The following is a 42,399-nucleotide window of genomic DNA, read 5'->3' as shown; positions in this document are numbered from 1 at the left end:
CGGGGGCACACCCCCCGGGCCGCCGCGGGCCGGCCACCCCCCCCCCCCCCCTGCGGGCGTTTTGTCTCAGCGCGCTTAAAACCCCCCACAACCCCCCACGACAGCTGTCCGGTACCGCCGGTGCTTCAGCGGGCGGGCCGCGGAGTTCGCCCGAGGTGTTCGGCACGCCAGTGGCGGCCCCGGCGCGGCGTCCGCCAGTGCCGTCCCCGCCAGGGGCGCACCGGTCCGCGGGCGGCGCCGAGGACCGGCCGGTGCTCGGCGAACCGGTCGGCGGTGATGCCCATCAGGACGGGGTAGCGGATCTCGCCGTGGCGCAGTTCGGTGTCGCGCGGCCGGCCTTCTTCCCGGAAGCCGAGCTCGCCGTGCAGCGCGAGCGAGGCGAAGTTCGCGCCGTTGATGCTGACCTCGCACTTGCGGTAGCGGCGCAGCTCGAACATGACCCCGAGCAGGATCGTGACGGCGTCGGCGGCGTACCCGCAGCGCCGGTACTGCGGCCCGATCCCGATGCCGTAGCTGAACCGGCCGGAGGCCGGGTCGGCCTGGATCCAGACCGACCCGACCAGCGTCCGGTTGTGCAGTGTCTCGATGGCGAAGTGGAAGTCGTCACCGGCCACCCGGTGCGTCGCCCAGTGCCGGTAGCCGCCGGCCCGCGCGTCGGCGTCGCGGTCGAACCCGATCAGGGTGCGCTGGTCCGCCGGGCGGACCTCCCGCAACCGCACTTTCCACCCCGCCCAGCTCATCGGCAGTGATGGTACAGCCCGGTCACCAGTAGCACTGGGTGGTCATGTCGTCGAGCCGGATGAACCGCGAGGAGCCGTTCGCCCCGACGATCGCCTTGACGAAGACCGGGTTGACGCCGTTGAGGTTCCACCGGGCGGTGTTGACCGCCTGGTAGGCGCCGCTGCCGTTGAGCCACGGGTAGGTGCTGGCCAGCAGGTGCCCGTTGGCGTCCCAGATCTCGATGCCGACCTGCGCCCCGCCGGCGGTCTGCATGTAGAACTGCGAAGCGCACTGGGCGTTGCCCGGCACGGAGTTCGTGACGACCCAGTAGCCCTCGAAGGCCCACCCGCTGGAGGCGAACAGCCAGCCGTTGTTCCGCCCGGACCGAGCGGTCCCGGCCCCGACGTCGAACCCGGCCGAGGCGGACCCGCCGGTCGCGACCAGCCACGAGGACTGCGGGTTGACCTCGAACCCGTCCTGCACCTGCGACAGGGAGGCATGAGCCACCCCGGAGGTGACGGCGGTGAGCGACGCGGAGATCACAGCGGCCACGGCGAACCTGCGCAGGCCTCTACCTCGGGAAATCGTTGCGGACATGGCGGTTCCTTCCTCGATTCGTACCACCTTCGCCGCAACTGAGCAGGCCGGGCGGGCCGGTGATACATCGGGTGTCACACGCTTCGCGCCGCCGGTGTCTTGAGGTCGTTGCACACCACGACCAGGAGGACGAAGTCATGGAATCCCGCATCGACCTGTTCACCACCGAGACCGGCGCCCGGCTGGTCAAGCGGTTCGCCGGGCTCGGGCAGGTGATCGAGCGGTCGCCGCTGCCGAAGACCACGCAAGAACTCGTGAGCCTGCGGGCCAGCCAGATCAACGGGTGCGGCTGGTGCCTCGACATGCACACCAAGGAAGCCGCCGCCGCGGGGGAGAGCGCCGTCCGGCTGGCGCTCGTCGCCGCCTGGCGGGAAGCCACCGTGTTCACCGAAGCCGAACGGGCCGCGCTCGCGCTGGCCGAGGAGGGCACGCGGATGGCGGATGCCGCCGAGGGCGTCTCCGACGCGACCTGGGCCCGGGTGCGCGAGCACTACGACGACGAGCAGGTGGCCGCCCTGGTCGCGCTGGTCGCCCTGATCAACGCGGCCAACCGGCTCGCCGTGATCGTGCACCGGAAGGGCGGCTCCTACGAAGCCGGGATGTTCGCCGCGGCGGCCGGGTGAGCGCGGCCGGTCAGGCGGGCACGGTGATCGTCTTGTACTCGGTGTAGGTGCCGATCCCGGTGGCGCCGTACTCGCGGCCGAGGCCGCTGGCCTTGAAGCCGCCGAACGGGCCGTCGAAGCCGATCGGTGCGCCGTTGACGGTCACCGTGCCCGTCCGCACCCGGCGGGCGACCGCCAGCGCGTGCGCGGGGTCCGCCGACCACACGCCACCGGACAGGCCGTACTCGGAGTCGTTGGCGATGCGGACGGCGTCGTCTTCGTCGTCGTAGGCGATGACGACCAGGACCGGGCCGAAGATCTCCTCGCGCGCGATGCGCATCGAGTTGTCGACGTCGGCGAACAGTGTCGGCGTGACGTAGTTGCCGTTCTCCAGCCCTGCCGGGATTTCCGGGCCGCCGGTGACCAGCCGGGCGCCCTCTTCGACGCCGAGCCGGATGTAGTCGAGGACGCGCTGCTGCTGGTCCCGGCGGACCATCGGGCCGATGAAGGTCCCGTCGGCGGCGGGGTCGCCGACCGGCAGGGATTCGATCAGGTCCTTCAGCCCGGCCACGACCTCTTCGTACCGGCTGCGCGGCGCCAGGATGCGCGTCTGCGCGATGCACGATTCGCCGTTGTTGAGCAGGGAACCGAACTTCACGCCCTGGACCGCCGCGTCGAGGTCGGCGTCGGGCAGGATGATCGCGGCCGACTTGCCGCCCAGTTCGAGGCTGACGCGCTTGAGCTGTTCGCCGGCCAGCGAGGCGATGCGGCGCCCGGCGCGGGTGGACCCGGTGAAGGCGACCTTGTCGACGTCCGGGTGCTTGACCAGGTACTCGCTGGTCTCGCGGTCGGCAGGCAGGACGCTGACGACACCCTCGGGCAGCCCGGTCTCGGCCAGCAGTTCCGCGAGCAGGTTCATGCTGAGCGTGTTCTCGGGCGAGACCTTGAGGACGACGGTGTTGCCGGCCAGCAGCGCCGGGATGATCTTGGCGAGCGCCGAGGAGAACGGCGAGTTCCACGGGATGACGGCGGCGACCACGCCGATCGCCTCCCGGCGCACGACCGACCGGAAGGGCGCGGCCGGGTCCGACGGTTCGAGCGTCGTTTCCCAGTCGAACTCCCCGGCGGCCTTGAGGAAGGCATTGGCCTGCCGGGTCAGGCCGGGCTGGCCGGCCTTGGTGAACCACAGCGCCGAACCGTTCTCCGCGGTGATCAGGGCCGCGATTTCGTCGGCGCGCTTTTCGCGCAGGCCGGCCAGCCGCCGGAGCACCGCGATGCGGTCCGCGGGTGGCGTGTGCGGCCACGGGCCTTCGTCGAAGGCCCGTCGCGCGGCCGCGACAGCGCGGTCGACGTCGGCGGGCAGCGCCTGCGCGGCGCGGCCGATGACGGAATTGTCGTGCGGGGACCGGATGTCCAGCAGGTCGGTGCTGCTCGGGGTGGTCCACGTGCCGCCGATGAAGAGCCGGGTCTGAGTGATCACGACGTACCTCCTATGTGTCACATAAACGTAGCACTTAATGGGGTCAAGCAGCGCTTGTGTGAGACGTTGCACAGGTAGTGTCACACTGCTGTGGCGCTTGGAGTAGCTTGAGGGGGTGAGAGCCGACGCCGCGCGCAACCTCGAACTGCTGCTGACGACGGGCGCCCGCATGCTCGCCGACGACCCCGCCACGAGCATCGCGGCGATCGCGGCGGAGGCCGGCGTCGACCGCCGGACCGTCTACCGCCGGTTCGCGGGCCGGGAAGAGCTGCTGGCGGCGGTGTATCAGGCAAGGTTGGCGGCGATCGAAGCGGCGATCGAAGCCGCGCGGCTCCGCGAGGCACCGGTGCCGGTGGCCCTGCACCGGTACGTCGAGGGGATCGTCGGGGTCAACCGCACCTGGCCGACCGAGGTGAGCCGGATGCGCACCGACCCGGAGATCTGGGCCCGCCGCCTGCGGGCGATCGACGAAGTGGACCTGTTCCTGCAACGCGCCACCGACGAAGGCTTCCTCCGGCCGGGCCTGCCGGACCGCTGGCCCGGCAACGTGCTCGGGCAGCTGGTCCATCTGTCCACAAAGGACCTGCCGGGCTTGGGTGACGCGCAGGCGGCGGACGTCATCGTCGACACGTTCCTGCGTGCCTTCGGCAAAGCCGGGGACTAGCCGAGAGCGTCGAGCAGTTCGCGCTCGCGCCGCGGAGCCGTCCCGGGGACCAGCATCGGCCCGTGCGGGTCACGGGCCGCGCGCGCGGCCCAGCAGCCGGACCGTCCACTGTGGTCGCCCGGGCCACCGATGAGCCCGGCCCGGGCGACGAGGAGGCGGTCGCCCACGACGGCCGCCGACGCCTGCTCGCAGGCGACCTTCGCCTCGCCGTAGGACTCCCGGCCGGCCTCGCGCCGGATGGCCGGGGCGAGCAGGGCCGCGGATTCGCCGGCTCCCGGCGTCGCGTGGGAGGCATAGGCGTTGCCGGACGAGACGTACACCCAGTGCCCGGCCTTGCCGCCCAGCACCAAGATCTCCATACCCGGCACCCAAGCACCGAAAGCACCGCCGGGCGGCCGGATTCGCCGACAGCGGAGACTCAGCCCGCCCGCTGGTGCTGCCCCGGGGCGTTCGTCCCGGTGTCGGACCCCGACAGCGCCCGGGCGGTGTTGACCAGCCCGACCATGCTGAACGCCTGCGGGGTGTTCCCGACCTGGCGGCGCGCGTCGGTGTCGTACTCCTCCGACAGCAGCCCGACGTCGTTGCGCAGGCCCAGCAGCTGCTCGAACAGGCCGCGGGCTTCGGCGGTGCGGCCGGTCGCGTTCAGCGCGTCCGCGAGCCAGAAACTGCACGCCAGGAAGCTGCCTTCGCCGCCCGGCAGCCCGTCGACCCCGCCGTCGGCGTTGGCGTCGTAGCGCCGGACGAACCCGTTGTGGGCGAGCTCGGCGCGGACGGCGTCGACGGTCCCGCGGACGCGGGGGTCGCCGGCGGGCAGGAAGCCGACGCGGGGGATGAGCAGCAGGGCCGCGTCCAGGCCGCGGGAGCCGTAGAACTGGGTGAAGGTGTTGCGATCGGCGTCGTAGCCGTGGGTGCAGACGTCCTGGTGGATCTTCTCCCGCAGCGCGCGCCAGCGCTCGACCGGGCCGTCGAGGCCGTGCTCCTGCACGGTGTGCACCGCCCGGTCGACGCCAGCCCAGGCCATCACCTTGGAGTGCACGAAGTGCCGCCGCGGACCGCGGACCTCCCACAGGCTGTTGTCCGGCTGGTCCCACTGGCCTTCGAGGAAGTCGAGCAGGCCGCGCTGCAGGTCCCAGGCCTGGTGCGAGGTCGGGAGCCCGGCCTCGCGGACGAGGTGCAGGCCGTCCAGGACCTCGCCCCAGACGTCGAGCTGGAACTGGCCGGCCGCGGCGTTGCCGACCCGGACCGGCGCCGAGCCTGCGTAGCCGGACAGCCAGTCCAAAGTGGCCTCGGGCAGCCGCCGGGTGCCGTCGAGGCCGTACATGATCTGCAGGTCGGCGGGATCGCCGGCGGCCGCGCGGACGAGCCATTCGCGCCAGGCGCGGGCCTCGTCGTGGTAGCCGGTGCCGATCAGGGCCTGCAGGGTGAACGTGGCGTCGCGCAGCCAGCAGTAGCGGTAGTCCCAGTTGCGTTCCCCGCCGAGCTGCTCGGGCAGGGACGTCGTCGCGGCGGCGAGGATGCCGCCGGTCGGGGCGTAGGTGAGGGCCTTGAGGGTGATCAGGGCGCGCCGCACCGCGGGCTGCCACTCCCCGGTGTACCGGCACCGGCCGATCCAGTCCGCCCAGAACCGTTCGGTCTCGGCCAGCGCGGTTTCGGCGTCGGCGTGCTTCGGCCGCGGCCGGTACGACGCGCCGTGGGTGAGGACGAACGGGACGCGGTCCCCGGCGGCGACGGTGAATTCGGCGTGGGTGGCCAGGTCCTCGCCGTGCAGCGGGATCGGCGTGCGGACGCGGATCGCGTCGGGGCCGGCCACCGCGACGAGCTCGTCGTCCTCGTGCCGGACCCACGGGGTGACCGAGCCGTAGTCGAACCGCAGCCGCAGCAGCATCCGCATCGGCACCCGGCCGGACACGCCTTCGACGATCCGGACGACGTCCGCGGCCTCGCCCCGCGGCGGCATGAAGTCCAGGACGCGGACGGTGCCGTCGGGAGTGTCCCACTCGCTCGACATGATCAGCGAGTCGCCGCGGTAGGAGCGCCGGGTGGCCGGCCCGCCGGACGCCGGGGCGAGCCGCCAGGTCCCCGCCTGCTCGTCGTGCAGGAGGGCGGCGAAACAGGCGGGGGAGTCGAAGCGGGGCAGGCACAGCCAGTCGATGGCGCCGTCGCGGGACAGCAACGCGGCCGTGTGCAGGTCACCCAGCAGGGCGTAGTCCTCGATCGGCGGTGCCATGGCGGTCAGCGCTCGCCGGCCAGGTCGAGGACGACCTTGACGTCGTCGCCGGTCGCCTCGAAGGCGTCGGCCGCCTTGTCCAGCGGGACCCGCCGGGTGACGAGCCCGGCCAGCCAGCCGAGGTCGGCGCGGCCGAGCGCGTCGGCGGCGGCCCGGTAGTGGCGGAGGTTGGCGTTGACCGAGCCGATGACGACGTCGTTTTCGAGGACGAGCTCGCGGTTGACGGTTCCGGCGTCGACGGTCAGGCTCCGGCCGGTGGGGGAGACGCCGGTGAGGCAGACGATGCCGTAGGAGCCGGTGCCGGCCATCGCGTCGAAGACCAGGGAGCCGACACCGGTGGCCTCCAGGACGATGTCCGGTTCGAGGGCGCCCAGTACCTTCTCGACCGGCTCGTGGTGGTAGGTCGCGCCGAGTGCCTGGGCCAGCCGGGGTTTGGGACCGTCGGTGACGCGGTCGAGGACGTGGACGTCGAGCCCCTGCTGGACGCCCAGCAGCGCGCCGAGCAGCCCGATCGGGCCCGCGCCGGTGACCAGCACCCGCTTCGGCTCGAACCACGCGCGTTCCCCGACGCGCTGGATCTGCTCCCACGCCTTCGCGACGACGGTGGTGGGTTCCAGCAGCATGCCGACGTCCCGCAGGCGCGGGTCGAGGCGCACCGCGTAGTCCGCCTCGACGGTCCACAGTTCACTCCCGTAGCCGTCGATTTCCTTGATGCCGCGCTCGGTGTAGCGGCCGTTGCGGCACATGTCGAACTCGCCGGCCGCGCACGCCCCGCACGGCACCGGGTCGGGCCGCCGGACGACGCCGACGACGAGGTCGCCCTCGGCGAAGTCGCCGACCGGTTCGAGCACCTGACCGAAGGATTCGTGCCCCAGCACCAGGCGTTCCCGGCCGGGCGGCGCCCAGCCGTACTCGCCGCGGGCGATCTCCTTGTCCGTGCCGCACACGCCGAGCGCGAGACCGCGCACGAGCAGCTCGCCGGGCCCCGGCCGCGGATCGGGCACCGTGTCGACGCGGAGGGACCCCGGCTGTTCCGGCACGACGGTCAGTGCGCGCATTCCCTGGCTCCTTGTCCGCGACGGCTCCCCGCACCAGGTTTGACGCGCGACCGCGTCGTAAAACATGCGAATGCGGGCGCATCGACGGACAAAGCCGACGAAAAGGTGGTGCTGTTCCGGGATTGCCGGAATAGCACCACCTTTTCCGGTGAATGTCGAATCGTCAGCTGAAAACCACGTCACTGCACCACATGTACGTCTGGTCCTGGTGGGACGCCTGCCAGATCGTGAAGACGACGTGGTGTCCCGTGTAGCCGGAGGTCTTGACGTCGAACGTGATGTCCTTGGCCGGGGCGTACCGGCCGGTCTGCGTGATGAAGTCGAGGTTGCCCCAGCCGAGGCGCTGCGTGGTGGGGTCGAACCCGTTCTTGCTGACGTAGACCCGGAAGTAGTCGGCGCCGTGGCTGGCCTGGTCGTACAGGTGCATCGAGAAGTTCGCGCCGATGTTGCTCGTCCGCCACGGACCCGGGGTGTTCAGGGAGTCGTTGCGCGCCAGGGCGTTGCTGCAGAGCTGGCCGTCGGGGGTGGCGCCCTGGAAGTTGCCCTTCAGCCCGTCCCGCAGTGCGCTCATCCAGTTCCACATGGTGTCGGCGTTGGCCTGGAAAGCCTGGTAGCACATGGGATCCTGCTGCTGCATGGCCGGATTCGTGTGCTGGTTGCCCCAGTCCTGCCAGCACTGGTAGGCGCGGGTGCGGGGACTGACGATGGTGCCGTGCGCCGAAGCGGCCGGAACGCCGACGAACAAGCACGTCAGCAGGGCGATGACGAGGGCGGCGACGCTCCGCCGTCCGGTCCCGGACCCGGGGATACCGCGCATACGCATGATGGGCCTCCATTCTCGGATGATCGAGCGGTGGTGATCCATGTGGGAGCGCTCCCAGCGTAGAGAGCAGCGTATCCGCGACCCGGTCGGACTTCAACCGGTAATTCGGTCATCGGGGTAGCTAATCTCCCACATCGCCAGTAGTAGTTGTTGTGCAACAATTACTTCATGGACACCCTGACCCCGCGGGGCCGGACCGTCGTGCTGCTGACGTGCTGCCTGAGCGTGGTGGTGGCCGGGCTGGACACGACGATCGCGAACGTGGCGCTGCCCTCCATCCGGCAGTCGCTGAACGCGCCGGTCAGCGGGCTGCAGTGGGTGGTCGACGCCTACGTCCTGGTCATCGCCTGCCTGCTGCTGCTCGCGGGTTCGGTGGCCGACCGGTTCGGCCGCCGCCGGGTGTTCCAGGCCGGGCTCGGGGTGTTCTCGCTCGGCTCCCTGCTGTGCGGCCTCGCGCCTTCGCTCGGGGCGCTGGTCGCCTTCCGCGCGCTCCAGGCGGTCGGCGGCGCGATGCTGAACCCGGTCGCGATGTCGATCATCGCCACCACCTTCACCGAACCGGAGGAGCGCGCCCGCGCGGTGGGCACGTGGGGTGCGGTGGCGGGCCTGGGCGGGGCCTGCGGGCCGGTGCTCGGCGGGCTGCTGGTCAGCGGGCTCGGCTGGCGGTCGATCTTCTGGGTCAACGTGCCGATCGGCCTGCTGGCCATCGCGCTGACCCGGCGGTTCGTCCCCGAGTCGCGGGCGGCGCGCGGCAAGCGGTTCGACCCGCTCGGCCAGCTGCTCATCGTCACGTTCCTCGGCCCGGTGACCGCGGCCGTCATCGAAGGGCCCCGGCACGGCTGGACGTCGCCGTTGATCGTCGGGCTGTTCGTCCTGGCCGCCGGCTCGGCGGCCGGGCTGGTGGTCACCGAGTCCCGGCGCGCGGAGCCGCTGGTGGACGTCCGCGTCTTCCGCAGCCCGGCGTTCTCCGGCGCGGCGCTCATCGCGCTGGCCGCCTTGACGGCCGTGGGCGGGTTCCTCTTCCTCAACACGCTCTACCTGCAGGAAACCCGCGGCTACAGCGCGCTGCACGCCGGCCTGCTCACCATTCCGATGGCCGCCGCGGGAGCGGTGTGCGCGGTGGTGTCCGGCCGCGTCGTGGCGGCCCGGGGCGCCCGGCTGCCGCTGGTACTGGCCGGGCTGCTGCTGGCGGTGGGGGCCGGCCTGCTGGCCGGGGCCGGCCCCGGCACCGCCGTCGGCTACCTCGTGCTCGCCTACCTGCTGTTCGGCGCCGGGTTCGGCCTGGTCGGGACCCCGATGACGACCGCGGCGCTGGCCGGGCTGCCCCGCGACCAGGCCGGGGTCGCCGGCGCGATCGCGTCGACCTGCCGCCAGACGGGCGGGGCGATCGGGGTGGCGGTGTGCGGTTCGCTCGTCGCGAGCGGGGCGGGTGCCGCGACGGCGTGGGCCGTGCTCGCCGGCTGCGGCGTCGCGACGGTGCTGCTCGGCGTGGCCTCGACCGGCCGCCGGGCCCGCGCCGAATACAGTGACCGGCACCCGCAAGTCATGGACGTGGCCGAATGAACCCCGAACCGAACACGGCGGCGCAGGTCTGGACGGCGATGCTGGCCTTCGTCACCGGCCAGGACCGGCTCCGCGCCCTGCGTCTCGAGCTGGACCTGGGCGTGGGCAAGGCCGAACTGCTGGTCAAGCTCGCCGAAGCCCCGATGACCCTGCGCGAGATCGCGCAGGCCGCGGAGGTCGACCCGCCGGCGGCGACCGTCGCGGTCGACCGCCTGGAACGCCGCGGCCTGGCCGAGCGCCGCCCCCACCCGGGCGACCGGCGCAGCAGGCTGGTCCACCTCACCGAGGCCGGCCTGGAGGCCGCCGCGACGGCTCGGCGCATCCTCACCGAACCACCGCCCGCACTGGCCGCGCTCGACGCCGCCGACCTGGCCACCCTGACGCGCATCTTCGCCACGATGAACGCCGGGCGGTGAGGTGGCCTCGTGAAAGATGGCGGCGGCCGGCCGCGGCGACCTTCGCGCCTGCCGCCCCGACGGCAGGGTGATCGCCACGGCGAGCCGCCGCCTACCCCGGACGAGCTCGCATCCAGAACCCGTCTCCGGTGACGTGCCCAGCGGCGCCGGATCTCAATCGTCGGATCCGGGACCAGGCTCAGCCCTTGGCGGTCAGCTCCAGCAGCCGGCCGGTGAGGTCGAGGAGTTCTTCCACGCTGCCGGCCAGGTAGGTGAGGTCGACGAAGGTGTGGTCCGGGGCGACCAGCTCGACGATCCCGGCCACGGATCCGGCGATGGTTTCCAAGTCCGTGCCGGGGGCGGGGTTGACCCGCAGGGCGACGCCGAGCGCCTGCGGGTCGCGGCCGGCCTCCTCGGCCTCCGCGCGGAGCTTCGCCAGGGTCGAGGTGATCACGTCGGCGGGGAACGCCTCGGGGATCGACCAGGCGGGCAGCCAGCCGTCCGCGCGCCGGGCGACCCGCTGCAGCGCCTTCCCGCCGAACCCGGCCAGGTACACCGGCGGCTTCCGCGCCGGCTTCAGACCGACGTGGCTCTCCGGGATCGTGTACCCGACGCCTTCGTGCGACACGATGTCCTCGGTCCACCAGGTCTCGAGGAGGTCGAGCAGGTCGTCCAGCCGCTTGCCGCGTTCGCCCATCGGCACGCCGACCGCGGTGTACTCGTCGGGCGACCAGCCGATGCCGAAGCCGGGCAGCAGGCGTCCGTTGCTCGCCACGTCGATGCTCGTCAGCAGCCGCGCGAGGTTCGCGGGCTGGTACTGGGTCGCGTTGATGGTGCTGGACCCGAGCACCGCGGTCTCGGTCACGGCGGCGGCGATGGCCAGCGCGGTGAAGGGGTCCTGCGCGGTGTGGAACTCTTCGGGCATGGTGTCGTAGCCCGGGTAGGGCACGACCGGGGCGACCGGCGACAGCAGCCGGTCGCCGACCCAGAGCCCGGCCGCCCCCGCCCGCTCCGCCTCGCGCGCGTAGTGCGCGATCCCGCCCGGTGTGGCCGCCGCCTTGCCGAACGTCGGAAGGCTGAACCCAAGTGGCATTGCTTCTCCCCTGAACGTGCGAACGGACCGTGCCGGTCCTGCTGCCACTAGTACTCGCATCTAGTTGCTCGTTCAAGCAGTCGGCCGCCGCTAAGCTCGGCCGCCCCGGTGCGAAAAGTTCTTCCGGGGCCGTGTCGATCCGCGCGCCGCCCGTTCGACCAGAGGGCGCGAAGGCCGGGAAGCGGCCCGCCGGAGAAGGAGCAGACGATGGCGAAGTACATGCTGATCATGCGGGGCACCGACGAGTCGAACGCGGCCATGATGGCGAACATCGACGAGATGATGGCCACCAGCCGCCGGTTTATCGAGGATCTGCTGAAGGCCGGTGTCTACGTCGCGGCCGAAGGGCTGGACGATCCGCACCAGGGCGTCGTGGTCGACTTCGGCGGCGAGACGCCGGTGGTCACCGACGGGCCGTACGGGGAGACCAAGGAGCTGTTCGGCGGGTTCTTCCTACTCGACGTCGCGTCGAAGGAAGAGGCGGTCGAGTGGGCCAAGCGCGTGCCGGCGGCGCCCGGGGCCAAGGTGGAGGTCCGGCGGGTGCCCGGCAGCGAAGAGGTCCCGCAGTGACTGCCGGCGTCGAAGCCGTCTGGCGGATCGAGTCGGCGCGGATCGTGGCCGCGCTGACCCGGTTCACCGGTGATTTCGGGCTGGCGGAGGACGCGGCCCAGGAGGCGGTGGCCGAGGCGCTGGTGTCGTGGCCGCGCGCCGCCCCGGCCGACCCGGCCGGCTGGCTGATGGCCACGGCCCGGCGGCGGGCGATCGACGCGATCCGCCGCCGGGCCGCCCTCCGGGACCGCTACGCGACGCTGGCGACCGAACCGGTGACGGCCGCCCCCGAGGTGGACCCGGACCGGATCGACGACGACGTGCTCGCGCTGATGTTCGTCAGCTGCCACCCGGTGCTCTCGCCGGAGTCCCGGGTGGCGCTGACCCTGCGTGTGGTGGCCGGGTTGTCGAGCGCGGAGATCGCCCGGGCGTTCCTGGTGCCCGTGCCGACGGTCCAGGCCCGCATCACCCGCGGCAAGAAGACGATCGCGGCGGCCGGTGTCCCGTTCGAGCTGCCGCCGGCAGCCGAGCGCCGCGAGCGGCTGGGCGGCGTGCTGAGCGTGATCTACGTGATCTTCACGGAGGGGTCGACGGCCACGGCGGGCGACCGCCTCGTCCGTCCGGAGGTGGCGTACGAGGCGATCCGCCTGGCCCGCACGCTGGCGGCGCTGCAGCCGGACGAGCCGGAGGTCCACGGCCTCCTGGCGTTGTGCGAGCTGACGGCGGCCCGCTTCCCGGCCCGCACGGCCCCGGACGGATCGCCGGTCCTGCTCGAGGACCAGGACCGCCACCGCTGGGACGTCTCGGCGATCCACCGCGGCCTGGCGGCCCTGGCCAAGGCGTCGCCGAGGGGCCTGGGCCCGTACGGCCTCCAGGCGGCGATCGCGGCGGTCCACGCGTCGGCGCCTTCGGTCGAGGAGACGGACTGGGACCGGATCGTGGTGCTGTACGAGGCACTGGGCCGGGTGGCGCCGTCACCGGTGGTCGAGCTCAACCGGGCGGTGGCGGTGGCGATGGCGTCGGGCCCGGAGCAGGCCCTGCGGATCGTGGACGAGCTGATCGCCACGGACCGCCTGCCGGGCTCCCACCTGGCCCCGACCGTCCGCGGCGAGCTCCTGGCCAGGCTCGGCCGCGTCCGGGAGGCCCGCACGGAGCTGGAGCTGGCGGCCGGCCTGTGCGGCAACGAACGCGAGCGTTCGGTCCTGCTGCGCAAGGTGGCCGCGTTGGACGGAACGGATTAGGCGCGCAGCGACGTACACCTTCAGGTCCGGCCACGGCCACCGGTCGGCGTGGGCGCGAGGATCTGCATTTCGGCGGCTCCCGGTCGTGAGGTCCTTCCACCATAAGGGAAAGCACGGGACGGCGGTGCCACCCCGTCCCCGCGGGTGGCACCGCCTGGTGGTCACGGACTCAGCCGAACACGAACCAGAAGAACGCCACCGTCGCCTTCTTGCCCGCCGCGTCCATCACGGTCACCGTGACCTGCCTGCTGTCCGCCCGAATCGGCGTTCCCGAGATCACTCCGGTCGCCGCGTCGAGGGACAGGCCGGGGGCCAGTGCCGTCGACGTCCACCGGTAGCCGCCGGCGCCGCCGGTGGCCTGCAGCGGCAGGTGCACCGCCTGGCCGACCCGGCTGTTCTGCGTCCCGGGGTCGGCCAGCATCAGATCGGCGTTCTGGCCGCCGGTGACGGTCAGGCTGTAGTGCGTCGTCTGCGTCGACTTCGCGCTCTCGCCGGAGATCGTGACGTCGTACGTCCCGGCCGGGGTGCTCGCGCTCGTCGAGATCGTGAGCGTCGAGTGGCCGCCGGGGTCCACGCTCGCCGGGCTGAACGCCGCCGTCGCACCCGCGGGCAGGCCCGACGCCGTCAGGCCGATCGCGCCGGACGGCGGCGGGGTGTCGCCGCCGGGCAGGTGCGGGGCGATGTCGGCGGCGTAGGTCGACACCCGGGCGTAGACCGCGTACCAGTCGCACGAGGTCGACATCCACGAGAACACGCCCACGACCGCGTTGCCCACCAGGTACGGCCCGCCGCTGTCACCGACGCACGCGCCGGCGTGGTGGTCGGCGTACCCGGTGCACAGCATCGCCGGTGTCTTGTACTGCTCCTGGCCCTGCGGGTCGGTGTACCGGCCCGTGCAGGCGCTGTCGGCCGCGACCGGGACGTCGGCCTGGCGCAGGACGGTGCTGTAGGTGTTCGCGCCCGTTTCGCCCCAGCCGAGGGAAATGCCTGGCGTTCCGGCCGCCTCCAGGCCCGGGTCGGTGTTGAGCTTCGGGTAGGTGATCCCGGCCGGGACCGGCATGTCCTTGTCGAGGGTGACGACCGCGATGTCGGCGCCGGCACTCCAGCCGGTGTAACCCGGATGCACCCACTGAGCCGCGATTTCCGCGGTGGTGCCTGTGTTCTGCGTCAGGTCGTCGGCGCCGTAGACGAACCACTTGTGCCCGGATTTCTCGAGCAGGCAGTGCGCGGCCAGCAGGACGGTGTGCGGCCCGAAGAGCGTGGCCGTGCAGGACTGCCGGCCCGGGAACGCCGAGCCCTCGCGCCGCATCGAGATGATGAACGGGTGCGCGGCCGTGGTCGTCGGCGAGCCACCGACGACGCCGGGCGAGGCGGCCGGGGAAGCCGTGGCGGTCGCGTTCACGGTGGTGCTCACCGAGCTGCCCGCGGCCACGCTGCCCGAGGACGGCGAGGCGGACAGGCTGAAGTCGCCGGGCGGAGGCGGCGGGGTGTCACCGCCACCGGTCAGCTTCGCGCCCAGCGCGTCGGCCTTCGGCGACCCCCAGCCGGTGCACAGGTCGTAGCCGGTGCCCGCGTTGTAGGTGCCGTTGCCGCCGGCGGTGACGTCGTGGAACGTCGAGGCGTAGTCGGCCGAGCCGGCGATCTTGTAGATGGTGGGGTTCAGCTGCCCGAGCCGGGACTTCCCGCCGCCGAGCGACTTCTGGTTCAGCATCGCCACGTACCCGGCCCACAGCGGTGAGGACAGGCTGGTGCCGCCGACGTCGAGCCAGCCGCCGTTCAGGTACACCGACAGCGCGCCGGCGCCGTAGTCGGCCAGCAGCGAGACGTCCGGCACTGAGCGGTACTGGTTCGTGCCCGGCTGCCAGTCCGGCCGCGCGTAGATCTTCGAGTAGCCGCCGCCGGAGCGGGTGTTGCCGCTGCCGCCCTGGTTCCAGCACGCCTCCGACTGCCAGGTGCCCGCGCTGTCGGACGTCCGCAGCTGCGTGCCGCCGACCCCGGTGAACAGCGGGTCGCTCGCCGGGTAGTCGGCCTGGATCGTCTTGTTGTCGCCCTGGTAGCCGCAGCCGGTGCCGCCCCAGTCGCCGGACGCCGAGAGCATCGTGACGCCCTGGGCGGCGAGCTGCGTGTAGGAGTCGTGCGAGGCCGCGATCGGGTCGGACTCGCAGACCTCGCCGTTGAGCCACGACCCGGACAGGACGGTGATCCGGTTGTCCGAGGCGATCTTCGCCATCTCGTGCACCCACGCCTGGTCGGAGTTCGGCGCCGAGTAGACGATCTGCTTGGCCTTGGGCGCGGTGGCCGCCACGGCCTGGACGTCGAGGGTGACTTCCAGCTGGTCGCTGCCGGGGTTCGGCACGCCGCCGTCGACCTTCACGACCTCCGGCGTGACGGCGGGCTGCTTGAAGTACTGCGTCCAGGCGTCGATGTCGGCCTGCTTGAACGTGTCGAACTCGATCAGCCCGACCGTCTCGCCCGAGCCGTCGTACGAGCCGGACAGCCCGGTCATGCTGTAGGCGGTGCGCAGCTGCGCCGGTGTGTACCCGCCGCCCGGCCCGGCCGGGCCCGCGGGGGCGGCCGCCCGGTGCGCGGCCGGCCGGTTCGTCAGGCCGGTGACCCCGCGCACGACGCCGGCGAGGTCCGCCGGCAGCGCGGCGGGCTTGGTGGCGTTGAAGAAGCGCTCGCCGGTGACCGACCGGAAGCCGGACAGCGACGTCGTGAAGGCGCTTTCCACGGCGGCCGGGGCGCCGGACGCGGTGACGACCTGCCGGTTGCCGGTGACGTCGCCGACCCGCAACCCCTTGCCGGACAAGTACTTCCGGACCTGGTCCACCGCGCCCGCGGTGGGCCCGAACCGCTCGGTGTACTCCGCGGCGCTCAGGTAGTGGTGGTACAGCGGGGATCGCGGGTCGGCCGTGGCGGCGACGTACCGTTCGGCGCCCACCGCGTCACGCGGCTTCAGGGCGACGGACACGGTGAGCCGGCCCGGCAGGGCGGAGCCGTCTGCGGTGGCGCCGGCCGGGACGGCGGGCGCCGTACCCACCGGCACCAACGGGGGCGGTGCGGCTGTCGCCGGTGGCGCGGTGAGGGCCGCCGTCGCCAGGAAGGCGGCCACGAGCAGGGAAGGATTCGGCATGTGCAGCTCCGGGGGTGAGAGGGAATACCGCGTCACCGACGGTAGGAACGGCAGCCCGGATTTCCCCAGCCGCTGTGGAAACCGCGCCACAGCGGCGAAAAACCCGCTGGCAGGCCGCCCGCGTCCACAGAATTGCCCGCGGCGGCTACCAGGTCCAGCTGGTGCCGACGATCCCGGCGCGCGCGTCACGGGCGGCCAGCGTCACCGCGTGGCCCGGGCTCAGCGGCAGCCGTTCCACCTGACGGCGCGGTGCGGCGAGGTCGCGCTGGGCGAACCGGTGCACGGCCGCCGGGGCGTGCGGGCCGAACCGCACCTGGCAGGTGTACAACGGCGTCGGCCGGGTGAGCCGGCGGTGGTACCCGTGCACCGGAAGCCCGTCGGGGAACAGCAGCTCGTACTCGACGACGACCACGTCGCCGGCGGCGAGCACCCGGTCGAAGACGAGCTCGCCGACGAGCAGACCGCCGGCCGCGTCCGCCCGGACCCGGCCCAGCCGGCAGCACTGCCCGGCGACCATGCGCGGGGACCCCCGGGACAGGTCCTCGGTCTGGTAATAGGTCAGCATCCGGGTGACCCCGGCGACGGCGGCCTCGGCGACCAGCCTCACGCGCAGCAGGCGTTCCTGCCGCGCGTCGACCACCAGTTCGTCGTGCACCGACCAGAACCGCACCTGGTCCTCGGGTGGTGGCAGCAGATCCAGGGCCACCGGCCGCGCCGACGGCCACAACCGGCGCCGCTCCAGCAGCGGCGCCCGCCGCTCCCGCGGGAGGCGCCGCAGGTCCGCGCCGAGCAACCCGGTCAGCCGGCCCGGCGGCAGGCCCAGCACCTGTTCGAGCTCGAAGACGGCGCGCAGCGACGCCTCGCGCTCCGGCTTCGACCGGCCGGTGCGCCAGTACGCGAGGGCGCTGCGCGACACCTTGACCCCGCGCGCGGCCAGGTGTTCGCGGACGCGGTCGAGCGTCAGGCCGGCGTCGCTGATGGCGGCGTCGAGCACGCCGGCGAAGGAGTCGTCGTCGGGCACCCCATCACCTTCACCCGTCCCGCGCCCGGGGACCAGTGCCGTTCGTCGGGAGGCGCGGACCAGGACTTTCGTCGGTTCCGGAACCGGGGCCCGGTGATCATGCTGGACGGGTGACCGGGTCCGCTCCCGGGTCGTTCGCGGTGGTGCTGGACGCCGCGATCGGCGAATCCGGGCTGTCGCTCGATCGGCTCCAGCACCACCTGGCCGCCCGCGGCGTGCGGCTCTCGCGCTCGGCGCTGTCGTACTGGCGGCGCGGCCGGTCGCGGCCGGAACGCGAGCAGTCGATGCTCGCCGTCCCGCACCTGGAGGCCGTGCTGGGGCTCGAGGCGGGGACGCTGACTTCGCGGCTCGGGCCCCGGGCGCCCCGCGGACGCTGGCTCGGGGAGCCCGCCTGCCGCATCGAACGGCGGCGGCTGTGGCCGCAGCTGCGCGCCCTCTCCGGCGAGCTGAAACCGCCGCCGGACGGGCAGTTGTCGTTCTGGTCGATCCACGACCGGATGATCCTCGACGAGCACGGGTGCGAACGATCGCTGCAGGTCCGGATGGTCGCCGAAGCCGCCGTCGACGGCGTCGACCGGCTGATGACCTACTACCAGTCGGACGCGCCGCTGACCGGCGACCCGTGCTACGGCCGCGTCCGCTGCGCGCGGGCGGGCCGGGTCTGCGTGGACCGGGCGACCGGCATGGTCGCCGGCGAGCTGCGTCTCGACCGCCCGCTCGCGCTGGGGGAGGTGATGGTGGTGGAGTTCGAGATCCGGCTGCCGCCGGGGTCACGGCCGGACCACTACCACCGGCGCTTCACCCGGCCCGTCCCGGAATACGTCTGCCAGGTGCACTTCGGCCCGCGGGTGCCGCGCAGCGTCCGCTCGTACGAGCAGCGGGGGCTGGGCGGCCCGGAGCACCCCGGCCGGCCACTGCCGGTCGGCGCCACGCACGTGGCGACGCTCGCGCTGCGCGACGTCCGGCCGGGCATCCGCGGCGCCGGCTGGGAGTGGTGACGCAATGCCGTGGACGCTCCCGGTCCGGCCTTGACTCTCAAGCGAGTCGAGATCGCATAGTGGCGCTATGAACGAGCTTTACCCCATCGGGGATGTCGCCCGCCGCACCGGGCTGAGCGTGAGCGCGATCAGGTTCTACGCCGACGAGGGTGTCGTCACGCCCACCGGTGTCACCGCGGGCGGCTTCCGGCAGTACGACGTGCACGCCATCGCCCGGCTCGAGCTCGTGCGCACCCTGCGCGACCTCGGCGCCGGGCTCGACGACATCCGCGGGGTGCTGGCCGCGGAGAGCAGCCTGCAGGACCTGGCCGTCCGGCACCTGCGGCTGGTCGAGGACCAGCTGCAGCAGTTCCGCGCGCGCCGCGCGGTGCTGCGGACCATCGTGCGGCAGCACACCACGACCGAGCAGGTGAGCTTGATGCACAAGCTCGTGTCGATGTCCGACGACGACCGCGACCGGCTCATCAGCCGGTTCTGGGACTTCGTGACCGACGGCTTGGACGTCCATCCCAGCTATGTGGAACGGCTGCGCAGCCGGCGGCCGCACCTGCCGGAAGAGCCGTCCACCGAGCAGCTCGAAGCGTGGATCGAACTCGCCGAGATCGTGCAGGACGACGAGTTCCGCACGGCGCTGCGGGCGTTCTTCCACCGCGCCTTCGGCACCGAGCAGGGCAAGCTGATGGCCACACCGGAGATGTGGGCCCGCGTCGAGCAACAGCGGGCGCTCTACCTGGAGGCGCAGGCCGCGCAGCAGGCGGGCGTACCGGCGGATTCCCCGCAGGCCAGGGACATCGCCGAGCGGATGGCGGCCGACTCGGCCGGTCTCGTCGCCGCCATGACCGGGGCGCACGACGTCGAGAAGGCCCGGCGCACGATGGCCGGCTTCGACCGGACCAAGTCCGCCGAGACGCGCGCCAAGCTGACCGGGATGAACCTGATGGCCAGGTACACCACCCTGGTGGCGACGATCAACGGCACGCCTCAGCCGGACCCGGACCGGACGGCGGCGGTCCAGGAATGGATGGCGGCCGCGCTGCGTCAGGAGACCACCTGAGAAACCGCCGGGTGCCTGGTCATTCCGGAGCGAGGGAGATCCGCGACGCCCGGTCCCGGACGTCGGCGTCGGGATGGTCGCGCAACGCCGACACCAGCTCGCGCCACGGACCCGGCCAGCCGGCCCGGGGACCGGCCTGACTCGCGATACTCGCCGCCAGGGAAGCCTCCACGGCGTCGGCAGCCAGGGCCTGAGCGGTGCCCAGCAGCTCCGGCCGCCCCGGGTCGTGGCCGGCCAGCCAGGTCGCCAGCCGGTCCGCCGCCTGCCAGGCCAGCGCCGGGCGGTCGGCGAGCGCGGCGACCCGGCGCAGCGCCGTCAGCATGGGGCCGCGGCGGGGGAGGGCGGCGATCGCCAGCGTCAGCGCGTCCGTCCGGTGTGCCGGGCTGTCCGCCAGCGTGGCCGCCAGCCGCTCCGCCGCGTCGCGCATGGTCGCGCCGGTGCCGTCCACGCGGGGCGCGAACCGGGTGACGACGTAGCGCAGGCGTTGCCGCGCCGGCTGGTCACGGCCCGCCAGGACGACGTCGTCCTGCTCGATGAGCGTCGTGACCATCGCGTGCAACGCCGCCGGATCGCCGGTGCCGGTGCACGCCATCAGCACCGCCTCGACCGCCGAATGCCACGTCGCAGTGGTGGTCAGGTCACCGATCCGGGCGACCAGCGCGGCGGCCCCCTCGCGGTCCCAGGCGCTCCACGCCGGCCAGGCGGTCAGGCCGATCTGCGCGAGGTCGGGGGCGGCGCCGGTCGCCACGCTCCGCACCAAAGCGCCGTAGCGCGCGCGGTACCGCTCGGCGATGGTCGCCGGGGCGGCTTCGGTCACCGCCCTGGCCACCTCGGCCATGGTGGTCGCTTCGGTGAGCCACTGCCACGCGCGTTCGTCGTCGAGCAGCCGCCGCGCGGCCGAGACGATCGCGCGGCGGAGGTCGCGGTGCAGGTCCGGGTCCGCCCACAGGGCGGTCAGCTCGCCGGCGGCGTCCGGCACGCGGTGCTCGGCGAGCAGCCGGATCGCCTCCTTGCGCGCCGTCACCTTCTTGCCCGCCAGCACCGGGCGGAGCGCGGCGGCCAGCTCGGCCGGCGGGATGGCGCGGGCGGCCCGGCCGGCCGCGTACACCGCGACCCGGGCGCGTTCGGTGTCGGCGTAGCCGAGCAACGTGCCCAGCGTGTCGCCGGGCCGGTCGGTCCACGCCAGCCCGGCGAGGGCGGCCTCGACCACGGCGACCTCGCCGTCCTGGAGGAACGGCCGCACCTCGTCCGCGCCGGCGCCGGGCAGGCCGGCCAGGCGCCGCACGGCCGACACCCGCTCCCAGACCGGCTTGCGGGGCGCGGTGGCGAGGTCGGCCAGCAGCTCGGCGTACCGGGCGACCTGCCGCGGCAGCCAGTTCCGCAACGACCCGCCGAACGTCGGCACCAGCCGGACGCCGCGGGTGGCGAACCGGCCGTGCGGCGGCCGGTCCAGCACGCGGTCGAGCAGGTCGGTCCGGCGCCCGCTGACCGCGTTCGCCACGGCGGTCACCGTGATCGTGGACGAATCGCGGCCCAGCACCGTCTCGACGCGTTCGTCCCGGGTCGCGGGCGGGGCCAGCCACAGCTCGATGGCCCACTGCACCGTGCTGTCGTCGGCCGCGCGGGTCGCTTCGCCCACGGCAGCCTGCAGTCCGGGCATCGCCCACGCGCGCCGGTGCAGGCCCGCGGCCAGGGCCAGCACCAGGTCGTGGCGGCCGGCGCGGGCGTCGGCGGCGATGCGCGGCTGCAGCGCGGACCACACGGCGTGCTCGGCACCGCGGGGCAGGTCCCGGTCGAGCCGGTCCTGAGCGAGGGTGCGGGCGTGCCCACCGGACAGCTGCAGGATCTGCAGCCCGCCCTCGACCAGCTCGGGCCGCGAAGTGCGGGTGCCCTGCCGGACGAGCGTGACGGCCACCGTGCCCACCGCCTGGCGAGTGTCCCACGACGCGTCCCTGGCCTGGACGGCGTCGGTGCCCAGCTTGACCATTGTGGACGGATCGGCCGAGCGCAGCAGCCAGCCCGGGATCGCGGCGAGGGCCGCAAGTGCGGCGTGGCGGACCGGGTCCTGCTCGTTGGGCAGCCGGGTCAGCGACGTCAGCACCCGGGCGACGACGCCGGGGTCCCGGGTCGCGGCCGCCGCGCCGAGCAGCAGCGCGTAGCCGGTGGCGCGCTCCCCGGCGGCCGGCCGGGCTGTCGCGGCGCGCAGGTGGGGCTCGGCTTCGGCCCACGGCAACCGGGCGGTCACCTCCAGCCGCAGTGCAGGCTGGTCGGCCACCGGGCGGGTGGCGAGCAGCCGGCGGGCTTCCTCGTGCCGCGCCCGCCACGGCAGGACGTCGAGCAGCGCGGCCGGCAGCCCCGCCTGCCGGAGCGTCCGTTCGCCCAGCGCTCCACTCAGGACAGTCGCGCGCCGGGCGGGCGGGAGCCCGCGCACCAGCGCCGTCAACCGCGGCACGTCGGCCATCAGGGTGCGCGCGAGCGACGTCAGGGATTCGTCCGAGGCCCGCCGCAGCGCGCGCTCGGTGCTCCGGCCCGGCCGGAACCGGATGCGCCGGGCGGAATCGGCGATGACGGCGACGACCCGGTCCGGATCGGCCGCGATCGCCGTGGCCAGCCAGCGATCCGCGCCGGCAGGCAACCCGGTCGGCGGCCCCGAGCGCACCAGCAGGTCGACGACCTGGCCGGCGTCGTGCTCGACCAGGTGCCCCAGCGCCGGGCCGAACCGCGTCCACACGGCCCTGCGGCCGGTACCGGCGGCGCCGGTCAGCCGGCGGCGCAGGTCCGCGAGGACGACGGCGGGGTGCCGGCGCGCCAGCGCGGCGAGGTTGGGCACGGCGAAGTCCAGCTCCGGCAGCAGGGCCGTCACCGTGGCGGCTTCGCAAGCCGCGAGCACCGCGGCGGCCTCGTGGTCACCGAAGCGGGCGCGCACCCGGGGCAGCAGGGTCTCGGCCCACTCGGCGGCTCCGGTCGCGCGCACCGCGCGGTAGAGCGTGTGCCGCCAGGCGGCCGGCGCGGTCGGCAGCGTCGCGGTGACGACGTCGAAGTGCAGGCCGCGGCCGGCGCAGTGGCGCATGGCCAGACCGGCGACCCGGGGATCGGCCGCGACGAGGCAGCGGCGCAGGTGCGTGTCGTCGCCCGCGATGACGGCCATGGTCGCGGCCCAGGCGCGCGGAAGCCCCGGGACCGCGTCCAGTTCCGCGAGCAGAGCGGTCAGCTCCGGCGAACCGGCCAGCGCGCGTGCGGTGTCGGCGAGAACCCGCCGCCGGGCCGGCGCGGCCAGCGGATCGATCCGGGCCAGCAGGGCGCGCATGTCCATTCCGGCGATTGTTCCCGATCATGGCGCCGCGACCAACGCATTTGCGTTTCCGCGCCGGGTCAGAGGGCCGGCTTGCCCGGCTGGTAGAGCCAGGTGTGGAAGAACGAGCCGAGGTCGCGGCCGGTCAGCCGTTCGACGAACTGGATGAACTGCTGCGTCGAGACGTTGCCGTACCGGTGGGTGGCCGGCCACCGCGTGAGCACGTCGAAGAAGGCGCGGTCGCCGATCTTCGTGCGCAGCGCCTGCAGCGTCATGGCGCCGCGGTTGTAGACCAGGTCGTCGAAGATGTGGTCACGGCCGGGGTCGGCGACTTCGCCGCTCCAGTCCTTCTCGTCGGCGTACGTCTTCGCGAAGGTCTGCTGCACGGGGACGTTGTTGAACTTCTCCTGGTAGAGCCACTCCGAGTAGGTGGCGAAGCCTTCGTTGAGCCAGATGTCGGACCAGTGCACGGGAGTGAGGCTGTCGCCGAACCACTGGTGGCCGAGTTCGTGGGCGAGCAGGTCGCCGTCGACGTCGCTGTCGGTCTGGTCGTAGACCGGCCGGCTCTGGGTCTCGAGGGCGTAGTGGACGCCGACGTCGGCGAGGATGCCGCCGGTCGAGTCGAACGGGTACGGCCCGTACACCGAGGATTCCCACTGGATGACCTGCGCCGTGGTCCGGTTGAAGACCTGGCCCTGACCGGGCTTGGTGTCGATGGACTTGCCGATGGCGGTGATGTTCGGCAGGCCGTCGGCGGTGACACCGCGGGTGACGTCGTAGCGGCCGATCGCGAGCATGCTCAGCTCGCTGGCCATCGGCCGGTTCATGGACCAGCGGAAGGTGGTCCGGTGGTCGCGCGTGGTGGTGGGCCCGGGTTCGCCGTTGGCGAGCACGGTGAGCCCGGCCGGCACGGTGATGGTCTGGGTGTAGGTCGCCTTGTCGTCGGGGGTGTCGTTGACGGGGAAGTAGGTGGCGGCCCCGATCGGCTGGTTGAGCGCGACGGCGCCGTCCTTGGTGGCCACCCAGCCGGAGAGCCCCAGCGCGGGATCGTCGATCTTCTGCGGAACACCGGCGTAGCTCACCGAGACGACGAACGGGCTGCCCTTCCGCAACCCGTAAGGAGGGGTGATCACCAGCTCCTGTGCCCCGCTGCGGCTGAAGGCGGCGTCGAGTCCGTTCACCGAGAGCTTGCTGATGGTCAGCGGCCCCTGGAAGTCCAGGTCGAAGCGGGAGAGATTCTGAGTGGCGGTGGCGAGGATCGTCGTGGTCGCGTCGATGGCCTGCGTGCCGGGATCGAACGCCAGCCGGATGTCGTAGTGGCCGACGTCGTAGCCACCGTTGCCCATGTCCGGGAAGTACGGATCCCCGGCACCGGCCGCACCGGGCGAGAACATCGGTGCGGCTTCCGCGGCCGGGCTCGCTGCGGCCATCAGCGCAGCGGACAGGGCACCGGAGATGATCAGCAGGTGGCTTCGGCTGCGGTTCGCGCCTCGCATCGGTCCTCCTCGGCGGTCGACGCTGAAGAGTAGGTCGGACCGGACACGCGGATCAACCCTGGTGGGGGGCCTCGACATCCGGTTCGGGCGGTTCCTGGCCGGTTGTCGCGTATCGCTGTTGCCAGGCGTACCTGGTCGCGAAGTCGGTCCGGATGTCGCCCATGAGGGTGTCCAACTCGGCCGGTCCGACGGTTTCGCCGGTCCGCAGGTCACGTGCGCGCCCGTCGGGCAGCCAGACCGCGGCGGGACGGCCGTCGGGCTCCAGCCCGTAGTTGTGGATCCGGGCTGCAGTCTCCACTTCACCTGCGCGGAAGTACGCCCCGATCAACGGATACAGACGTCCGCCGGTTGCGCCGCCCGGGCGGGTGAGCGAAATGTGGGTGAGATATTCGATGGCACTTTCCGGTCCGTGGGCTATCTCGATCAGCTCGGCGTAAGTGTTTATTCCGAGCCCGTGATAATCGTCGTCGGCGCAGCCGGCTGCACGGTCGAGGTCGCCGGTTGCCGCGATCGCCATCGCTTGCTGCATCACGTGGTCGACGCCGAACCTGGCCGTGAAGGAGTCGATTCTCCCGGTGATCGCGAGGAAGACACCGGCCTCGGCGATTGCCTCATCGAGCGCTTCCGGCCCGGTTGAGCTGAGCAGGTCCTCGTACAGCCGGTCCGCCTTCGGTGCGCAGTCGATGTCGCACAGCAACACCGCCAAGCGAAGGCGCGCGTCTTGCCGGTGGTCGGCTGAGAAGATGGAGGTTCGTGGTGGCACGATGTAGGCCTCCAGCAGCCGCACTGCCTCGTCGCTCTCCCCTTGGTGGAGAAGGAGATCGACTGTGTCCATGACGACCGGCAACGCGCCGGGACTTCGATGAGGGTTGGCCTCGGCGAGGTCGCAGAGCCAGCGAACCAGGTCCGGCAGCCGATCGGCCCGGACGAAGATGCCGGCGAGCTCGCGGTTGGGTAGCTCGCCGCCGTGTCGGAGCTCCCCTTGCAGCAGGCGGATTGCTTCGTCGGATCGGTTCATGTCACCGAGCAGTTCCGCGAGGCTGCGGCTGGTCGTGGGTGTCGCATCGACTTCGTGCACGTCGGACAACCAGGCCAGCGCGGCTGCCGGCTCCCGACGCCGGAGTAAAACCCTGGGCGGGCTGTGCGCGACCCACGCCTCGGACAGGGAAGTGTTGCGGTACCGGCTGTCGGTTTGCAGCATCCCGACGTCCTCGGACCGGAGAAAGGAGGCCGACTCCGCGACCCGGCCGGCTTCGGCCAGCAGGCTGGCTGCGCGGGACCGATGGCTCCGCATGTGAACCGGGGCCAGCCGTTCATCCATCGCTTCTTCGGATGCGGCCTTCCGTATTGCCCGGATCGCATACTTCGCTGCGCGAGCCTGTCGTCCCTTCGATTCGGCCTTGAGGGATCGATGCCATATCGTGCTGCTGTCATGACGGACCGGCCAGAACAGAAGGAAAGAGATGCACAGGATGATTGCCAGCAAGTACAACTTGGCCAGCATGAAACTGTAGAGAACGACTATGGTTGCATAATATTTGATGGCAATGGTGGACCGCCCATACCAATCCCATGACGGCGACTTCGGATCATCGACCCGGCGCTGGGACAAACACGCTGCGATCTTTTCTTTGGCGTAGTCGTTGAGCCCTCGCCTCCGCCCGTCCGCGTGCCGGATCCAGAACACGGAAGCAAGGCGGTACAGGCCGGCCCGGACGGCATAGGACGCAAGACGGTTGCGGTCCCATTCGTTGGTGACATGCCGGTCGAGGGCGTCCCAGAGGGCGGTTTTGATCCGGTCTGCCCGCAGGTTCCCGGCGTTGTGGGCGAGGTAGTCGGCGAGCAAGTACGCGTCATCCGACAGGGGAAGCAGCGCGCCGGTCGGTTGACCACGCTGGACATTGCGCAGCGCCTCGGCGAGGGCGTGCGCCGACCATTGGTGTACGTCCTCCGCCGCAAGATAGCTCCGTGTGGCCGCATTGAACACGCTGAACGGCAACGCTGTGTTCGCGCCGGCACGGTAGGCGTCGATAGCGACGTCGAGCACAGCGCGCTCGACGCCATGGGCCGCCCGGTACCTGTCCTCCAGGAAGACGCCGCCGGCCAGATACTGTGTGAGGCGGCCACGTTCACCCACTCTCGTCATGGCTTCCCGAACCCGAGGATCCGCCTCCTGAGCCACGTTGAGCAGAACGGGATCTGCCGTGGCGAAGTCGTCGCTGACCGCAATGCCCCGTGCCGGCGTCAGCAAGTGGTACAGGTGTGAGCCCGTTTTTTCCCGATACTCGTTCCAGGTCGCCTTCCACATGCTGACCAGCACGACGAGCGTGTTGGGATGCTCCGGTGAACCGGGCCGCAGCAGTTCCCGCAACGCGGCGGCAGCCGCGTCACCCAGCGGGTCATCGAAGAACGTCCGTGCGTCGTCCAGCCACATCACAGTGTGCGCCGCGATTCGCCGACGCGTGACCGCAGCGACCAGGGCGTCCGCGTCACGTGGCTGAAAAACCCGCCAGCCGGGCAGAACTGCGCGGACCGCCTCATACGCGGCCCTGGACTTCCCCGAGCAGGACAGCCCGTAGAGGACGACCAGTTCCGGAACGCCTGCGGCGGCGTGGCCGAGCCGATCGCGCAGGAGCGCGTCGTGCGGCCGTGGGAGATAGTGCGGCAAGTCGCTGGATGTCTGTTCGGCTTGCTCCGTGCGGATGGCGGCGTGCACGCCGAGATCTTCGACCGGCCGCAGGTCGGTGAACGGCAGCCCGACCGGTCCGGCGTCCTGTTCCTGTGCCGTCTCGTGCAGGTGGACATCGCCGATGACCGCGTTCGCCTGGAACACGGTGCCGTAGTTCGTCCCGGACATGCTGTTGAACTCGGTGGACTTCGTCCCGTGGGTGAACGCGACCAGGTGGTCGTACAGGTCACGCCATCGGTCCAGGTCGGCCGTAGAGGTGAGATCTACGCGCTCGCCGTTGTGTGACATGCAGGCCCCCACGAACGCCGCGACAGCCTCCCATCGAGGCACATGGGTGAACGAGCCGACGACCAGAGCCCGGGCGGTGTTCTCGTCCAGCGCCGCACCGGCCGTTTCGGCGAGGACCCGAAAAGACGGTTGCCCGACTGTCACCCACAGTTGGCTGGCTTGGTCAACAAATCTGTCCCGAGGATCCAAATCACCGGCTCCGGATCATGTCTCGCTTACCAGAAACAGCTTGAAGCGTTCATCAGGTGATTTTGGCCCAATGGATCCCCTCTGTCATCTCGGGTTGATAGATGCAGAATAGAGCCTGGAAGTTGTGACAAAGTAACGGTCAAGGCCTGCGGTTGCGAGTTTCTTCGCCGGCCGGCCAGTGACCGGTTGGACCGTTCTCTCGCGTGCGGGTCGATGTTTGCCGGCCATCGCGGTGAAGGGCACATGTGGACCGGACCCGGAGCGGCAAGAGCCACGCGTGGACGGGTGCGACTGGAGCTCCGCTCCATCCGGGAGGGGCAGCACCCGGCAAGCCGGGCATCGAAGACGAGTCGCGAGACGAAGGAACCCCTCCGACCTGCCGAAGAGGCGTGGTCGAAGGGGTTCCTTCGAGAGAGTGGAGCTAAAGGGACTCGAACCCCTGACCCCCTCACTGCCAGTGAGGTGGGCATGACCTCCTGACCTGCGGTTTTGGTAAATCCGCAGGTCGGCTGGGGCAGTTTGGGGCAGTGGGGTGCGCTTCGGCGCCGTTCGCCGCAGTCCTGAGAGGGGGGTTGCCCCAGCTGTGCCCCAGTAAAATCAGTGAGAGAATCGCCGACCCGTGTCGGATGTCCTGCACCGGACTCGCCATAACCCAAGACGTTTCCGGCTCGGCGAGACCGAGGACGGCCTGTTGCCCGCCCAGCGCGGCTGAACACAAGACATGACTCCGGCGATCGTGCTCACGCTGAGAGCTTCTGTGCGACAAGCGTGGCCAGGCCGCCGCGCAGTGCCTGGTGCGGACGGCATTGTGGAGGAGGAAGTGAGGGCTCTGTGCGCCCCAGGTCTTCGGTCTCGTCAACCGAAGTCAGCGGTGGTGGGCAAGCCGTGCTGGACTGGGGCTGTGTCCTTGACCGAGCTCGACCGGGTCGGCGCCCGGATCGTTTCCTGTGTCCGCTGTCCTCGCCTGGTGGCCTGGCGAACTGATGTCGCGGCCCAGGCGCCCGGCCGCTATTCCGGGCAGGCGTACTGGGCCCGGCCCGTCCCGGGTTTCGGGGACCCGGCGGCCAGGATCTTCGTGCTCGGGCTGGCGACGGCCGCGCACGGGGGAAACCGCACCGGACGAGCCTTCACCGGCAACCCCACGGCGAGTCTGCTGGTGCGGGCCCTGCACCGGGCGGGGCTCGCCGACCGGCCGGTGTCCGACCACGCCGGTGACGGGCTGCGGCTGCACCGGACGTGGCTGGCCTCGGCCGTCCGCTGCGCCCCACCGGCCAACCGGCCGACGCCGGCCGAGCGCGACAACTGCCTGCCGTACCTCTCGGCCGAAGTGGCTGCCCTCGACGATCTGCGCGTGCTCGTCTGCCTCGGTGGGTTCGCCTGGCGGGCCGCGCTGCACTGGGCGGGGGTTCGGCCGAAGCCGGCGTTCGCCCACGGCGGCGAACACCGGCTGGGCAGCGGCCTGGTGCTGCTGGGCAGCTACCACCCGAGTCCGCGCAACGTGCACACCGGCCTGCTCACCGAGCCGATGCTCGACGAAGTGTTCGCGCAGGCGCGCGGGCTCGCCGGCTTGGCCTGAGCCCCGCTGCCCGCTTTCGCTCCCCGCCTGGCCACACGATCCTGGGTAGCCCGTCAAAGGCCTTGCCGAGCGCGTCCGGCCGCGCTGGTCGGCGTCCTCATGCCGGCCGGGTGGTCCCGGTCCGCCGCCGTCCCGGTGACGCCGTTCTCGGGGAGGCGACGGTAACCGCGGGCGCCGCGTGATCGATGCGTCGCCACCGGCGGCCACCGGAAGTCTTGGCGGCGGCGTGGACGTCGCCGAATCGGGTACAGGCCACCAGGAAGACCTTGAGGAGGCGGGTATGACCGAAGACCAGCACAGCCAGGAGACCGCGGAGCGGCACCCGAGCCCGGAGGAGCAGCAGGGCCATGAGCAGCCGCACCCCGGCTCGGGTGAGGCCATGGACCCGGCGCCGGACCACGGCGAGGAGTCCTACCGCGGCAGCGGCCGGCTGGAGGGGCGCCGGGCGGTGATCACCGGTGGTGACTCCGGGATCGGCCGGGCGGTGGCGATCGCGTTCGCCCGGGAGGGCGCGGATCTGGTGCTGTCGTACCTGGACGAGGAGCAGGACGACGCCGAGCGCACGGCGGAGCTGGTGCGCGAGGCGGGTCGGCGGGTGGTGCTGGTGCCCGGGGACATCCGCGACGAGCAGCACTGCACGCATGTCATCGACACGGCGGTTGCCGAACTTGGCGGCATCGACGTGCTGGTGAACAACGCCGCCTACCAGATGGCACAGGAAGGAGGACTGCTCGCGATCTCCGCCGAGCAGTTCGACCGGGTGCTGAAGACCAACCTGTATGCGATGTTCTGGCTCTGCAAGGCGGCCGTGCCGCACATGCCCCGGGGGTCGGCGATCATCAACACCTCGTCGATCCAGGCGTCCCAGCCGTCGCCCGAGCTGCTGGACTACGCCACGACCAAGGGGGGAATCGTGACCTTCACCAAAGGGCTGGCCCAGGACCTGGCGGACAAGGGGATCCGGGTGAACTCCGTGGCGCCGGGTCCGGTGTGGACGCCGCTGATCCCGGCCACCATGCCGAAGGAGAAGGTGGACTCCTTCGGCGAGCAGACGCCGATGGGACGCGCCGGGCAACCGGCCGAGCTGGCCCCGGCGTTCGTGTTCTTCGCCTCGCCGGAGTCCAGCTACGTCACCGGCGAGGTCCTGGGCGTCACGGGCGGCCAACCGCTGACCTGACCGGGTTCCGGGGTAGAAGAACCGCTTCCGCTCAGCGAAGGGTGGGGGAGACCTGCGAGCGGAAGCGGTGGCTTGAAGGGCCGGTACGGGGGTCGCCTCTCGGCGGGTGCGCGACCCGGCGCCGGGGTGAACCGGTGTTCCGGGAGGGCGGAAGGGGTGAGGCCCGGGGACTCCGCCGTACCGACACCCGTTACAACGGCCGCCGCGGCACGGTGTTCCCGGCCGCCGACCGCGACGGGCGTGACGTGCATCGCTCACAGATCCCGGCGGTGTTCGACGAGCCAGGCGGTGACCTGGTGCAGTTTCATGTTGCCGTGCCGGAAGGCGCCGACGAGGATCCGGAACGGCCGGTTCGAGGCCGCTAACCTCCGCGCCTGGACCGGTGCGCCCGGCGGTCCTGCCGGCAGGACGTGCAGACCATGACCCGGCCGGACGTCCTTCCGGCGAAGTCGATTCCGACGGCGCCGGGGTGTCAGGCACCCGGAATCGCGGCCGTCGGTGGAGGGGACAAGGGGATTTCGCGCAGGGCGTCGGCGAGGATCGGGTAGATCCCGGCGTGGGTGTCGATGCCGAAGATCCGCAGTGGGCGAAGGACCGAGCGGGCCGCGGAGACGATCTCGATCCGGCGGTGCTCGGCGCAGGCTCGGTTCACGGCACCCTCGAGCGCACGCACCCCGGCCGAGCCGAAGAAAGGTCACCCGGGACAAGTCCAGTACGAGGCAGGCCGGCCAATCCTGTCACAGCGCCCGCTGCAGCAGCCGGACGGAACCGGTGTCGATTTCTCCGGCGGCGGTGATGATCGCCAGATCGTGCCGCCACGGGATGTGCCGTACGGTCAGGATCGTTTCGGCGTACTGGCGAGGGGATTTCCGCCTCGTTGCGGTCGGTGGAGATACGGAAGTCGAAAGTGGTGAAGGCATGGCTGGGTGCTCCCGAATCTTCGGGGCGAAGCGTCGGTGCGGCCACCGAGAAGAGACGAGCGCAACAAGGGGGGGTCCGGCACCTCGCCGTGACATCTGTCGCCGGACGAGGATGGTACGCAGCTAGCAGGCTCAACCACGCTCTCCATCACTCTAGCCGCTTTTTCGTTTTTTGTCGCGGCCGGCGGTCGCCCGGAAAGATATTCACATGTGCACGGTCATTCCATCGCGCCGAGACAGCGTTTGCCGCGGTTTTTCCTCGCGACAGCGGGTAGGCGGCAGGCAACGGAGGAAGGATTCGCAAACCATGGCTGACAAGGACCCCAAAGAGATCAACCCCGACGCGCCGGTGTCGCCCGGCACGGCGCCCGTGCCGGACTTGGACGTCGACGTGGCGCAGTTCATGCGGGAAGACCCGCCGTCGCCGCGGCCAGGAGCCGCGGCGACGGAGCCGCCGGACTGACTGCTCAGCGGGCCGACGTGCGTGGCCGGAAGTTCTTTTCGCTCTCGACTCCGCCGTCGCAGTCGTGGATGACGTGGCTGACGCGTCGTTTCTTCGCTGCCTGCCGGCCGGCCAGCACGGCGTCCACCCGGTGCGGCGAGGTGTTGGAGGCGCGGACGCCGCCCTCGACCCGGTTCTTCCACTGGCCATCTTCGAAGTAGGTATGTACGTCGCCTTCGGCCATGGGGAGCCCCTTCAACCAGCTTGGTGAGCGCGTGAGCGGGCGGCGTCTTCCCGCGTCGAACCCGGTCGGCGGGCGCCCCTGACAGGGGGCCGTCGCGGCACCATGTTGCCCGAGCGCTCTGATGGCGGTGATCACGACTCGCGAGCTGAGGTTGAACCCGAGGCCACGCCGAGGGCGGACCACGGGGATCCGGCGTCGGTGGTGGCTGCCTGCCTCACCGCATCGTGGGTACCCCGGGCGACCCGATCCAACCGTCGTGGTGGAAGGCGAAGCAGTCGGTCGGCGGGTCTGCCCGCCCGCGCGGCGTTCAGCGCCTCGGAACCGCCCCGCCGCTCACTCCCCCTGGACGAGGTCCCGCTCATCGGCGTCGTCGGCCCACGTGGTGAGCACCGGTCCGATCGCCGAGTCCACGTCGGGATTCGCGGGCATGCCGAGGTGGCTGCTGCCGACCTCGGCGTGGGTGGCGCCGGATCGAGGGAGGACTGCCACCGCACGAGCGCGTCGCGGTGGGAGAACACCGACAAACGCCGGGACGCCGGGGGACAGCGGGGCCGCGTGGAAGACGACGGGGTGGGCGCCCATCGGTCCACCCACCGGAGAGCCCGGCATGATCCGGCCGCGCGCCAGATCGGGGCGGCGGGCCGCGGCCAGCCGAGCGAGACCGCCGCCTCGGCTGCGCCCGAGCAGCACGACGAAGCCGGTGGTAGGGGGCCGGATACGCACGACGGTGCAAGCAACTGTGTCGATTTCGACGGCGTCACCGCGAGCAGCCGGGTGAGATGCGCCGGCACACCGTGTGGACCGGGGAGTACGGGGGTATCCGAGATTGTTCGTCCCGCCCGCGCCCGAGGAGTTTCCTTGTCCCAGCCCGCGCAGCCGCAGGGTCCCGCCGAATACTCCGAGTGGAGACACGCGGTGGTCGAGGACCTCTACACGACGGAGGCGACGTCGAGCCGCGGCAGCGTCCGGGTCGACGGACGCGGCGACCTGGCCTACCCCGTCGGTGAGCCCAGCGGTGGAGGCACTGCGGATCCACTGAACCCGGAGCGGCTCTACGCCGCGGCGCTGGCCAGCTGCCTGCATCAGTCATTGACGATCGCCGCCACGTCGCTGGACGTCGAGCCCGGCGAGAGCGTGGTCACCGCGACGGTCACCTTGGCCGCCCGCGGCGACGGCGGCTACGAGCTGCGTGCGACGGTCGAGGCGTACCTGCCGGGCGCGACCACCGACTCGCTCTACGACGCCGTGACTCGCGAGGCGCTGCGGCTGTGCCCGCTCGTCGGCGACAAGGTCGCGGTGACGTTCGACCGCGAGCGCGGCCTGGCGCTGCAGCACCACACCGGTCCGGCGGATCCCGGTCAGAACTGACGTTCGTACGGGTGCCTGCTCGCGGCCGGTCGCTGACTCACCGCCGTCGTGCGGGATTGACCGGAGCCTGCGCGGGTAGCCGCCGGCCATGACGGACAACGACGTTCCGGCGAACAGCGGTGCGGTGGCCGCGCCCCACCGCCTGATCGCGGCGATGGAGCGGGCACGGATCCTGGACGGGCCCGCGGAGGCTGTCGCCAGACCGTTGCGGCGGCTCTTCGGCGGCCGGGTGGGCCGGTCGCTGCGCGGCCGAGAGCTCGGGCACCCGCTGCACCCGCTGGCGGTCACGTTGCCGATCGGGGCGTGGCTGTGCTCATCGCTGTTGGACTTCCTGCCCGGCAACGACTCCGCCGCCCGCCGGCTCGTGGGTGTGGGACTGCCCGCCACGCCGGCGACGATGGTACTGGGCGCTGCGGACTACAGCGGGCTCGATGTCCGCCAGCGCCGTGTCGGCTTGGCCCACGCCACGGGCAACGCGCTCGCCGCCGCGGTGTTCGCGAAGTCCTACTTCGCTCGTGCCCGGGGCGCGAAGGCGGCGGGCAAGATGCTGAACCTCGTCGGCCTGCTGGTGCTCAGCGCCGGTGGCGCGCTGGGCGGTCACCTGTCCTACGCCCAGGGCGCCGGGGTCCACCGCTGGCAATCCGCGAACGAAGGTGATCCACGATGACCGACTACCTGGCCGTCTACTTGCGTGACCAGCTCGCGCTCGGCGTCACCTGGCGTGCCCTCGCCCGCCGCGCCCGCGACAACAACAAAGGCACCCCGCTCGGCGGGGCACTGGCGGAGGTCGAGGACGGGATCGCGGAGGACGTGCGGACGTTCGAGGCCGTCATGCGGACCCTCGGGATCCGGCCCAACCCGGCCAAGGTCGCCTTGGCGGCGGTCGCGGAGCGGTTCGGGAGGCTCAAGCGCAACGGCCGGTGGGTGACGTACTCGCCGCTGAGCCGCTTCCTGGAACTGGAGGGTCTCGCGATGGGCATCGAGGGCAAGAAGATCCTCTGGCACACGCTGGGTGACCTGGCGGGCCTGCGTGACCGGTTGCCGGACACGGACTTCGACGAGCTGCTCGCCCGCGCCGCCCGTCAGCGGCAAACGTTGGAGCCGTTCCGGCGTGCGGCCGGAACAGAGGCGTTCGCCCGCCAAGCGGTGAACCTCGTTCACCGACCTCTTACCCGGGAAGTCGCGTGGACACCAACGGTGCGAGGAGTTCGCCATGACCATGACCGCGAGACCGCCCGTCGACCGGTACCCCACCAGGCTCCCGCACCGGGACGAGGGGAGTGACGCCGTCCGGGCGTGACGGATTGCCGTTCGAACTCCCGATCGGGGCAGTGCGGTTCCTGCTTCGACAACAGCTTGTTTCCACCGGAGGCGGCCCGAACCCGGCGCCGGCCCGACGGACCACGACTGCTCACCGCCGCCGGCGCGGACCGGCCAGTACGGCCAGCACTTCGACAGTCTTCTGCACCGGCTGCCCAGCCCGGCCGGGAAGCAGCTCAATCCCCACGGGCGCCAGGGGACACCCAGCGAAGAACCCGCTCCCGACCGGCGGTGACGCCAAGCCACAGCGGTGCCGGTGCACCCTCGGCCGGCCCACATACCGCCCCGGCGCCGTGTGCCGCGCTGTCACCCCAGCCGCGCCACGAGCATGCCCGACTGCGGACGCCGCCGGGCCGAGGTGCTCGGCGCAGCGGTGTCTCGTAGGCTGGCGGTTCCGGGTATCAGCTCGGCGGGCCCGCAGCGTGGAGAGGCGCAACGGTGGACGGACAGCCTCGGGAGCGGTTGTGGCGGGCGATCGCCACGGCCGCCGAGGTGCCGGGCCGCCGTGACAGCTGGGCGCAGACGGTCTGTCTGGCCTGTGTGGAGACCCTCGAGCACGTCGACGCCGCCATCCTGGCGCTGCGGAACGGCGCTCGCTCCGAGGAGGTGCTGGGCGCCAGCGACCACTGGGCCGCGAAGCTGGCGGAGCTGCAGTACACCGTCGGGGAGGGGCCGGGGGTGGAGGCCTTCGGCAGCGGAAGCCCGGTGCTGGTGCCCGACCTGAGCGTCGAGCAGGTGCGCTGGCCGGGATTCGCCGACGCCGCGCTCGTGGTGGGTGCGGCGGCGGTGTTCGCGTTCCCCCTGCGGTACGGGGCGATCCGGTTCGGCACCCTCGAGCTGGTCCGCCGTCGTCCCGGTGGGTTGACCAGTGCCGAACGGCGGGATGCCGCGCTGGCGGCGGAGCTGTCCACGGCGGCCCTGCTGCGACAGACCCGCGAGGCGGAGCAGGCCGGTCACGACTTCGCGCCACGTCCCGTTGCTTCGTTCCAGGACGTCAGTGTCGCCACCGGCATGCTTGCCGGCCAGTTGCAGATCACCCTCGACGACGCGTTCGCCCGGCTGCGCGCCCACGCCTTCGGCCGGAACCGGTCGGTGCTGGACGTCGCCCGGGACGTGCTGGAGCGGCGCATCTCGTTGGATGAGCTGGCCGAATGACCCCTCAGCAGGAGGCACCATGAGCAACCGCCTTGACGGGGAGTCCGGCACGGCCCCACCCGGGCTGGCCGGCGCGCTGGTCACGATCACTTCGCGCCTGGTGGGCAGTCCGGACAACGCCGCGGTGCTGCGTCTGGTCACCGAGGTCGGCACCGGCTTGCTGGGCGCGACCGCGACCGGGGTCATGCTGACCGGTGCCCGTGGTCTGGAAGTGGTGGCGGCCTCCGACGAGACCGCGCGGTTCGTCGAATTGCTGCAGACCCACATCGAGCAGGGACCGTGCGTGGACTGCATCGCGGCCGCCGCGGTGATCACCGCGACCGATCTCGCGGCCGAGCGGGACCGGTGGCCGGATTTCGTGCCCGCGGCCCTGGACGCGGGGTACCGCTCGGTGGTCGCGGTCCCGCTGCGGCTGGACGGCACCGGCGTCGGCGGGTTCAACCTCTTCTACGACACCAAGACGGCCGCGCCGCAGTGGCAGCTCGACTTGGCGCAGGTGGTGTCGGACCTGGCGGTGCTCGCCCTGGTCCAGGAACGCGGCGACCGCCGCGCGGACCGGCTGCTCGAAGCCACGGTCACGGCGCTGAACGACCGGGTTCAGCTCGACCACGCCGTCGGCTTGGTCGCCGGCACCCTCGGGATCACCCCCGCCGCGGCCCGTGCCCTCGTGCTCGGCCATGCCACCGAGCACGGCTTCGTCCTGCGGGAGCTGACCAGTGCGGTCACCGACGGCACCCTCGCCCCGGCCGACCTGACCGGCTGACCAGGCCTCAGGCCCAGCCGCCGTAGTCGGGGTCGGCCGTGCCGTCGGCCCGTGCGTCGACGGCCGCCGCGACCCGTGCCGCCTCGGCAGCGAGCCCGGCCTCACCGGTGTCCTCGGTCAGCTCGTCGCGGGCTTGCGCGGCATCGCAGCCTTGCCAGCCCTGCAGGACGCCGATCGCTTCGTCGACCGCGGCCCGTCTCGCGAGCGAATCCAGCAGGCGACGGCCCGCCGCGGGGAGCGAGCCGGCATCAGGGTCCGGTCGGGTCATGCCACCCACGGTCCTCTCCGCGGTGGCCAACCGCCACACCGGGTCTGCCAAGCCGGCTCCCGCGCTGCCGGCGGGGTACAGTGGCGAGTCCGTCCGGGCCCGTGAGTTCGCCTGCGACCGCGGCCCCGAGCCACGACGAGCTCGGAACCGGTCCAGTGGCACGGTCGACAGTCGCCGCATCAGGTGTTCAGCACGAGCGTGCTGTGCTGCCGCGCTAATCTGGCTCGACGATGGCGGGCTGGGCCAGGACGATCGTGGCGATGTCGCGGATCTTGCGGTTCGTCCGCTGGGAGAGCTCGGTGAGCCAGGCGAAGGCCTCGTCGGCGTTGAGCCCGCGGCGGGCCATCACGATGCCCTTGGCGGTGGCGATCGTGTCGCGGGTGTCCAGCGCGGTGCGCAGCTGCCGGGCTTGGAGCTGGGCGTTGGCCCACCGGGTCGCGGTCAGGATGATCCCGGACATGGCGCTGGTGAACAACGCGATCAGGGCGGCGTCCATCGGGTCGAAGGCGTGCTGTTTCCGGCTCCACACGTTCAGCGCGCCCGACAGGTGGTGGTGGCGGGCCGCTTCCCCGGTCACTGCGTCGTCGACGCCGACGAACAAGGGACAGGACATCATGGTCTCGACACCCGCCCCGGCCGCGGCCTCGCCGAACTCGGGCCATCTCCGCCGGGCCAGTGCCGAGTCGATGCGGACGACCGTCTCGGTGCGCGTCGCCTCGATGCAGGGGCCGTCATCGAGGGAGTACTGAGCTTTGTCGAGGACGAGCACGCTCTCGTCGGTGGTGGCGACGGTGCGGGGCACGCCGCCGTCGAACAACGTCACGCTCGCGGCGTCGGCATCGGGCAGCACCGCCACCACCCGGGCGGCCATCCGCGCCAGGGTCTCGTCGCGGGGCTCGCCGGCCTGCAACGACTCCGTCAGCTCGAGCAGAGCCGCAGAAACGTCGTGCGTCCGGTGGTCCATCGTCACCCCTCCTCAACGCCCGCCGCGGAATCTTGATCCATGTGGATCCAACTTCCCACGTCGGTCGGCGGAGCGCCAGGCCAACCGCAGAACGTGCGTCACCGGGCGCGTCGCGGCCACGACGGCGACTCTCCGGTGTTCCAAGGTGTGCTCGCTCGGCCGTTTCTCCGAGCACCCGCAGCCCGGCCGTGGCCGAAGGTTCAGCCGAACGGGATGCTGGCCGCCAGGCAGGTCTGCCGTCCCGTGTTCCGGCCCAGCGTGCCGAGGTCGTCGACGATCAGGTCGTCTTCGCCGGTGCCGGACTGAGGCGGGAGGAGGACGAACAGCACCTGCTGCTGACGGTGTGCGGCGCCGGTCCACTCCAGTGGCGGGTCCGCCGGTTCGAAGCCGACGGTGAGGCTGCGGCCGCCGGCGTGCACGGTCACCGCGGGCCGGTCGGTGATCTCGACGTGGCAGCCGGCGGCCCAGGGCCACAGGCCGCGTTCCCATTCCCAGGTCGTCGGAGTGGCGAAGCCGGCCCGGGTCAGTAGGCGGACCAGTTCCCGGTGGTCGTCGTGGCGGCCCGGTTGGAGGAGCAGCACGGGGTAGAGGTTCTTGTCCTCGTAGACGAGGACGTCGATTTGCCAGCGGGACGGCATCGCCGTGCCGCCGGAGCCCGGCGGCGTCATGGCCGGGCCTCGCCGTCGCCGGTGTCCGGGTCGCCGCCGAGGCCGTGCCGCAGGTGCCCGCGGCGGGCGGCGGCTTCGAGGGCGGCGGTTTCTTCGGGTGGGTCGGGCCGCAGCAGGCTGCCCGGGACCGCGTGCCCGGCCGCGCCGAGCTTGTTGGGCTTCTTCGGCACGGGGGCTCCTTGGTAGGCCAGGGCCTTGCCGTCGAGCGGCTGGTGGACCTCGAGGTAGGTACCGCCCGGCGTGCGGGTGATGATCCCGGTTTCGATGCCGTGTTCGAGCACCTCGCGGTCCGACCGCTGCAGGGCGAGGCAGACGCGGTAGGTGACCAGGTACGCGGCGGGCGGGGCGAGCAGCAGCCCGATGCGCCCGGCCCAGGTGGTGGCGTTGAGGGAGATGTCGAACTGCAGCGCGATGATGTCGTTGAACGACGACAGCGTCAGGACGCCGTAGAGGGCGAGCGCCATCATGCCGATGCCGGTGCGGACGGGGACGTCGCGCGGGCGCTGGACGAGGTTGTGGTGGGCGGTGTCGCCGGACAGGCGGCGTTCGATCCAGGGGTAGCCGATGAGGGCCACGAAGAGCAGGGTCAGGCCGATGACGCCGGCGAAGAACACCGGCGGCACGGTGTACCGGCCGAGGTAGAGCTCCCACGGCGGGTAAACGCGCAGCAGCCCGTCGGCGAAGCCCATGTACCAGTCCGGTTGCGAGCCGGCGGAGACCTTCGACGGGTCGTAGGGCCCGAACTTCCACACCGGGTTGATCTGGAACAGCCCGGACATCAGCGCGAGGATGCCGGTGACGAGCGCGAAGAACGCGCCGCCCTTGAGCGCGAACACCGGCAGGATCCGGACGCCGACGACGTTGGTCTCCTTGCGCCGGACGCCGGGGAACTGGGTGTGCTTCTGGTACCAGACCAGGGCGAGGTGCACGCCGACGAGCGCGAGCATGATCCCGGGGATCAGCAGGATGTGGATGGTGTAGAGGCGGGGGATGATGACGTCGCCGGGGAATTCGCCGCCGAAGATCGCCCAGTGCAGCCAGGTCCCGATCACGGGCAGGGACAGCACGATGCCGGACAGCGTCGCGCGGATGCCGGTGCCCGAGAGCAGGTCGTCGGGCAGGGAGTAGCCGAAGAACCCTTCGAACATGCCCAGGATCAGCAGCAGGGCCCCGATGACCCAGTTCGCTTCGCGGGGACGGCGGAAGGCTCCGGTGAAGAAGATCCGGAGCATATGCACCATCATCGCGGCGACGAAGATCAGCGCCGCCCAGTGGTGCAGCTGCCGCACGAAGAGCCCGCCGCGGACTTCGAACGACAGATCGAGGCTGGTCGCGAACGCCCGGGACATCGGCACGCCGCGCAGGTCCGCGTAGGCGCCCTGGTAGACGACTTCCTGCATCGACGGGTCGAAGAACAACGTCAGGTACACGCCGCTGAGGAGCAGGACGAGGAAGCTGTACAGCGCCACTTCGCCCAGCAGGAACGACCAGTGGGTGGGGAAGACCTTGTTGAACTGGTGGCGCAGGCCGGCGGCCGCGTGCAGCCGCCGGTCGGTGGCGCCGGCCGCGGAGGCTGCCGCGCGAGTGGCGCGCCCGGGCCCGCGGGTGGGGGCGGGAACGTGGCTGGGGCTCATGGTTCCTCCGCGGGATTCGGCGACCGTCAGCGGCGCTTACCCGCACTCCCCACCGACAACCCTCTGCTCACCTGCCCGGCACCGAACTCGCCGACAGCCGTACCTCGGGAGCCTGTGCCGAACGGCCGGTGCCCGCAGCGGGTGCCGGCGGGTCGCGTGATCGACGCCCTGCTGCCCCGGGTGCGCGACTTGCGACGCGGCGGCAGTGCGGCCGCGGCGCTCGCCCCAGTCGCCACCGGTCGCGCGGACGCGGTGTGGGCGCCCGGGCTCCAGCCCCTGGGACTGCGTGGCCGGCGAGTGGTGACGTCCTGACGGCCGCCGATCCGCTGTGGCGCGCTCTCCAGAAGGCGCTGACCACGGCTTGGTCGCAGCCGGACCGGGTGAGCTGAAGGACCGGCCGGTTCCGCACCGCGCGCATGGTCCGATGTGGACAGATCCGGGCAGGACGGCCGGATCAGGCGACCTGCTCTCGGCGCTCCGCCGGTTCTGCGGGCCCGGGAGCGACGGAGGTCACGTGCCGAGTGGCCGTGGTCCGGAAACAACCGCGGTGCGGGGACGTTGTACCGGGTGTCGGTACGGCGGTGTCCCCGGGCCTCACCCCTTGCCTTCACGGAATACCGGTCACGCTGGAGCCGTGTCGTGCCACTCGCCGCGAGGCGACCCCCGTACCGGCCTTCAAGCTCCCGTTTCCGCTCGCAGGTCGACCCCCTCAGACCTTCGCCGGGCGGAAACGGGACCGAATTGGCCGGCGGCGTTTGTACGGCGGCTCAAGCGGTATGCGGTGAGCCAGGCGTGAGCCGATCGCCACTCGCCTTTCCCGGGAAGGACCCGCCATGACGACGACCGGCGCCGCACCTGTGCTGATCACCGGTGCCGCACTCGCGTATGAGGATCAGCTCGCCGCCCGCAAGCGCAAGTACCTGCTGATGATGTCGTGCCGCATCCCGTGCCTGATCCTCGCCGGGGTGTTCCACGGCACCTGGTGGCTGGCCTTGGCCGTGCTCGCCGTTTCGGTGCCCCTGCCGTGGATGGCGGTGCTGATCGCCAACGACCGGCCACCCCGCAAGACCGAGAAGGTGAACACCCTCGACCGAGACCCGAAGCACCTGGAAAACGACCGGCACCAGATCATCGACACCCACTGACCGAGGCGCCCGGGCCGGGCGAGCGGGCGTGCCCCGGTTGGTGCATCGGGGCGTAGGTGCCATAGAGCGCGTCCGGCTTTTCGGGCTTGGCTTCGAACTGCAGCATTCCCTCCGTCGTCCGGGGTGGTCCCCGGCGGGGACCGTCACCGTCAGTCGCCGCGCCCGAAGCACCTAGGTCGCTTGGCGATGGGGGCGTATGGTCGGCGCATGTCCATGCTGTTCGCTGGTCGCGCGCCGACGTTGCGCGCCTGATGCCAGGGTCGTCCGAGACTTCGTTCACGCATCCGGCGTTGTTCTACGGGACTCCAAAGGAATACCTCGCGGATACGGTGCCCTTCATCACCGGGGGGCTGTCCGCAGGAGAGCCGGTGGCCGTGGCGGTGCCGCCGGCCGGCCTCGGGCTGCTGCGCCGCGAACTCGGGACTGATGCCGATCTGGTGCACCTGCTCGACATGACCCACGCCGGGCGCAATCCGGGCCGGATCATCCCGGGTGTGCTGCGGGCCTTCGCCGACGCGCACCCCGGGGTCCACGTGCGGATCATCGGCGAGCCGCTCTGGGCCGGGCGGTCCGAGGCGGAGTACCCGGCGTGCGCGCAGCACGAGGCGCTGATCAACCACGCCTTCTCGGGCCGGTGGGCGACGATCTTGTGTCCCTACGACACGGCGTCGCTGGGACCCGTTGCGCTCGCGGACGCCGTCCGGACGCATCCGTGGCTCATCGACGGCGCGGACGAGTGGCGGGCGAGCGGCGCGTACTCGCCCGACGACGTCGTCGCCGACTACAACCGCGAACTTCCGGAACCGCCGGCCGCCGCCGTGCTGGTGGTCGGCGCGAACGGGCTGCGTGAGCTGCGGAAGTTCGTCGCGGAAACAGCTGTCCGGGCCGGGCTGGCCGAGGACCGCGCCCACGACGTCGTGCTCGTCGTGACGGAGCTGGCGTCGAACAGCGTCGAGCACGCGAGCAGTGACGCGACTGTTCTGCTGGGCCAGGGCGGCGGGCAGCTGGTGTGCCAGGTCCGCGATTGCGGGCACATCGAGGACCCGCTCGCGGGGCGCCGGCCCGGAGCGCCCGGCCAGCGGCGGGGCCGCGGGCTGCTGCTGGTCAACCACCTCGCCGACCTGGTCCGGGTGCACACCACGCCGTCCGGCACCACCGTCGAAGTCCGCTTCCAGCTCGGTTGGGAGGTCGGCTTCCTGCCGGCCGCCGGCCACGTGTCCCGGGCGAGACACAGCGGCCAGCGGCCGACGGGGCAGGCGCCGCGACAGCTGATGAGCACCGGCAACGAGGTCGAGGCAGAATTGCGGCATGTTCGACACGCCTGATTCGGAGATCCAGGAGCCGTCGGGGGATGACGGCGGCGCGGCGGACGGGGTGACGCTCGAAAAGCTGGACGAGGCGCTGGTCCTGCGGGTAACCGGAGCGCTGGACCTGACTCTGGCGCCGAAGCTCCGTCAGTTCGTCGATCGCGCGCAGCGGCAGGCTCCCTCGGTGCTGGTCATCGACTTGACCGGGGTCAGCTTCCTGGCATCCGCGGGGATGGCGGAACTGGTACGAGCCCATCGCAGCACGGCGTCGATCGC

The 42,399-nt window shown here is 71.9% G+C and carries 39 protein-coding genes and 1 pseudogene (1 of these 40 cut by a window edge); 20 read left to right on the top strand and 20 right to left on the bottom strand.

The window, feature by feature from the left end; translation table 11 throughout:
* Positions 1-125: 125 nt before the first annotated feature.
* Both AB0M93_RS25225 and AB0M93_RS25220 read right to left on the bottom strand, forming a co-directional pair.
* On the bottom strand, positions 126-740 hold the full coding sequence (locus AB0M93_RS25225; protein ID WP_364276757.1) for a GNAT family N-acetyltransferase: 615 nt from the start codon (positions 738-740) through the stop codon (positions 126-128).
* Positions 741-762: 22 nt separating this feature from the next.
* Positions 763-1,272: a hypothetical protein gene (locus tag AB0M93_RS25220; RefSeq protein ID WP_364276755.1), complete on the bottom strand. Its 510-nt coding sequence runs from the start codon at positions 1,270-1,272 to the stop codon at positions 763-765.
* A gap of 182 nt (positions 1,273-1,454) precedes the next feature.
* On the opposite strand from AB0M93_RS25220, the gene AB0M93_RS25215 reads away from it, so the two are divergent.
* Positions 1,455-1,940: a carboxymuconolactone decarboxylase family protein gene (locus tag AB0M93_RS25215; RefSeq protein ID WP_364276754.1), complete on the top strand. Its 486-nt coding sequence runs from the start codon at positions 1,455-1,457 to the stop codon at positions 1,938-1,940.
* Between the two features lie 10 nt (positions 1,941-1,950).
* Here the strand turns inward: AB0M93_RS25215 and AB0M93_RS25210 are convergent, their stop codons facing one another.
* Positions 1,951-3,399 carry an aldehyde dehydrogenase gene (locus AB0M93_RS25210; RefSeq protein WP_364276752.1) on the bottom strand — a complete coding sequence of 483 codons (1,449 nt, stop codon included), beginning with the start codon at positions 3,397-3,399 and terminating at the stop codon, positions 1,951-1,953.
* A gap of 115 nt (positions 3,400-3,514) precedes the next feature.
* On the opposite strand from AB0M93_RS25210, the gene AB0M93_RS25205 reads away from it, so the two are divergent.
* Positions 3,515-4,063, top strand: coding sequence for a helix-turn-helix domain-containing protein (locus tag AB0M93_RS25205; protein WP_364276750.1), 549 nt, complete (start codon positions 3,515-3,517; stop codon positions 4,061-4,063).
* Here AB0M93_RS25205 and AB0M93_RS25200 read toward each other — a convergent pair.
* The 4 genes from AB0M93_RS25200 to AB0M93_RS25185 all read right to left on the bottom strand — a co-directional run bounded on the left by AB0M93_RS25200 (position 4,060) and on the right by AB0M93_RS25185 (position 8,165).
* Complete coding sequence (locus tag AB0M93_RS25200) at positions 4,060-4,422, bottom strand: hypothetical protein (protein ID WP_364276748.1); 363 nt, start codon at positions 4,420-4,422, stop codon at positions 4,060-4,062. The two genes, AB0M93_RS25205 and AB0M93_RS25200, sit on opposite strands and share 4 nt — an antisense overlap.
* 59 nt (positions 4,423-4,481) lie before the next feature.
* Positions 4,482-6,290 (bottom strand): glycoside hydrolase family 15 protein, encoded by a 1,809-nt coding sequence (locus AB0M93_RS25195; RefSeq protein ID WP_364276747.1) that lies wholly within the window; start codon positions 6,288-6,290, stop codon positions 4,482-4,484.
* 5 nt (positions 6,291-6,295) lie between these two features.
* Positions 6,296-7,348, bottom strand: coding sequence for a glucose 1-dehydrogenase (locus AB0M93_RS25190; protein ID WP_364276745.1), 1,053 nt, complete (start codon positions 7,346-7,348; stop codon positions 6,296-6,298).
* Positions 7,349-7,511: 163 nt separating this feature from the next.
* Positions 7,512-8,165: a lytic polysaccharide monooxygenase gene (locus AB0M93_RS25185; protein WP_364277076.1), complete on the bottom strand. Its 654-nt coding sequence runs from the start codon at positions 8,163-8,165 to the stop codon at positions 7,512-7,514.
* Between the two features lie 174 nt (positions 8,166-8,339).
* Here AB0M93_RS25185 and AB0M93_RS25180 point away from each other — a divergent pair, with 174 nt between their 5' ends.
* Complete coding sequence (locus AB0M93_RS25180; protein ID WP_364276743.1) at positions 8,340-9,734, top strand: MFS transporter; 1,395 nt, start codon at positions 8,340-8,342, stop codon at positions 9,732-9,734.
* Entirely contained in the window at positions 9,731-10,150 is a 420-nt protein-coding gene (locus AB0M93_RS25175) for a MarR family transcriptional regulator (RefSeq protein ID WP_364276741.1), read from the top strand. Before AB0M93_RS25180 ends, AB0M93_RS25175 begins: the two co-directional genes overlap by 4 nt.
* A gap of 178 nt (positions 10,151-10,328) precedes the next feature.
* Here AB0M93_RS25175 and AB0M93_RS25170 read toward each other — a convergent pair whose 3' ends face one another.
* Positions 10,329-11,222 (bottom strand): TIGR03619 family F420-dependent LLM class oxidoreductase, encoded by an 894-nt coding sequence (locus tag AB0M93_RS25170; protein ID WP_364276739.1) that lies wholly within the window; start codon positions 11,220-11,222, stop codon positions 10,329-10,331.
* Between the two features lie 207 nt (positions 11,223-11,429).
* Between AB0M93_RS25170 and AB0M93_RS25165 the strand changes: the two genes are divergently transcribed.
* Both AB0M93_RS25165 and AB0M93_RS25160 read left to right on the top strand, forming a co-directional pair.
* Positions 11,430-11,792 carry a YciI family protein gene (locus tag AB0M93_RS25165; protein WP_364276738.1) on the top strand — a complete coding sequence of 121 codons (363 nt, stop codon included), beginning with the start codon at positions 11,430-11,432 and terminating at the stop codon, positions 11,790-11,792.
* Complete coding sequence (locus AB0M93_RS25160; protein WP_364276736.1) at positions 11,789-13,012, top strand: sigma-70 family RNA polymerase sigma factor; 1,224 nt, start codon at positions 11,789-11,791, stop codon at positions 13,010-13,012. The genes AB0M93_RS25165 and AB0M93_RS25160 overlap by 4 nt, the downstream gene beginning before the upstream one ends.
* 169 nt (positions 13,013-13,181) lie before the next feature.
* On the opposite strand, the gene AB0M93_RS25155 is transcribed toward AB0M93_RS25160, so the two are convergent.
* Together AB0M93_RS25155 and AB0M93_RS25150 are read right to left on the bottom strand one after the other, a co-directional pair.
* Entirely contained in the window at positions 13,182-16,145 is a 2,964-nt protein-coding gene (locus AB0M93_RS25155; RefSeq protein WP_364276734.1) for a trypsin-like serine protease, read from the bottom strand.
* 145 nt (positions 16,146-16,290) lie between these two features.
* A complete protein-coding gene (locus tag AB0M93_RS25150; RefSeq protein WP_364276732.1) occupies positions 16,291-17,166 on the bottom strand; it encodes an XRE family transcriptional regulator in 876 nt (291 codons plus the stop codon).
* A gap of 110 nt (positions 17,167-17,276) precedes the next feature.
* Between AB0M93_RS25150 and AB0M93_RS25145 the strand changes: the two genes are divergently transcribed.
* Positions 17,277-18,164, top strand: a complete 888-nt coding sequence (locus AB0M93_RS25145; RefSeq protein ID WP_364276731.1) for an XRE family transcriptional regulator — start codon at positions 17,277-17,279, stop codon at positions 18,162-18,164.
* 67 nt (positions 18,165-18,231) lie between these two features.
* A complete protein-coding gene (locus AB0M93_RS25140) occupies positions 18,232-19,218 on the top strand; it encodes a MerR family transcriptional regulator (RefSeq protein ID WP_364276729.1) in 987 nt (328 codons plus the stop codon).
* A 19-nt stretch (positions 19,219-19,237) separates the two neighbouring features.
* On the opposite strand, the gene AB0M93_RS25135 is transcribed toward AB0M93_RS25140, so the two are convergent.
* From AB0M93_RS25135 to AB0M93_RS25125, 3 genes are read right to left on the bottom strand one after another with little or no spacing between them, the layout of a single operon-like run.
* Complete coding sequence (locus tag AB0M93_RS25135; protein WP_364276727.1) at positions 19,238-22,531, bottom strand: hypothetical protein; 3,294 nt, start codon at positions 22,529-22,531, stop codon at positions 19,238-19,240.
* Between the two features lie 59 nt (positions 22,532-22,590).
* Entirely contained in the window at positions 22,591-24,006 is a 1,416-nt protein-coding gene (locus AB0M93_RS25130) for a M1 family metallopeptidase (RefSeq protein ID WP_364276725.1), read from the bottom strand.
* Between the two features lie 52 nt (positions 24,007-24,058).
* A complete protein-coding gene (locus AB0M93_RS25125; RefSeq protein WP_364276723.1) occupies positions 24,059-27,127 on the bottom strand; it encodes a hypothetical protein in 3,069 nt (1,022 codons plus the stop codon).
* Positions 27,128-28,073: 946 nt separating this feature from the next.
* Here AB0M93_RS25125 and AB0M93_RS25120 point away from each other — a divergent pair.
* The 3 genes from AB0M93_RS25120 to AB0M93_RS25110 all read left to right on the top strand — a co-directional run bounded on the left by AB0M93_RS25120 (position 28,074) and on the right by AB0M93_RS25110 (position 30,290).
* Entirely contained in the window at positions 28,074-28,748 is a 675-nt protein-coding gene (locus AB0M93_RS25120) for a uracil-DNA glycosylase (protein ID WP_364276721.1), read from the top strand.
* 280 nt (positions 28,749-29,028) lie between these two features.
* Positions 29,029-29,925, top strand: a complete 897-nt coding sequence (locus AB0M93_RS25115; RefSeq protein WP_364276719.1) for an SDR family oxidoreductase — start codon at positions 29,029-29,031, stop codon at positions 29,923-29,925.
* Positions 29,926-30,059: 134 nt separating this feature from the next.
* Positions 30,060-30,290, top strand: coding sequence for a hypothetical protein (locus tag AB0M93_RS25110; protein WP_364276717.1), 231 nt, complete (start codon positions 30,060-30,062; stop codon positions 30,288-30,290).
* A gap of 107 nt (positions 30,291-30,397) precedes the next feature.
* Here AB0M93_RS25110 and AB0M93_RS25105 read toward each other — a convergent pair whose 3' ends face one another.
* A complete protein-coding gene (locus tag AB0M93_RS25105; RefSeq protein WP_364276715.1) occupies positions 30,398-30,577 on the bottom strand; it encodes a hypothetical protein in 180 nt (59 codons plus the stop codon).
* 575 nt (positions 30,578-31,152) lie between these two features.
* Here AB0M93_RS25105 and AB0M93_RS25100 point away from each other — a divergent pair.
* The gene (locus tag AB0M93_RS25100; RefSeq protein ID WP_364276713.1) at positions 31,153-31,308 is read left to right on the top strand and encodes a hypothetical protein; all 156 of its coding nucleotides are present in this window, start codon (positions 31,153-31,155) and stop codon (positions 31,306-31,308) included.
* Between the two features lie 4 nt (positions 31,309-31,312).
* Here AB0M93_RS25100 and AB0M93_RS25095 read toward each other — a convergent pair whose 3' ends face one another.
* A complete protein-coding gene (locus AB0M93_RS25095) occupies positions 31,313-31,531 on the bottom strand; it encodes a DUF2188 domain-containing protein (protein WP_364276711.1) in 219 nt (72 codons plus the stop codon).
* 333 nt (positions 31,532-31,864) lie between these two features.
* Positions 31,865-32,254 (bottom strand): hypothetical protein, encoded by a 390-nt coding sequence (locus AB0M93_RS25090; protein ID WP_364276709.1) that lies wholly within the window; start codon positions 32,252-32,254, stop codon positions 31,865-31,867.
* Between the two features lie 135 nt (positions 32,255-32,389).
* Between AB0M93_RS25090 and AB0M93_RS25085 the strand changes: the two genes are divergently transcribed.
* The 5 genes from AB0M93_RS25085 to AB0M93_RS25065 all read left to right on the top strand — a co-directional run bounded on the left by AB0M93_RS25085 (position 32,390) and on the right by AB0M93_RS25065 (position 36,137).
* Positions 32,390-32,899, top strand: a complete 510-nt coding sequence (locus AB0M93_RS25085) for an OsmC family protein (RefSeq protein ID WP_364276707.1) — start codon at positions 32,390-32,392, stop codon at positions 32,897-32,899.
* Positions 32,900-33,053: 154 nt separating this feature from the next.
* Positions 33,054-33,566 (top strand): DUF2231 domain-containing protein, encoded by a 513-nt coding sequence (locus AB0M93_RS25080; RefSeq protein WP_364277074.1) that lies wholly within the window; start codon positions 33,054-33,056, stop codon positions 33,564-33,566.
* Positions 33,563-34,183, top strand: a complete 621-nt coding sequence (locus AB0M93_RS25075; protein WP_364276705.1) for a hypothetical protein — start codon at positions 33,563-33,565, stop codon at positions 34,181-34,183. The genes AB0M93_RS25080 and AB0M93_RS25075 overlap by 4 nt, the downstream gene beginning before the upstream one ends.
* Before the next feature lie 474 nt (positions 34,184-34,657).
* A complete protein-coding gene (locus AB0M93_RS25070) occupies positions 34,658-35,374 on the top strand; it encodes a GAF and ANTAR domain-containing protein (RefSeq protein WP_364276703.1) in 717 nt (238 codons plus the stop codon).
* Between the two features lie 19 nt (positions 35,375-35,393).
* Entirely contained in the window at positions 35,394-36,137 is a 744-nt protein-coding gene (locus tag AB0M93_RS25065; protein WP_364276701.1) for a GAF domain-containing protein, read from the top strand.
* A gap of 7 nt (positions 36,138-36,144) precedes the next feature.
* Here AB0M93_RS25065 and AB0M93_RS25060 read toward each other — a convergent pair whose 3' ends face one another.
* From AB0M93_RS25060 to AB0M93_RS25045, 4 genes are all read right to left on the bottom strand, one after another.
* Positions 36,145-36,405 carry a hypothetical protein gene (locus AB0M93_RS25060; RefSeq protein WP_364276699.1) on the bottom strand — a complete coding sequence of 87 codons (261 nt, stop codon included), beginning with the start codon at positions 36,403-36,405 and terminating at the stop codon, positions 36,145-36,147.
* 214 nt (positions 36,406-36,619) lie between these two features.
* On the bottom strand, positions 36,620-37,369 hold the full coding sequence (locus tag AB0M93_RS25055) for a GAF and ANTAR domain-containing protein (RefSeq protein WP_364276697.1): 750 nt from the start codon (positions 37,367-37,369) through the stop codon (positions 36,620-36,622).
* A 200-nt stretch (positions 37,370-37,569) separates the two neighbouring features.
* Complete coding sequence (locus tag AB0M93_RS25050; RefSeq protein WP_364276695.1) at positions 37,570-38,037, bottom strand: hypothetical protein; 468 nt, start codon at positions 38,035-38,037, stop codon at positions 37,570-37,572.
* Positions 38,034-39,671, bottom strand: a complete 1,638-nt coding sequence (locus AB0M93_RS25045) for a cytochrome bc complex cytochrome b subunit (protein WP_364276693.1) — start codon at positions 39,669-39,671, stop codon at positions 38,034-38,036. The genes AB0M93_RS25050 and AB0M93_RS25045 overlap by 4 nt, the downstream gene beginning before the upstream one ends.
* Before the next feature lie 833 nt (positions 39,672-40,504).
* On the opposite strand from AB0M93_RS25045, the gene AB0M93_RS25040 reads away from it, so the two are divergent.
* From AB0M93_RS25040 to AB0M93_RS25030, 3 genes and pseudogenes are all read left to right on the top strand, one after another.
* Positions 40,505-40,816, top strand: a complete 312-nt coding sequence (locus AB0M93_RS25040; protein WP_364276691.1) for a DUF3099 domain-containing protein — start codon at positions 40,505-40,507, stop codon at positions 40,814-40,816.
* A 251-nt stretch (positions 40,817-41,067) separates the two neighbouring features.
* Positions 41,068-41,994 (top strand): annotated as a pseudogene (locus tag AB0M93_RS25035) (sensor histidine kinase); the annotation flags it as partial.
* A gap of 130 nt (positions 41,995-42,124) precedes the next feature.
* A protein-coding gene (locus AB0M93_RS25030; protein ID WP_364276690.1) for an STAS domain-containing protein crosses the window boundary here: on the top strand, positions 42,125-42,399 show its 5' portion. 112 nt of this gene lie beyond the right edge of the window; only the first 275 of its 387 coding nucleotides appear in the window; the start codon lies at positions 42,125-42,127; the stop codon falls past the right edge of the window.

The organism is Amycolatopsis sp. NPDC051102, from assembly GCF_040682815.1.
GTDB lineage: Bacteria > Actinomycetota > Actinomycetes > Mycobacteriales > Pseudonocardiaceae > Amycolatopsis.
The sequence above is the reverse complement of the archived record's forward strand: the minus strand, read 5'-3'. Positions and strand labels throughout refer to the sequence as shown.

Excerpts from the sequence above, each read along its gene's own strand:
- AB0M93_RS25175 (WP_364276741.1), top strand. The coding sequence starts at position 9,731 with ATGAACCCCGAACCGAACACGGCGGCGCAGGTCTGGACGGCGATGCTG.
- AB0M93_RS25135 (WP_364276727.1), bottom strand. The coding sequence starts at position 22,531 with ATGGACATGCGCGCCCTGCTGGCCCGGATCGATCCGCTGGCCGCGCCG.
- AB0M93_RS25050 (WP_364276695.1), bottom strand. The coding sequence starts at position 38,037 with ATGACGCCGCCGGGCTCCGGCGGCACGGCGATGCCGTCCCGCTGGCAA.
- AB0M93_RS25055 (WP_364276697.1), bottom strand. The coding sequence starts at position 37,369 with ATGGACCACCGGACGCACGACGTTTCTGCGGCTCTGCTCGAGCTGACG.
- AB0M93_RS25115 (WP_364276719.1), top strand. The coding sequence starts at position 29,029 with ATGACCGAAGACCAGCACAGCCAGGAGACCGCGGAGCGGCACCCGAGC.
- AB0M93_RS25185 (WP_364277076.1), bottom strand. The coding sequence starts at position 8,165 with ATGCGCGGTATCCCCGGGTCCGGGACCGGACGGCGGAGCGTCGCCGCC.
- AB0M93_RS25165 (WP_364276738.1), top strand. The coding sequence starts at position 11,430 with ATGGCGAAGTACATGCTGATCATGCGGGGCACCGACGAGTCGAACGCG.
- AB0M93_RS25215 (WP_364276754.1), top strand. The coding sequence starts at position 1,455 with ATGGAATCCCGCATCGACCTGTTCACCACCGAGACCGGCGCCCGGCTG.
- AB0M93_RS25130 (WP_364276725.1), bottom strand. The coding sequence starts at position 24,006 with ATGCGAGGCGCGAACCGCAGCCGAAGCCACCTGCTGATCATCTCCGGT.
- AB0M93_RS25190 (WP_364276745.1), bottom strand. The coding sequence starts at position 7,348 with ATGCGCGCACTGACCGTCGTGCCGGAACAGCCGGGGTCCCTCCGCGTC.
- AB0M93_RS25155 (WP_364276734.1), bottom strand. The coding sequence starts at position 16,145 with ATGCCGAATCCTTCCCTGCTCGTGGCCGCCTTCCTGGCGACGGCGGCC.
- AB0M93_RS25080 (WP_364277074.1), top strand. The coding sequence starts at position 33,054 with ATGGAGCGGGCACGGATCCTGGACGGGCCCGCGGAGGCTGTCGCCAGA.
- AB0M93_RS25180 (WP_364276743.1), top strand. The coding sequence starts at position 8,340 with ATGGACACCCTGACCCCGCGGGGCCGGACCGTCGTGCTGCTGACGTGC.
- AB0M93_RS25060 (WP_364276699.1), bottom strand. The coding sequence starts at position 36,405 with ATGACCCGACCGGACCCTGATGCCGGCTCGCTCCCCGCGGCGGGCCGT.
- AB0M93_RS25140 (WP_364276729.1), top strand. The coding sequence starts at position 18,232 with ATGAACGAGCTTTACCCCATCGGGGATGTCGCCCGCCGCACCGGGCTG.
- AB0M93_RS25040 (WP_364276691.1), top strand. The coding sequence starts at position 40,505 with ATGACGACGACCGGCGCCGCACCTGTGCTGATCACCGGTGCCGCACTC.
- AB0M93_RS25065 (WP_364276701.1), top strand. The coding sequence starts at position 35,394 with ATGAGCAACCGCCTTGACGGGGAGTCCGGCACGGCCCCACCCGGGCTG.
- AB0M93_RS25200 (WP_364276748.1), bottom strand. The coding sequence starts at position 4,422 with ATGGAGATCTTGGTGCTGGGCGGCAAGGCCGGGCACTGGGTGTACGTC.
- AB0M93_RS25095 (WP_364276711.1), bottom strand. The coding sequence starts at position 31,531 with ATGGCCGAAGGCGACGTACATACCTACTTCGAAGATGGCCAGTGGAAG.
- AB0M93_RS25195 (WP_364276747.1), bottom strand. The coding sequence starts at position 6,290 with ATGGCACCGCCGATCGAGGACTACGCCCTGCTGGGTGACCTGCACACG.
- AB0M93_RS25170 (WP_364276739.1), bottom strand. The coding sequence starts at position 11,222 with ATGCCACTTGGGTTCAGCCTTCCGACGTTCGGCAAGGCGGCGGCCACA.
- AB0M93_RS25045 (WP_364276693.1), bottom strand. The coding sequence starts at position 39,671 with ATGAGCCCCAGCCACGTTCCCGCCCCCACCCGCGGGCCCGGGCGCGCC.
- AB0M93_RS25225 (WP_364276757.1), bottom strand. The coding sequence starts at position 740 with ATGAGCTGGGCGGGGTGGAAAGTGCGGTTGCGGGAGGTCCGCCCGGCG.
- AB0M93_RS25075 (WP_364276705.1), top strand. The coding sequence starts at position 33,563 with ATGACCGACTACCTGGCCGTCTACTTGCGTGACCAGCTCGCGCTCGGC.
- AB0M93_RS25100 (WP_364276713.1), top strand. The coding sequence starts at position 31,153 with ATGGCTGACAAGGACCCCAAAGAGATCAACCCCGACGCGCCGGTGTCG.